The sequence below is a fragment of the Puniceibacterium sediminis genome, from assembly GCF_900188035.1.
Taxonomy (GTDB): Bacteria; Pseudomonadota; Alphaproteobacteria; order Rhodobacterales; family Rhodobacteraceae; genus Puniceibacterium; species Puniceibacterium sediminis.
Genome location: NZ_FZNN01000016.1, coordinates 57,212 through 109,043 on the forward strand (window position 1 = coordinate 57,212; position 51,832 = coordinate 109,043).

Annotated in this window: 46 protein-coding genes, 4 pseudogenes and 1 riboswitch (1 of these 51 only partly in view); of the genes and pseudogenes, 14 read left to right on the top strand and 36 right to left on the bottom strand. The window is 61.7% G+C overall.

Features of this window, described 5'->3' with window-relative positions; genetic code table 11:
* The 4 genes from CHB75_RS16095 to CHB75_RS16110 all read left to right on the top strand — a co-directional run.
* Positions 1–51: the end of a gamma-glutamyltransferase gene (locus CHB75_RS16095; RefSeq protein WP_089272331.1), read on the top strand. It extends 1,515 nt beyond the left edge of the window; 51 of the gene's 1,566 nt are visible here — the last part of the coding sequence; its start codon lies beyond the left edge, outside the window; it ends in the stop codon at positions 49–51.
* Between the two features lie 21 nt (positions 52–72).
* Positions 73–1,575 carry an amidase gene (locus tag CHB75_RS16100; RefSeq protein WP_089272333.1) on the top strand — a complete coding sequence of 501 codons (1,503 nt, stop codon included), beginning with the start codon at positions 73–75 and terminating at the stop codon, positions 1,573–1,575.
* 154 nt (positions 1,576–1,729) lie between these two features.
* Complete coding sequence (locus CHB75_RS16105) at positions 1,730–3,193, top strand: aldehyde dehydrogenase family protein (RefSeq protein WP_089272335.1); 1,464 nt, start codon at positions 1,730–1,732, stop codon at positions 3,191–3,193.
* Positions 3,194–3,328: 135 nt separating this feature from the next.
* Positions 3,329–4,303 (top strand): cation diffusion facilitator family transporter, encoded by a 975-nt coding sequence (locus CHB75_RS16110; RefSeq protein ID WP_089272337.1) that lies wholly within the window; start codon positions 3,329–3,331, stop codon positions 4,301–4,303.
* A 73-nt stretch (positions 4,304–4,376) separates the two neighbouring features.
* On the opposite strand, the gene CHB75_RS21395 is transcribed toward CHB75_RS16110, so the two are convergent.
* Positions 4,377–5,132, bottom strand: a complete 756-nt coding sequence (locus CHB75_RS21395) for a hypothetical protein (RefSeq protein ID WP_141135126.1) — start codon at positions 5,130–5,132, stop codon at positions 4,377–4,379.
* Positions 5,133–5,530: 398 nt separating this feature from the next.
* On the opposite strand from CHB75_RS21395, the gene CHB75_RS16115 reads away from it, so the two are divergent.
* Complete coding sequence (locus CHB75_RS16115; RefSeq protein ID WP_089272338.1) at positions 5,531–8,050, top strand: heavy metal translocating P-type ATPase; 2,520 nt, start codon at positions 5,531–5,533, stop codon at positions 8,048–8,050.
* 31 nt (positions 8,051–8,081) lie between these two features.
* Here CHB75_RS16115 and CHB75_RS16120 read toward each other — a convergent pair whose 3' ends face one another.
* The 6 genes from CHB75_RS16120 to CHB75_RS16145 form a co-directional block, all read right to left on the bottom strand.
* Positions 8,082–8,954 (bottom strand): dioxygenase family protein, encoded by an 873-nt coding sequence (locus CHB75_RS16120; protein ID WP_089272340.1) that lies wholly within the window; start codon positions 8,952–8,954, stop codon positions 8,082–8,084.
* A 94-nt stretch (positions 8,955–9,048) separates the two neighbouring features.
* Positions 9,049–9,735 (bottom strand): thiaminase II, encoded by a 687-nt coding sequence (gene tenA / locus CHB75_RS16125; protein WP_089272342.1) that lies wholly within the window; start codon positions 9,733–9,735, stop codon positions 9,049–9,051.
* Between the two features lie 20 nt (positions 9,736–9,755).
* Positions 9,756–10,559, bottom strand: a complete 804-nt coding sequence (gene thiD, locus CHB75_RS16130; protein WP_089272344.1) for a bifunctional hydroxymethylpyrimidine kinase/phosphomethylpyrimidine kinase — start codon at positions 10,557–10,559, stop codon at positions 9,756–9,758.
* The gene (gene thiE, locus CHB75_RS16135) at positions 10,556–11,197 is read right to left on the bottom strand and encodes a thiamine phosphate synthase (RefSeq protein ID WP_089272345.1); all 642 of its coding nucleotides are present in this window, start codon (positions 11,195–11,197) and stop codon (positions 10,556–10,558) included. The genes thiD and thiE overlap by 4 nt, the downstream gene beginning before the upstream one ends.
* Positions 11,194–11,970 carry a hydroxyethylthiazole kinase gene (gene thiM, locus CHB75_RS16140; RefSeq protein WP_089272347.1) on the bottom strand — a complete coding sequence of 259 codons (777 nt, stop codon included), beginning with the start codon at positions 11,968–11,970 and terminating at the stop codon, positions 11,194–11,196. Before thiM ends, thiE begins: the two co-directional genes overlap by 4 nt.
* Before the next feature lie 41 nt (positions 11,971–12,011).
* Positions 12,012–12,100, bottom strand: a riboswitch (TPP riboswitch).
* Between the two features lie 71 nt (positions 12,101–12,171).
* Entirely contained in the window at positions 12,172–13,128 is a 957-nt protein-coding gene (locus tag CHB75_RS16145; RefSeq protein WP_089272423.1) for an acetamidase/formamidase family protein, read from the bottom strand.
* A 288-nt stretch (positions 13,129–13,416) separates the two neighbouring features.
* Between CHB75_RS16145 and CHB75_RS16155 the strand changes: the two genes are divergently transcribed.
* Positions 13,417–14,511 (top strand): TRAP transporter substrate-binding protein, encoded by a 1,095-nt coding sequence (locus CHB75_RS16155; RefSeq protein ID WP_089272351.1) that lies wholly within the window; start codon positions 13,417–13,419, stop codon positions 14,509–14,511.
* 62 nt (positions 14,512–14,573) lie between these two features.
* Here the strand turns inward: CHB75_RS16155 and CHB75_RS16160 are convergent, their stop codons facing one another.
* From CHB75_RS16160 to CHB75_RS16175, 4 genes are all read right to left on the bottom strand, one after another.
* Positions 14,574–15,965 (bottom strand): TRAP transporter large permease, encoded by a 1,392-nt coding sequence (locus CHB75_RS16160; protein ID WP_089272352.1) that lies wholly within the window; start codon positions 15,963–15,965, stop codon positions 14,574–14,576.
* Positions 15,965–16,540 (bottom strand): TRAP transporter small permease subunit, encoded by a 576-nt coding sequence (locus tag CHB75_RS16165; RefSeq protein ID WP_089272354.1) that lies wholly within the window; start codon positions 16,538–16,540, stop codon positions 15,965–15,967. Before CHB75_RS16165 ends, CHB75_RS16160 begins: the two co-directional genes overlap by 1 nt.
* Before the next feature lie 476 nt (positions 16,541–17,016).
* Complete coding sequence (locus CHB75_RS16170) at positions 17,017–18,585, bottom strand: DHA2 family efflux MFS transporter permease subunit (RefSeq protein WP_245841026.1); 1,569 nt, start codon at positions 18,583–18,585, stop codon at positions 17,017–17,019.
* 5 nt (positions 18,586–18,590) lie between these two features.
* On the bottom strand, positions 18,591–19,733 hold the full coding sequence (locus CHB75_RS16175; RefSeq protein ID WP_089272355.1) for an HlyD family secretion protein: 1,143 nt from the start codon (positions 19,731–19,733) through the stop codon (positions 18,591–18,593).
* Positions 19,734–19,898: 165 nt separating this feature from the next.
* On the opposite strand from CHB75_RS16175, the gene CHB75_RS16180 reads away from it, so the two are divergent.
* Positions 19,899–20,546, top strand: coding sequence for a TetR/AcrR family transcriptional regulator (locus CHB75_RS16180; RefSeq protein WP_089272357.1), 648 nt, complete (start codon positions 19,899–19,901; stop codon positions 20,544–20,546).
* Here the strand turns inward: CHB75_RS16180 and CHB75_RS16185 are convergent.
* The 10 genes from CHB75_RS16185 to CHB75_RS16230 all read right to left on the bottom strand — a co-directional run bounded on the left by CHB75_RS16185 (position 20,543) and on the right by CHB75_RS16230 (position 30,759).
* A complete protein-coding gene (locus CHB75_RS16185) occupies positions 20,543–21,793 on the bottom strand; it encodes an Hsp70 family protein (RefSeq protein ID WP_089272359.1) in 1,251 nt (416 codons plus the stop codon). The two genes, CHB75_RS16180 and CHB75_RS16185, sit on opposite strands and share 4 nt — an antisense overlap.
* A 334-nt stretch (positions 21,794–22,127) precedes the next feature.
* The gene (locus CHB75_RS16190) at positions 22,128–22,862 is read right to left on the bottom strand and encodes an amino acid ABC transporter ATP-binding protein (RefSeq protein WP_089272361.1); all 735 of its coding nucleotides are present in this window, start codon (positions 22,860–22,862) and stop codon (positions 22,128–22,130) included.
* A gap of 50 nt (positions 22,863–22,912) precedes the next feature.
* Positions 22,913–23,710: a transporter substrate-binding domain-containing protein gene (locus tag CHB75_RS16195; RefSeq protein ID WP_089272363.1), complete on the bottom strand. Its 798-nt coding sequence runs from the start codon at positions 23,708–23,710 to the stop codon at positions 22,913–22,915.
* Between the two features lie 21 nt (positions 23,711–23,731).
* Positions 23,732–24,388: an amino acid ABC transporter permease gene (locus tag CHB75_RS16200; protein ID WP_089272365.1), complete on the bottom strand. Its 657-nt coding sequence runs from the start codon at positions 24,386–24,388 to the stop codon at positions 23,732–23,734.
* 1 nt (position 24,389) lies between these two features.
* Entirely contained in the window at positions 24,390–25,058 is a 669-nt protein-coding gene (locus tag CHB75_RS16205) for an amino acid ABC transporter permease (RefSeq protein WP_089272367.1), read from the bottom strand.
* A 66-nt stretch (positions 25,059–25,124) separates the two neighbouring features.
* Positions 25,125–26,138: a LacI family DNA-binding transcriptional regulator gene (locus CHB75_RS16210; protein ID WP_089272369.1), complete on the bottom strand. Its 1,014-nt coding sequence runs from the start codon at positions 26,136–26,138 to the stop codon at positions 25,125–25,127.
* A gap of 233 nt (positions 26,139–26,371) precedes the next feature.
* Positions 26,372–27,211, bottom strand: coding sequence for a PPC domain-containing DNA-binding protein (locus tag CHB75_RS16215; protein WP_089272427.1), 840 nt, complete (start codon positions 27,209–27,211; stop codon positions 26,372–26,374).
* Complete coding sequence (locus tag CHB75_RS16220) at positions 27,204–28,772, bottom strand: acyl-CoA synthetase (RefSeq protein WP_089272371.1); 1,569 nt, start codon at positions 28,770–28,772, stop codon at positions 27,204–27,206. Before CHB75_RS16220 ends, CHB75_RS16215 begins: the two co-directional genes overlap by 8 nt.
* Positions 28,772–29,941 carry an acetyl-CoA acetyltransferase gene (locus tag CHB75_RS16225; RefSeq protein WP_089272373.1) on the bottom strand — a complete coding sequence of 390 codons (1,170 nt, stop codon included), beginning with the start codon at positions 29,939–29,941 and terminating at the stop codon, positions 28,772–28,774. Before CHB75_RS16225 ends, CHB75_RS16220 begins: the two co-directional genes overlap by 1 nt.
* On the bottom strand, positions 29,938–30,759 hold the full coding sequence (locus CHB75_RS16230; protein ID WP_245841027.1) for an IclR family transcriptional regulator: 822 nt from the start codon (positions 30,757–30,759) through the stop codon (positions 29,938–29,940). The genes CHB75_RS16225 and CHB75_RS16230 overlap by 4 nt, the downstream gene beginning before the upstream one ends.
* Before the next feature lie 145 nt (positions 30,760–30,904).
* Between CHB75_RS16230 and CHB75_RS16235 the strand changes: the two genes are divergently transcribed.
* The 4 genes and pseudogenes from CHB75_RS16235 to CHB75_RS22130 form a co-directional block, all read left to right on the top strand.
* On the top strand, positions 30,905–31,906 hold the full coding sequence (locus CHB75_RS16235; protein ID WP_176439170.1) for a DctP family TRAP transporter solute-binding subunit: 1,002 nt from the start codon (positions 30,905–30,907) through the stop codon (positions 31,904–31,906).
* A 57-nt stretch (positions 31,907–31,963) separates the two neighbouring features.
* Entirely contained in the window at positions 31,964–32,455 is a 492-nt protein-coding gene (locus CHB75_RS16240; protein WP_089272377.1) for a TRAP transporter small permease, read from the top strand.
* Positions 32,448–33,764, top strand: coding sequence for a TRAP transporter large permease (locus CHB75_RS16245; protein WP_089272378.1), 1,317 nt, complete (start codon positions 32,448–32,450; stop codon positions 33,762–33,764). Before CHB75_RS16240 ends, CHB75_RS16245 begins: the two co-directional genes overlap by 8 nt.
* Before the next feature lie 86 nt (positions 33,765–33,850).
* Positions 33,851–34,033: pseudogene (locus CHB75_RS22130) on the top strand (IS6 family transposase); the annotation flags it as partial.
* Here CHB75_RS22130 and CHB75_RS16250 read toward each other — a convergent pair.
* Positions 34,027–34,479: pseudogene (locus CHB75_RS16250) on the bottom strand (IS5 family transposase); the annotation flags it as partial. The pseudogenes CHB75_RS22130 and CHB75_RS16250 sit on opposite strands and share 7 nt — an antisense overlap.
* Before the next feature lie 87 nt (positions 34,480–34,566).
* Positions 34,567–34,809: pseudogene (locus tag CHB75_RS16255) on the bottom strand (IS5/IS1182 family transposase); the annotation flags it as partial.
* Between the two features lie 91 nt (positions 34,810–34,900).
* Between CHB75_RS16255 and CHB75_RS16260 the strand changes: the two are divergent.
* On the top strand, positions 34,901–35,830 hold the full coding sequence (locus tag CHB75_RS16260; protein ID WP_089272382.1) for a LysR family transcriptional regulator: 930 nt from the start codon (positions 34,901–34,903) through the stop codon (positions 35,828–35,830).
* On the opposite strand, the gene CHB75_RS16265 is transcribed toward CHB75_RS16260, so the two are convergent.
* From CHB75_RS16265 to CHB75_RS16320, 12 genes are all read right to left on the bottom strand, one after another.
* Positions 35,827–37,131, bottom strand: coding sequence for a lyase family protein (locus CHB75_RS16265; protein ID WP_089272384.1), 1,305 nt, complete (start codon positions 37,129–37,131; stop codon positions 35,827–35,829). The genes CHB75_RS16260 and CHB75_RS16265 overlap by 4 nt on opposite strands.
* Entirely contained in the window at positions 37,128–38,957 is a 1,830-nt protein-coding gene (locus CHB75_RS16270) for a dipeptide ABC transporter ATP-binding protein (protein ID WP_089272386.1), read from the bottom strand. Before CHB75_RS16270 ends, CHB75_RS16265 begins: the two co-directional genes overlap by 4 nt.
* Positions 38,957–39,865, bottom strand: a complete 909-nt coding sequence (locus tag CHB75_RS16275) for an ABC transporter permease (protein ID WP_089272388.1) — start codon at positions 39,863–39,865, stop codon at positions 38,957–38,959. Before CHB75_RS16275 ends, CHB75_RS16270 begins: the two co-directional genes overlap by 1 nt.
* Positions 39,862–40,779, bottom strand: coding sequence for an ABC transporter permease (locus tag CHB75_RS16280; RefSeq protein WP_089272391.1), 918 nt, complete (start codon positions 40,777–40,779; stop codon positions 39,862–39,864). The genes CHB75_RS16275 and CHB75_RS16280 overlap by 4 nt, the downstream gene beginning before the upstream one ends.
* An 88-nt stretch (positions 40,780–40,867) precedes the next feature.
* A complete protein-coding gene (locus tag CHB75_RS16285) occupies positions 40,868–42,394 on the bottom strand; it encodes an ABC transporter substrate-binding protein (RefSeq protein ID WP_089272393.1) in 1,527 nt (508 codons plus the stop codon).
* A 127-nt stretch (positions 42,395–42,521) separates the two neighbouring features.
* Complete coding sequence (locus CHB75_RS16290) at positions 42,522–43,526, bottom strand: ABC transporter ATP-binding protein (protein ID WP_089272395.1); 1,005 nt, start codon at positions 43,524–43,526, stop codon at positions 42,522–42,524.
* The gene (locus tag CHB75_RS16295) at positions 43,523–44,506 is read right to left on the bottom strand and encodes an ABC transporter ATP-binding protein (RefSeq protein WP_217898803.1); all 984 of its coding nucleotides are present in this window, start codon (positions 44,504–44,506) and stop codon (positions 43,523–43,525) included. The genes CHB75_RS16290 and CHB75_RS16295 overlap by 4 nt, the downstream gene beginning before the upstream one ends.
* Positions 44,506–45,405 (bottom strand): ABC transporter permease, encoded by a 900-nt coding sequence (locus tag CHB75_RS16300; protein WP_089272399.1) that lies wholly within the window; start codon positions 45,403–45,405, stop codon positions 44,506–44,508. The genes CHB75_RS16295 and CHB75_RS16300 overlap by 1 nt, the downstream gene beginning before the upstream one ends.
* 3 nt (positions 45,406–45,408) lie before the next feature.
* The gene (locus CHB75_RS16305; RefSeq protein ID WP_089272401.1) at positions 45,409–46,383 is read right to left on the bottom strand and encodes an ABC transporter permease; all 975 of its coding nucleotides are present in this window, start codon (positions 46,381–46,383) and stop codon (positions 45,409–45,411) included.
* Positions 46,384–46,405: 22 nt separating this feature from the next.
* Positions 46,406–48,028, bottom strand: a complete 1,623-nt coding sequence (gene ggt, locus CHB75_RS16310) for a gamma-glutamyltransferase (RefSeq protein ID WP_089272403.1) — start codon at positions 48,026–48,028, stop codon at positions 46,406–46,408.
* A complete protein-coding gene (locus CHB75_RS16315) occupies positions 48,025–48,879 on the bottom strand; it encodes an alpha/beta hydrolase (protein WP_089272405.1) in 855 nt (284 codons plus the stop codon). The genes ggt and CHB75_RS16315 overlap by 4 nt, the downstream gene beginning before the upstream one ends.
* Positions 48,880–48,953: 74 nt before the next feature.
* Positions 48,954–50,540, bottom strand: coding sequence for an ABC transporter substrate-binding protein (locus CHB75_RS16320; protein ID WP_089272407.1), 1,587 nt, complete (start codon positions 50,538–50,540; stop codon positions 48,954–48,956).
* A 201-nt stretch (positions 50,541–50,741) separates the two neighbouring features.
* Here CHB75_RS16320 and CHB75_RS22515 point away from each other — a divergent pair.
* Positions 50,742–50,912, top strand: a pseudogene (locus CHB75_RS22515) (helix-turn-helix domain-containing protein); the annotation flags it as partial.
* Between the two features lie 3 nt (positions 50,913–50,915).
* Positions 50,916–51,509 carry an IclR family transcriptional regulator gene (locus CHB75_RS16325; RefSeq protein WP_245841028.1) on the top strand — a complete coding sequence of 198 codons (594 nt, stop codon included), beginning with the start codon at positions 50,916–50,918 and terminating at the stop codon, positions 51,507–51,509.
* A gap of 72 nt (positions 51,510–51,581) precedes the next feature.
* Here CHB75_RS16325 and CHB75_RS16330 read toward each other — a convergent pair.
* On the bottom strand, positions 51,582–51,832 hold a 251-nt coding region (locus CHB75_RS16330), incomplete at its 5' end, for an energy transducer TonB (RefSeq protein WP_141135127.1).

The following is a 51,832-nucleotide window of genomic DNA, read 5'->3' on the forward strand; positions in this document are numbered from 1 at the left end:
GCGACCGAGGTCATGACCGCATGGGGCGATGCCGTTGCCGAACCCGTATAGCCTGCCTTTGAGGAGATCGAGATGACTGAGGCCACCAACCCCGCCGATCTGGGCGCCCTGCAGGCCCGACGCCTGATCGCGCGGCGCCAGTTGTCTGCCACCGAACTGGCCGAGGCATGTATTGCCCGGGTCGAGGCGGTTGATCATGCCGTGAACGCCCTTGTCGCCCGCGATTTCGACGGGATGCTTGATGGCGCGCGCAAGGCGGATGCACGGCAGGCTGCGGGCGAACCGCTCGGCCCGCTGCACGGTCTTCCGGTCGGGATCAAGGATATGAATGATGTGGCGGGCCTGCCCACCACCTATGGTTCGGAAATCTTTCGCGACAACGTGCCGACACATGACGACGCTTTGGTCGCGGGCCTGCGCGCCGCCGGGGCGCTGCCGATGGGCAAGACCAACAACCCGGAATGGAGCGCCGGCGCCAACACCCGCAACCGGGTCTATGGCACGACGGCCAATCCCCATGATCTGACCCGGAACTGTGGCGGGTCCTCGGGCGGGTCTGCGGTGGCGCTGGCCTGTGGTTATGCGCCGCTTGCCTCGGGTTCGGACCTTGGCGGGTCGCTGCGCACGCCTGCCGCCTATTGCGGTGTCGTGGGGTTCCGGCCCAGCTTTGGCGTGGTTCCGGGCATCGGGCGTGTGACGGGCCTCTTGCCGCAATCGACATCTGGCCCGATGGCGCGCAGTGTTGCCGATTGCGGACTGATGCTGTCGGTGATGGCCGCACCTGACCGCCGCGATCCGTTCACCATGGTTGTCGATGGGCGCACGGCCTGGGACCCTGCCGGTTTTGCAAATCCCAAGCGGGTTGATCTGGGCAGTCTGCGCATCGCCGTGACTGAGGATTTCGGTTTCGCCCCGACCGAGGCCGCCACGCGAAACCATTTCCGCACCGCGCTTGCCGCGCTTCTGCCGTTCCTTGGAGATGTCGAGGATCGCGCGCCCGATTGCACCGATGCGGACCGCATCTTCGCGGTGCTCCGCGCGGTGATGTTTCTGGCCACGCACGCCAAGTTTGTCGATGAAACGCCGCACCTTGTCGGGCCGAATGTCACCGACAACGTTGCCGAAGGCCGCCGTTACAGTGCGGCCGACGTGGCGCAGGCGCTGGCGATGCAGGGGGACTATCACCGGCGCTGGCAGGCGTTTTTTGAGACATGCGATTTCCTGATCTGCCCCACCGCGACAGTGGTTCCCCGCGACTGGCACGAACTCTACCCGACAGAAATCGACGGCGCGCCGACCCGGACCTATTATCACTGGCTTGGCCTGGCCTATGCCTCGACCATCCCGGGCCACCCGTCGATCACCATTCCCTGCGGGCGGGATGCGAACGGCGTGCCCTTTGGCCTGCAGATCATCGGACGGCGCCACGACGACGCAGGAGTCCTTGCCGTCGCGGCAGAACTGGAATCCATCATCGCGGGCCTGCCCGATCTGGCGCCCCGTGGGCCGGACATCGCCGCGCTGCGCCGTGCCCCAAATCTATCCGACGCCTTGGGGTTTTACCCGGAGAATTAGGGCTGGATGCCCGGTCGCCGCTGCCGCCGGGCGGAATTGGCAATCATCGGCCATGGTCCTGCGATTGAAAATGCCGCAGGGTCGGGGCATTCGGCTATCATTTCCGCGTAAAGCGGGCGATTCTGTCCATAATCCATGCTCCAAGAGGTTCCCGATGTCTTTTGCCTTTGACCCCGCCAATATCACTCTGCCCGGCGCGCATTTTATCGGCGGCGCCTACGTCTCGGGGCCCGCCGCGATCGAGATCCGGTCGCCGTCGACCGGGCAGGTGCTTGGCTCCATTCCTTGTGGGGATGCGGCGCTTGTGGATCATGCGGTGCAGACGGCGCGTGCGGCGCTGGTGGAATCGAACTGGGGCGGTGTGGCCCCGCGCGACAGATTACGCGCCCTGTGTGCATGGGCCGACCTGATCGAGGCCGAGGCACAAACCCTGGCCGCGCTGGAAGCGGTCTGTTCGTCGCGGCCCTACAAACAGGCGCTGGCGGGGGACGTGATCACCACCGCCGAACAGATCCGCTTTTTCGCCGAATTCGCGGACAAGGAGGGCGGCGTTCTGGCCCCGGTCGCCGACAGTAGTTTCGCCTATATTGCGGACGGACCCTATGGCGTGATCGGCGCAATAACGCCCTGGAATTTCCCGATGTCGATGGCGGCCTGGAAGCTGGGGCCGGCGCTGGCCGCGGGCAATGCGGTGGTGTTGAAACCATCCGAGATGACGCCCTATTCGACGCTGTATCTGGCAGAACTTTCTGTAAGGGCCGGGATGCCTGCGGGCCTGATCAACGTGGTTTTGGGTGATGGCCCGGTGACCGGAACGGCGATTACGGGGCACCCGGGCATCGACAAGGTGTCGTTCACCGGGTCAACCCGCGCGGGCGGGGCGATCATGGAAAACATCGCCCGTACCGGGATCAAGCCGATGACGCTGGAACTGGGCGGCAAGAGCCCCATGGTGGTCTTTGCCGATGCCGATCTGGACGTCGCCGCCGATGGGCTTGAAAAGGGGATCATGCCCAATGCCGGGCAGTTCTGCGTGGCAGGGTCGCGGATGATTATCGCACGCGAGATTGCCGATGAGCTGGCGGACAAGCTGAAGGCCCGTTTTGCGCGTTACCGGCCCGCGAATACCTTTGCCGATGATGCCGCCTTTTCGCCGATCATTTCGGAAACACAGCTGGTGCGGATCGATCGCATCGTACAGGCCGCAGCGGGGCAGGGTGGTGAGATGCTGTGCGGCGGCGGGCGGTTCGACCATGAGGGCAGCTTTTATCAGCCGACCCTGATCGCCGGTGTCGATTCAGACAATCCCGCCATACGGGAAGAAATCTTTGGCCCTGTCGCCACCTTCCAGACCTTCGAGTCCGAGGATGAGGCGATGTCCCTTGCCAGCCATCCCACCTATGGGCTTTGTGCCGGGCTGTTCACCCGGGACCTGAGCCGTGCGATGCGCCTGACCCGTCGGCTTGAGGCCGGAACCGTCTGGGTCAATCGCTATGGCCGCACGCGCGATCACATCCTGCCCACCAACGGCTGGAAGGCGAGCGGTCTGGGCCACGATCTGGGACGCGAGGCCTATCACGCCAACCGGCGCAAGAAATCGGTGCTGATCGACCTGTGATCGGGTTCTGTCTGGCCAAGCGGCTGACCAGACCGTGCCCGGCGCTGTTGTGACAGGCGTGATTGGAATCGGCGGGAAAAGCATTAGGTGTGCAGGTGCCCGCCGCAGCGCCGGGGACTGAAACAAGGACGACCCATGCCCCACGACCACGGACATTCCCACGGCGATGATCACGGCCATCAGAAGTGCCACGATCATGACGGTGTGCACAGCCATGCCCCCGAGGTCAGCCGCAACAACGAACGTGTGGTGCTGGTGGGGTTCCTGCTGACCTTCGGGTTCATGCTGGCCGAACTGGCCGGGGGGCTGCTGTCCGGGTCATTGGCGCTGATTGCCGATGCGGGCCACATGTTCACGGATTCGGCGGCGCTGGCGCTGGCCTGGGCGGGCTTTCGCTTTGGCCGTCGCAAAGGCGATGAACGGCGTACCTTCGGTTACATGCGCTTTGAGATCCTGACAGGGTTCATCAATGCGGTGACGCTGATCCTGCTTGTGGGCTGGATCGCCTTTGAGGCGGTGCAGCGGTTGCTGAACCCTGAGCCGGTCATGGCGGGCCCGATGCTGATCATCGCCGTTCTGGGGCTGGTGGTGAATGCCGGCGTGTTCTGGATGCTGCAAAAGGGTGACCGCGATCACGTGAACATCAAGGGCGCGATGGTGCATGTGATGGGCGATCTGCTGGGGTCGGTCGCCGCCATCGCAGCCGCCGTCGCGATCTACTTTACCGGCTGGACGCCCATCGACCCGATCTTGTCGGTCCTTCTGTCGGCTATTGTCCTACGCTCTGCCTGGCTACTGCTCAAGGCGTCGCTGAACGTGCTGATGGAGGGGGCGCCGGGCAATGTCGTGGTTTCGGACTTGCGGGAAAAGCTGGTCGCGGCGGTGCCGGGGTTGTTGCGTGTGGATCACGTGCATGTCTGGTCGATCACCTCGGGACAGCCCGCCGCGACCATGGATGTGCAGCTGACGGATACCGCTGATCCGGCCGAGGTTCTGCGCGGGATCAAGTCACAGCTTGCCAGCGATTACGGCATCGCCCACTCCACCATCGAGATCGACGTGGGGCAGGGCGATGTGGGTTGCTCGCTTGAGCAGTCTTCAGCCAAATAAACTAGTGGCAACGCATAGCTCCCGCAGGCGGGGAAAGATCATCCGACGCGCCGCAAGTTTCTGACAGATCCGTCTATGCCGCCGATTTTCTGCGTTTGAAAAAAGTGAAGCTCGCCAAGCTAAGCAACAAAGCGGGCAGGCTCGCGGGCAAGGGAACCGGGGACGGGCCAGGGATGCTGCCTACAAGAAACGCACCCGGGGAGAGAGGAATGCTGTCTATCTCTGAATATGAAACTGTGGAAGACGTAATAACCCCGGATGGGGATCCTATCGGTTTTCGTATAGTCAAATAAAAATAGGATTTCATGGTGTTCAGGATATCAGCAGTTATCGCATCACCGTGGTCCCAAAGTTCAAGATTATTTGCTCCGCTGGTCGTCCACGATCTACTCGACAAGCTCCAAGTAGCAATTGGAATCGTAGTAAAGGTTGTAGCCAAGAATCTGATGCTATCGTTCTTGTTGAAAAAACCTATGAAATCTTGGTCTTCAGTTTGCAATTTGGCTGGTGGGTTTACTGTGTCTTCAAAGCCCAGACGTCCGGCCGGCGTATCGAGATAATATGCGGACACTATCCCAGTGCCATAAGTTGTGCCCGATGATGGCGGAGTAAAGTTGGTGCTGCCCGCTGCATAGCGGTCAAACGTGGCGACATCGCTGTCCAATGTGAAATACGCATTTATTGTATCGCCAATATTTGCACCGATAAAATCGTATGTCCACGGTTCGGCAATACTGCTGGTAAGTGTTATTTCTGCCTTGAAAGTCCGCGTGGCGGCAGATGCCTGAATTGGCAAGAGCAAGAAGGAAAAAGCGCAAAGTGTCTGCATACTAGTTTTAATCATACCAACCTCGGAGTTACTTTTGTAATAATATTGCTATTATCAAAATTTTGATAGGGTTCTGGTATTAATCTGTCAACTGAAAACCATTATCCGCTATGGTATGGCAAACTCCAACCTTTTTCTATGCCTGGCAAGCCATTGAATTAGCAGGGTTATCGATTGGCGCGCAGCGCAAATTCATCGCTGTTCGGATTAGCGTATCACGGAGGCCTTGCAGGCTGGCCGAGTTGGGACGGTTCAGTCTCGCGGATGTGTCATCACCTGTGGCGGTCTGGAGAGGTCTCACGCATCTTTACCTGTGCCGGAAGCGACCTCTTGACCTTCCAGCAACTGGAATCCCTATCTGTATCGCAGATGAACGAAACCATGGGGGATCCAGCATCATGACAGCTCCGAACACTTTGAACCTGCGGGTCGACGGCATGTCCTGTGCCTCTTGCGTCGGGCGGGTGGAAAAGGCGCTGAACGCCGTGCCGGGGGTGAGCGGGGCCGAGGTGAACCTTGCGACAGAAACCGCCCGCGTGACCCATGATGGAACCGTGACGGCAGCCGTGCTGTCCGAAACCCTCGACAAGGCAGGCTATCCTGCACGCGAGGTCGAAACCACCATAGACGTGACCGAAATGTCCTGCGCTTCCTGCGTGGGCCGGGTGGAAAAGGCGTTGAACGCTTTGCCCGGCGTCACGGCTGCGCAGGTGAACCTTGCCACCGGGCGCGCGACGGTGCGCTATGTCGACGGCGCGGTGACCCCGGCCGAGATCGCCCAGACGTCTACTGCGGCGGGCTATCCCGCCACGGTGCATGCCTCTGGCCGGAGCGAAGACACCACCACCGCCCGCAAGGAGGAAGAGATCACTTCGCTGCGGCGATCGGTGCTGCAGGCGGCTGCGCTGGCGCTGCCGGTCTTTGTGCTTGAGATGGGCGGACACATGATCCCCGCCTTTCACATGTGGGTCATGCAGACGATCGGCACGCAGACGTCCTGGGTGATTCAGTTCATCCTGACCACGCTGGTCCTGATCGGACCGGGACGGACGTTCTACGCCAAGGGGATTCCCGCACTGTTCAAGGCCGCGCCGGACATGAGCAGCCTTGTCGCGGTGGGCACCGGGGCGGCTTATCTCTATTCGGTTGTCGCCACCTTTCTGCCGGGCCTTCTGCCCGAAGCGGTGCGGGCGGTGTATTTCGAAGCCGCAGCGGTGATCATCGTTCTGATCCTGATCGGGCGCTGGATGGAGGCGCGGGCCAAGGGCCGCACCGGGGCGGCGATCAAGTCCCTGTTGGGGTTGCAGGCGCACACGGCCAATGTGCTGCGCGACGGTAAAATTATGGAGCTGTCGATCGACGATATCCGCACGGGCGACACCCTTGTTGTGCGTCCCGGTGAACGGGTGGCCGTGGATGGCGAGGTAGTGGATGGCGAAAGCCACGTCGATGAAAGCATGATCACCGGCGAACCTGTCCCCGTGTCCAAAGGCCCCGGCGCGACAGTGACCGGTGGCACGATCAACGGCGCGGGTGGGTTTCGGTTTCGCGCCACACGTGTCGGGGGCGACACGACGCTGGCGCAGATCATCCGCATGGTCGAAGAGGCGCAGGGCGCGCGGCTACCTATTCAGGGGCTGGTGAACCGGATCACCCTGTGGTTCGTGCCTGCGATCATGGGTCTGGCGGCGCTGACGGTTCTGGCCTGGCTGACCTTTGCCGATGCGCCCGCGCTGACCTATGCGCTGGTCGCGGGGGTTTCGGTTCTGATCATTGCCTGCCCCTGCGCGATGGGACTCGCCACGCCGACCTCGATCATGGTGGGGACGGGCCGCGCCGCCGAACTGGGTGTGCTGTTTCGCAAGGGTGATGCGTTGCAGGCCTTGTGTTCGGTCGATGTGGTCGCGGTCGACAAGACCGGCACCCTGACAGAGGGACGCCCGGAACTGACCAACCTTGTGCTGGCTGATGGCTTCACGCGCGCCGAGATCCTGTCACTTGTGGCGGCGGTCGAGGAACGTTCGGAACACCCCATTGCCGATGCGATCGTGCGAGCGGCCCGGGCCGAAGCCGTGGATCATTCAGAACTAAGTGATTTCACGGCAATCGCAGGCTACGGAGTGCGCGCACGGGTCGCGGGGCGCGATGTGCTGGTGGGTGCGGACCGCCTGATGGCCCGTGAGGGGATTGACACAGGCCCGCTGGCCGAGACTGAAACGGCGCTGGCAAAGCGTGGTCGATCCGCCCTGTTTGCCGCCATCGACGGGCGGATCGCTGCTCTGATCGGCGTGGCCGATCCGGTCAAGCCCGCCAGCGCGGCCGTCATCGCCGCACTGCATGCGCAGGGGCTCGAGGTCGCGATGATCACTGGCGACAAACGCGAGACGGCCGAGGCCATCGCCGCAGAGGTCGACATAGATCGCGTGATCGCCGGAGTTCTGCCGGATGGCAAGGTTGCCGCCATTGATGCGTTGCGCGCAGGCGGGCGCAGGGTGGCCTTTGTTGGCGACGGCATCAACGACGCCCCGGCGCTGGCCCATGCGGATGTGGGCATCGCCATTGGCACCGGGACAGATGTGGCCATCGAATCCGCCGATGTGGTGCTGATGTCCGGCGATCTGCGCGGGGTCGTCAATGCCTTTGCGGTGTCACATGCGACGATGCGCAACATTCGTCAGAACCTGTTCTGGGCCTTTGGCTACAACGCCGCGCTGATCCCGGTGGCGGCGGGCGTGTTCTATCCGGCCTTTGGCGTGCTGCTGTCGCCGGTGCTGGCGGCGGGGGCGATGGCGTTGTCCTCGGTCTTTGTCCTCAGCAACGCGCTGCGTCTGCGCCGGATCAAGCCACAGATGGACGAGCGGGACCAGGTCGCGCCGCGCCTCCCGTCCCGCGCAGGCGCCGTAGTGCAGGCGGAATGATCGCCAGGTCGCCGCACCCTTGGCGTTGGTTTCAGTTGTCCGACGGCGGGCGCGGCGGCTTTCTGCCAAAGAACCAGCCACCCGAGCGCGGCGGTCTTGAGGCAGAACGCTCGGCCTTGAAATCCACCGGAATTGTCACCGTACCGCGATAGCCGGTCGCGATGTCTCCGGTCATCGCCAGCGTCTGCTGCTGCAACTGTTCCGCTGAGTTGTCGGCAAACACGTTGTCCGACGCAAGCGTGATCCGGCCAAGGTTGCGGGCGCCATCGGGATAGCGGCTGTCCCCGGCATATACGGTGGCGGCGGTTTCCCCGGGCAGGGCAATCTGCGCGGTCAGAACCGATGCTTCGCCGCTGACTGCGGCTTCGACGCTCTGGAAAACCTCGAAATGGATGTGCGGCCAGCGCCCGTCATAGCAGCCGGGAACAATGGTGGTGAAACGTACCTTGCCGTCGGCATCGGCCAGACCCACGCCGCGCAGATAGTTGGCGTCGGTCGTGTCATAGAGCGAATATTTACCCGCCACATCACAATGCCAGACATAAATGGCATGTCCGGACAGGGGGGAGCAGCCAGCGGCGTCCTGCAATGTCAGCTCCAGCTCAAGCGGTACGCCGTCCGCCACGGGTGTCAGATTGCCGAAAGACGGGCGCAGATCGTGGCGGATAACGCCATCTTCGATCAGGGCGTTCACCGTCTGCCCGCGTTTTGCATTGCTGCCATCCGCCGGATAGGGCCCAGCGGTTTCCCAGGGCAGGGAGACGCATTCCAAAGCCGATGCCGGAACCCCCGTGGCCGAGGCCAACCCCAGACCGCCCATCAGCGCAATAAGACGCCGCCTGCCGACCATTCTGGGAAGATCCTGCGCGAAACCCAGATCATGTTCATGGCTTGGATGTGTCATTTCTTTCTCCTTGCTGCCCCCGCCCGGGCGGAGGTTTTCAGGTCAAACGTATGCGGTGCCGGTTTCCGTCGCAGACACGTTGTCGAATCCTTGGTTACCCAGCCCGCAGGCCCATATCCCAGAACGCCGACTCCAGCCGGGTGGCGGTGGCGAAACGGTGCTGAAGGCGCGGCCAGCGCGGCGACAGGGTCGGGTCCGGCCCCAGACGGCGTTCCAGCGCCATGTCCATCATGCGGCCCACAGCCTTCATCGTGTTCTGATACCCTGCGTCGGCGTAGGTTTTGATCCAATCCTGATAAGGTGTGCCCGGTTCGGCAGAACCGGCAAGGCGCAGGCCGATCTCACCATAGCCAAAACAGCAGGGCGCGAGCGCGGCCATCAGATCAAGGTAGTCGCCATGAAGCCCGGCATCCATGACGTAGCGGGTATAGGCGAGGGTTTCGAACTCTTCGGTGGCGGCGAAAAGCGTGGCCTCGTCGATGTCGGCGGCCGCACAGGTTGTCACATGCAGGGCCATCTCGTGATTGACGAGCGCGTCCACGGTGCGCGCGCAGCTTTTCATTTCGTCCAGCGTGTCGGCCTTGATCACACCCAGAGACCATGCCCGGGCGAAATGCACAAGAAAGACGTAGTCCTGCACGAGGTAGTGCAGAAAGGCGGCCCGGGGGAGGGATCCGCTGCGCAATCCTTCGACAAAGGCGTGATCGGTGTAATCCTGCCAGGCTGTGGGGCACCCGTCGCGCCAGAGTGTGAAGCTCTGGCCATAGGGGGAATGGTCCATGGGGGTTTTGGAGTGGTGTTTCATGTCGCGACAAATCCGGCAAAGTGATGGGTGGGCCCGTGACCGGACCCGACGGTGAGCGCGGCCGACCCTGCAATGGCCCGGGCGACATAGGTTTTGGCCGCCAGCACGGCGTCGGGCAGGGAAAGCCCTGTGGCCAGTTGGGCCGCAAGTGCAGAGGATAGCGTGCAGCCGGTGCCGTGGGTGTTCGGCGTATCGATCCGCGGACCTTCGAACCAGTGGGTGCCGTCGGGTGTCACCAGACAATCGGGGCTTTCACCGCCACCCAGATGCCCGCCTTTCATAAGCACCGCTTGCGGCCCCATCGTGCAAAGCGCGGCGCCCTGTCGGGCCATTTCTGCGCGGGTGGTCGCGGTTTCGACGCCAAGCAAATGCGCCGCCTCCGGCAGGTTCGGAGTAAGCATGGTCGCACGGGGCAGCAGCCGGTCGCGCAGGGTGGCGATGGCATCGTCCTGTAGCAAGGGCGCGCCGCCCTTGGCGATCATCACCGGATCGAGCACGATGATGAGGCCGGGATGATCCTCCAGCGCGTCGGCAACGGCATCGGCGATGTCGGCGCTGGCAATCATGCCGATCTTGACGGCGTCCACGCGGATGTCGTCGAACACGGCACGGATCTGCTGTTTCACGAAGGCGGGTGGGACCAGATGCACGCCGCTCACACCTTGGGTGTTTTGTGCGGTCAGGGCGGTTAGGGCAGCCATTGCATAGGCGCCATTGGCCGAAATCGTCTTGAGATCGGCCTGGATACCGGCACCGCCCGACGGGTCGGAACCGGCAATGCTCAGAACATTGGGGATCATCGGTGTTGGTCCTTTTGGGTGAAGTCAAAGGCGCGGGCGGCGGCGCATGGGTCAGCCTGCCCGCAGATGGCGGACACAACGGCCAGACCGTTCGCGCCGCTGAACAGCACATCGGTGACATGGTTCTGTTTCAGGCCGCCGATGGCGACGCAGGGCAGGGGCGACAGCGCGGCAAGCCGGGCCAGCCCGTCAAAACCTATGGGGTGTTTGTGATCCGTCTTGGTCGCGGTGCCAAAGACCGGCCCCAGCCCAAGGTAGTCGACCATTCCCGGATCGACAGAGCGGACAGCGCCAACCGTTTCGCAGGACAGCCCGAGGATCTTGTCCGGCCCAAGGCGCTGTCGTGCTTCAGCGACCGAGATGTCATCCTGTCCGATATGTGCGCCCTCGGCGTCTGAGGCGAGCGCTGCTTCGATATCATCATTGATCACCAGCGGCACGCCGGTGCCTGCCAGCAGCTGTTTCAGGGCCCGGCCCCCGGCAATGCGCTGTGCCGTTGTTGCTGTCTTGTCGCGCAATTGCACCATGGTGACGCCCCCCGCGACGGCGGCCCGGACCGTTTCCACCAGCCCAACCGGCGCGCACATCACCGGATCCGTCACAAGATAAAGCCGCAGAGCATCGCGCAGCGGTGTCACGCGCGGATCGCCTGTGCCAGATCTTCTGGCCGGGTCGCGGCCAGCTGATCAAGGAAATGAACCTGGAAACTGCCCGGCCCCTTGGCCTCGGCCCCGGCGCGCGAACCGGCGACCTTGTAATGGGCAAGGCTGGCGAGCGTGGCATCAAAGGCCGGACCGACGGCAGCATATCCCCCGATCAGCGCGGTCAGCCCGCAACCAAGCGCGGTGACCTGCGGCATCCAGTGCGAGCCACCCGTCACCTGCGCGCATCTTTCGCCGTCCGTCACAAAATCCACAGGCCCGGTGACCGCGACAACCGCGCCGGATTTCTGCGCCAGCGCCTGTGCCGCCCCCTGTGCTGCGTCAACGCTGTCGCCGCTGTCAGCGCCTTTGCCAAGGCCAGCCTCTCCGACCAAGGCGAGGATTTCCGAGGCGTTGCCGCGCACGACCGTCGGGCGCCGCGCCAAAAGGTCCTGTGCCGCCTGCCTGCGGTAGGCCGAGATGAAATGCGCCACCGGGTCCAGCACCCAGGGGATATTGCGGTCCTGTGCCACCTCTGCCGCCGCCAGCATGGAGTCGCGCCAAGGTGCGGACAGCGTGCCGATGTTGATGGTCAGCGCGCCGACGATGGGCGTGAAGTCGGGAATTTCCTCGGCCGCATGGACCATCGCCGGGGACGCCCCGACCGCCAGAACCACATTGGCGGCAATGTTCATCGCCACGTAATTCGTAATGCACTGCACCAGCGGGGCATCGCGGCGCAACCTGCGCAAAAGATCTGCGGGGGACATTCATACTCTCCTTTTCGGCAAAAAAAGGAGAGTGCGCCACAAGGGGGCGACTTCTACCTCCCTCCGCCAGCATTATCTGGTTCAGGTTCAAAGGGTACATCTCAGCCTTGCGGCGCCCCTGGTGATGTGAACGGTAGTGGTCGCCCGGGTGATAGTCAAACCGGATAATGTTACGCGCGGGGTAAGCCCCGCACCGGGGACTTAGCCGGTTTCAAGCAGCGTCTTGCGCAGACGTCCGTGGACTCCCTTTTCCTGATTGACCGACTGGGTGACGGCGAAATCAACAGCAAGCGAGCAGAATTGATAGGCCTCTGTTTCGGTGATCCCGGTACGTTCGCGGATTATCGCGATCATCTGGCGCAGGGCGATCTGCAGCGCGGTATCAAGGCTGGCGTGAAACCCCATCGAGATCAGTTCGTCCGCAGTTTCGGCCCGGGGCATGTCGATGCCGGTCGTCCCGGCTTTGAGCAGGTCAAACCGGAACGTCCCGGTGAGCGCGGTTTCCAGCGCGGTAATGCAAACCTCGCCATCGCCCTGACAGCCGTGGCCGTCACCGCAAGAGAACAGCGCGCCTGTCGCATGAACCGGCAGATAAAGCGTCGCACCTTCGGACAGCAGTTTCAAATCTATGTTGCCGCCGTTCAGGCGCGGCTGGATCGAGGTGAGTTCGCCCCACTCGGGTGCCGGGGCCACACCCATCACGCCAAAGAACGGCGCAAGTGGCAGGGTCGCACCCCATGGCAGGCGGCAGGTACGGTTTTCGCGGTCTATGGGGATCTGAGTGACAGTGGATTGCGACACCGGGAACTCCCCCGGCAGGGTGCCCACGGCGGGGCGCACCGCGTTGAAACCCCAATCGGCGCCCAGTTCGATCCGCTCGATCCCGATCTTCAGAACGTCCCCGGGCATCGCGCCGTCAATTGCCACCGGCCCGGTCAGCAGATGCGCCTGCCCCGGCAGATCGGCCGCTAGGATCGCGCGCAGTTCCGGCGCGACCGTCATGCCGGAACCTTCGGGCGGCAGAACCGCTTCGCGTCCTGAAAAGGTCTGGATCGTCACCCTGTCGCCCGGCGCAATGGCCAGCACCGGTGGCAGTTCTGACCAGAAGCGGCCCCAGTGTACGGTTTCGGGTGTTGCGGCAAGGGTATGATCCGTCATGGCGGCTGTCTTTCTCTGCGGGAATACCGCCGATCCTTGCGTCAGGTCGCCGGGGGGATCAACCTCTTCCTTTCGTTCAGTGAGCCACCCGGGATCGGCAAGCTTTTTCATCGCGGACGCAGCCGGTTTTTAGGCGACCAGTGATCAACATAAACGCTGTCAGACGCCGTATCCCGGGCCTGCGGCATGGACAATTCCCGGGGCGCCGGATTATCTGCGGATCGAAGCATATCTGTCATGTTGTCAGACGCGCTTTCACAAGACATTTCGATTTCGAGAGGATACATCATGGATCGTCGTTCTTTCATTCGCACGGCCGGTGTGCTGGGCGCAGGCGCTGCCGCAACGGGGCTTGCTGCTCCGGCTATCGCGCAGGGCAATATCACTTGGCGCATGGTCACAACCTGGCCCAAGAATTTCCCCGGTCTGGGCGTCGGCGCACAGCGTCTGGCGGATCGGATCACCCTCGCTTCGGGTGGGCGGCTGACCGTTCAGGTTTATTCGGCCGGCGAAATGGTTCCGCCGCTTCAGTCGCTGGATGCCGTCATCGACGGCAGCGCCGAGATGAGCCACGGCGCCGCCTACTACTGGCAGAACAAATCGCCTGCGTTGTCGTTCTTTACCGGCGTCCCCTATGGCATGACCACGCCCGAACTCACCGCGTGGGTCCGCTTCATGGGCGGTCAGGAAATCTGGGACGAAATCTATGATCAGTTCGGCGTTCAGGGTTTCCTGTCGGGCAACACCGGCACGCAGGCTGGCGGCTGGTTCCGCGATGAGCTGAAAAGCGTCGAAGACGTCAAGGGCGTCCGTTTCCGCACCCCTGGCCTTGGTGGCCGGGTCTGGGAAAAGCTGGGCGCGACAGTTACCAACATGGCTGCGGGCGAAATTTTTCAGGCGCTGCAGTCGGGAACACTCGACGCTGCTGAATTCGTGGGGCCGTACAACGACCTCGCGCTTGGTTTCTATCAGGTGGCCAAGAACTACTACATGCCGTCCTTCGTGGAATCGGGTCTGGCGACCGAACTGGTTGTGGACAAGAAGAAGTATCAGGAACTGCCCGACGATCTGCAGGCGATCATCCGCGATGTGAGCCAGGCAGAATACGATATGGTTGCGGCCGATTTCATCGCCAACGATCCGCGCGCGTTGAAGACTCTGGTCGAGGATCACGGCGTGCAGGTGCGCAACTTCCCCGACGACATCATGGAAGCAGGCGCCAAGGCGTCGGTCGAAGTGATCGAAGAACTGCGCAACAGCGATGACGCGCTGGTCAAGAAGACGACCGAAAGCTTTATCGAGGCGCTGAACCTGCTGCGGACCCGTACCGAAAAGATCGACGCGCCCTATACGGCCGCGCGCCAGAAGTACCTCAAGTACTGATCATTGCGATCACGCGAACAGAAAGGCCCGGTGTTTCCACCGGGCCTTTTTTCGTGTGACCGTCACCCAGCGATCAGGCGGGGCAGCCATGTGACGATTCCGGGGAAGGCGAACAGGATGGCAATTGCCACGACCTGCAGCACCACAAAGGGCAGGATACCGCGGTAGATCGCGCTGGTTGGCAGATCTGCGGGAGCGACGCCACGCAGGTAAAACAACGCAAATCCGAACGGCGGGGTAAGAAAGGACGTTTGAAGGTTCACACCCACCAGAACACCCAGCCAGACCGGGTCCACATCCATCGCCAGCAGGACCGGGGCGGTAATCGGGATCACGATAAAGATGATCTCGAACGTATCGAGGATGAACCCGAGGAAGAACATGATGACCATGACCACGGCTACCGCCGCCAGCGTACCGCCGGGCAGGTTGCTCAGGAATTCGTGGACGAGGTTGTCGCCGCCCATCATCCGGAACACCACGGAAAACACTGACGCCCCCAGCAGGATCACAAACACCATGCTGGTGATCGTCGCAGTGGCCACCACGGTTTCGCGCAGGATACCAAAGGACAACCGCCAGCGCAGCGCCGCCAGCAGCATCGCGCCCACGGCACCCACTGACGCGGCTTCGGTCGGGGTCGCAATGCCACCAAGGATCGAGCCGAGCACGGCCAAGATCAGGCAGAGCGGCGGGAGCAGCGCGGTAAAGACCTCGCGCAGCAGCTCGCCCTTTTCCTCGGGCGGGACAGGTGTGGCCGGGCAGGAAGCAGGATCGGTCACCGCCTTGAACACCACAAACATCAGGTAGAGCGCTACCAGCAGCATCCCGGGCAGAAGCGCCCCGGCGAACAGGTCGCCCACGGATACCGGCACGGGTGCGAAATTGCCCTTGGCCATCTGCACCTGGCTGTTGATGCCCGACAGCATGTCCCCCATGAAGATCAACACCGTGGACGGTGGGATGATCTGGCCCAGTGTTCCGCTGGCGCAGATAACGCCTGTGGCCAGTTTCGGGTCATACCCGGCACGCAGCATCGCGGGCAGTGAAATCAGCCCCATGGTCACCACGGTCGCGCCAACCACCCCGGTCGAGGCGGCGAGCATCGCGCCCACAAGGATAACCGACAGACCCAGTCCGCCGCGCAGGTTGCCGAACAGCTTGCTCATCGTCAGCAGCAACTGTTCCGCGATCTGACTGCGTTCCAGCATCACCCCCATGAAGATGAACAGCGGCACGGCCACCAGCACCTCATTCGTCATGAACCCGATATAACGGCTGGGAAGCGCGCCAAAGTTCGACGGATCGAAGACACCCAAAGCCATCCCGACAGCGCCGAACATCAGCGACACACCGGCCAGAGTGAAGGCCACCGGAAAGCCGAGCAGCAGGAAACCGATCACGCCAAAGAACATCAGGGCGGCGAGCGCTTCGCCGATTGTCACCGGATCCATCAGATTGCTCCCTGCGGATGATCGGGGCCACTGTCAGGACCGTACTGCATTGATTTTGGCACCAGATCGGCATTGCCGGACAGGACCAGGATCGACCGAATGATCATCGCCACACCCTGAAGGGCGATCAGGGCCGCAAAGGCGATGATAAAGGATTTCAGGACATAGAGCCCGGGCATCCCGCCAACATTCGCCGAAGCCTCGTGATAGCCCCAGGCGCGCTGCACGAAGGGCATGGAATATTGATAGACCACCCAGGTGAAGGGTAGAAGAAAGAGGAAAACACCACCGAGATCGGTCAGCGCCCGTGTCCGCATCCGGGCCGGGCGGTAAAAGATGTCCACCCGCACATGGTCATCGCGCAACAGCGCAAAACCCGCGACGGCGGTGAACATCGCCCCGTTCAGCCAGATATAGAGGTCCTGCATCCAGACATAGCTGATCGCGAAAAAGTAGCGCTGCACCACGACGGTAAAGCACACCGCGACGATGGCCAGCGACAGCCAGGCGAACGTTTTGCCGATGATAAGGTTTACGGCGCATATCAATGCGGCAATTCCAGCAAGAAAACGCACATTCCCCCCTTACCCGGATCGGTTCCAGTGTTTGTTTGGCACGTCAATCAAAGTGCGGCGTAAAGAAGTCAAGGCGAAGATGTGATTTCGGGCAGTTGCGGTCGTTCTAACCTGTCCTGCGGTGTCAGCGGTGAGGCGCATCGGGCCGGAATGATGTATCGATAGGGCCGTCAGCAAGCCAGCACCGCCGCCTTTTCGGGCGGCTGCAGCATGAACCCCTTCGATCCCGGGAACGCCTCTCCCTGTCATCGCAAATATTACATAAACCAAATTATGCGTTTATCGGCCCGACAAAGGGTGCACCAGTGCAGAGTTGCACCAAAACCCCAGACCATCGGCGACCACCTACTGTGGAGTTTTCCGGTGAAAGGCCGGACCATGACAGATGTCACTGTCTGGTTCCGCGTCATAGGGATCGCGTCCCGCCTTGGTAAAGGCACCGAGCCCTGCGGGTCTCAACTTTTCCGATACCCTGTTCAGTGTCCCGCGCCCGCCGGTGCCTTGGCCGCCGGGCGCATGAGCAATGCGCCAAGGGCAAGAGTTGCGAATATCACCGCCAGGATCGTGAAGATGTCGATAAAGGACATCACCGCCGCCTGCCCGCTGATCCGTGCGGCCATCTGCGCCAGCGCACCACTCGCGCCGTCCAGACCGCGCGCGGTCAGGTTTCGGGCCATGGCGTCAAGCTGGCTGACTGCCTCGGGGTTGGTCCAGGACACGGATTCGGACAGGCGTTCGTAGTGCAGCGCGCTACGGTCCGTCAGCAGCGTGTTGATCACGGCAAGACCCAGTGCACCACCAAGGTTCCGTGTCAGGTTATAAAGGCCCGAAGCCCCCTTCATCTTCTCCCGGGGCAAGGTGCCGAGTGCGAGATTGTTGATTGGCACCATGCACAGCATCAGCGACATGCCGCGCAGGATCTGTGGCACTAGCAGTTCATTGAAATCCCAGTCGGCGGTCATGCCCGTCAGCATCCAGGTCGAAGTGGCAAAACCCATGAAGCCAATCAACAGCATCAGCCGCAGGTCCATCCTGGACGACAGGATCCCGGCAAGCGGCGCGCTGGCGAACATCGCAAGGCCCGAAACGAACATTGTTTGACCGATCATCAGGCTGTCATACCCGCGCACAGAACCGAGGTAGAGCGGATAAAGATAAGTCAGCCCGTAAAGACCGACGCCCATCACAAAGGAAAACAACGACCCGACGGCAAAGTTGACGTCATTGAAAGACGACAGATCGACGATCGGTTCTTCCCGGGTAAAGGCCCGCCAGAACGTGACGGCCCCGCCGACGACCATCACCAGCGCCATGATGGCGACTGCGTGATCAGAGAGCCAATCGTTTGACGGTCCTTCCTCAAGCACGAATTCAAGGCCACCCAGAAAGCCGGCCATGGCCAGAAGGCCCCACCAGTCGAAGCGGTCGAACAGTTTCCAGTTTGGGCGGTCGAAATCGATCAGGCTCCAAGCCCCGACGGCGACAAGGATGCCCGGGATCACGTTGACAAGGAACAGCCAGTGCCAGGACATCGCGTGGCTCAGGTAGCCACCGACGGTCGGTCCGACGGTGGGCGCGAGGGTCGCAATCAGCCCGATGATGGGCGAGACGATACTGCGCTTGGACGGCGGGAAAATGGTGAAGGCGGCAGCAAAGACAGACGGGATCATACCGCCGCCAAGGAACCCCTGCAGGGCACGCCAGACGATCATTTCGCTGATCGATCCGGAAGTGGCGCACATGAAGGACGCCGCGGTAAACCCAGCCGCCGACAGCGTGAACAGCAGCCGCGTCGACATCATCCGGGCAAGGAAACCCGACAGCGGGATCATGATGACCTCGGCAATCAGGTACGAGGTCTGCACCCAGCTGATTTCGTCCGGCGACGCGCCCAGCCCCGCCTGAATGTCAGGTAGCGAGGCCGAGACGATCTGGATGTCGAGGATTGCCATGAACATGCCCAATACCATGACCATGAAGGCGGCGATGCGGCGCGGCGTCAGTTCTGTGTCGTCGGTCAAAGTGGGGGCGGCTGTACTGGCCACGGATCCTACTCCGACAGGGCCGCAACCGTCGCGGTGCCGGGGGTCGGCGTCGTGCGGGTGTCGATGGAAATCTCGGTGGACAGCCCGGCGCGCAGCTGGCCGGTGGCCAGAGCGGCCTCTGGCAGCGAGATGCGGATGGGGATGCGCTGGATGATCTTGGTAAAGTTGCCGGTGGCGTTGTCGGCGGGCAATAGCGAAAAGACGGCCCCCGTCGCAGGCGCGACCGAGTCGACGCGCCCTTCGAATGTCTGCCCCGGCAGGGCGTCAAAACTCATTTCGACCAAAGCGCCGGGACCGACGCCCGCCATCTGCGTTTCCTTGAGGTTCGCTTCGACGAAAAGGCTCCCATCGGGGATCAGCGCAGCCAGCCGCGCACCCGGCGCGACCATGTCGCCAACCTCGAGCGTCATGTTGGCCACAATGCCATCGGCGGGCGCGCGCAGGACCGTCAGATCCAGATCGCGGCGCGCCTGATCGACGGCAATCCCAAGCTCACGGCGCTGGCCTTCGGATTCGGCCCGCTCGGCCTGCAGCACGGCAACCTGCGCTTCGGCGCTGGCAATTGCGGCCTCGGCACTGGCCAGGCCTGCGCGAGCCACATCAAGATCTTCGGTTGCGGTATCGAGCGCCGCCTGGCTTGTCACCTTGTTCGAGGCCAATTTTTCAGTGCGGTCGGCATTGGTTCTGGCAGTTCTCAGCTGCGCATCCGCCGTGTCCCGTGCGGCTTCGGCCTGTGCCACCCCGGCGCGGGCAGCGGCTATCTGGGCATCGATCCGGGCCAGAGTGTCGCCCGCCGTGGCGAACCGGCTTTGCGATGTGGCCAGCGCGTTGCGATAGTCGCCGTCGTCCAGTCGGACAAGGATATCACCTGCGGAAACGTGGTCGTTCGATCCGACGCTTACCGTGGCGACATAGCCCTGCACCCGGCTGCTTACCAGCGTCACATCGGCCGCGACATAGGCGTCGTCCGTGGTTTCCATGAAACGTCCGGCGGTCCAGTATTGCGTGCCCTGCCAGCCGCCCACGCCCAGAGCGATCAGTCCGACAAGCCCAAAGATCACCTTCTTGCGGCTTCCCTTGCGGGGCGCTTCGGCGGTGGGATCGTCCAGTTTGGTGGAGTCAGGTGTCAGTCGTTCGTGTCTGGACATGGTCCCGCTCTCCTGCAATTGATCGAACCGATCGGTTCGATCCGCATTTAGGCCAACTCACGCCTCCAATCAAGCCTTTATCGAACCGATCAGTTCGATTAAAAGGCTTGCAGTTAATTTGATCCACTGTGACGGGTCATGATGATCGGTAAGGACGCGTGTTGAATGGATGACTCAAAGTGCAGTGCCCGGCACGCCGCCGGTGCTGATCCGGCAAAACGGGGCCAGATTCTTGCCGGGGCAAAGCGCGTTTTCATGGAGCGTGGCTTTGACGCCGCCGGGGTAAATGACATCTGCCGTGCTGCAGGTGTCTCCAAGAGCACGCTGTACATCTATTTCGACGGCAAGGAGGATCTGTTCGAGTCGATGGTCGAGGAGGAGCGCGCCAAGCGTTTCGAAAACGTGACCAGCATACTGTCGAGCGATGATCCAACGGTCGAGGTGCTGCATCGCTATGGCTGTGCGGTGGTGTCCATCGTTTGTTCGGACGAAGTGGTCAAGGCACAGCGCATCATCATCGGAATCGCCGAAAGGATGCCGGCGCTTGGCGCGCGCTTTTTCACCGGCGGCGCGATGCGGTCACAGACCGCTCTGGCCACCTATCTCCGCAGTGCCGTGGCATCCGGTCAGCTTGCCATACCGGACGTTCCCCGCGCCGCCGCCCAGTTCCTTGAGCTGTCGACCGCCACCCTGTGGAAGCCGCGGCTATTCGGTCAAAGGACCGTAGCGCCCGCGCCCCACGAGATCGAGGCCGCCGTCACCAGTGCGGTCACCTTGTTCATGGCGGCCTATAAGGTCGCCAAATCTGCCTAAAGACGCTCGGCCGCGCGGGCCAGCCCGTCCGTGACCGCCGTGAACACCTCTGAAAAACTGTGCCGGGCATCGGGAAACACATCCCGCATCGTGTCCGAAACCACCGACATCAGACTGGAACCGCCAACGTAGATCACCCGATCAATCCGGCCCGCGTCAAGTCCTGCAAGCGCCAGCGTGTCCCGCGCACCTTCGTGCAACGCTGCCGCATGCGGGGCAAGGACGGCAGCCAGAGTTTCGGGTGGCAGCGGGGCAAACAGCCCCCGCTCGAGTGGATCAAGCAGGATGCGGGACGATGCATCGCCATCGTTTGCGGCGATCTTGCCGCGTTCGACCGCAAAGGCCATTTCATGACCAAGCTCGTGCTCAAGCACACTGGCCAGCCGAGTGAATTTTTTCGGCTCGTCCGCCACTTTCAGCATGTCCGCGACCATGCGGCGGTTCTGCGGAGTGTAGAGAAACGGAATCTTTTCCCAGGTGGCGAGGTCATTGAATATGCCGTTCGGCGCAGGCAGCGACCCGTCGCCCATCACATTGCGCAACTGGGTTCCGCGCCCCAGAAGCGGCATCACTTCGTTGAAACTGATCGTGCGGTCGAAATCCGTGCCGCCGATGCGCACGCCGTGGGTGGCCAGGATCGTCACACCGTCCCCGTCCGAGCGAAACAGTGAAAAGTCGGACGTACCACCGCCGATGTCGACGATCAGTCCGATCTCGCCCGACTGTTCAAGCGCGCCGCTGGCGATGGCGGCGGCCTCGGGTTCGGGCATGAAGGCGACTTCCTTGAAACCCGCCGCCAGATAGCAGGCGCGCAGGTCCGCCTCGGCCTGATCCTCGCGCGGATCGTTCATGCCGTGAAACACCACCGGACGCCCTGACAGGGCGCGCTCAAAGCTAAGGCCCGTCTCGGCCTCGGCGCGGATCCTGATTTCGCGCAGGAAGCGGGCGATGATGTCGACGAAAGTCACCCGTTCGTTCAGGATCTGGCGCTTTTCATGCATCAAACTTGTGCCAAGCACCCGTTTGAGTGCCCGCATGAACCGTCCTTCGATTCCGGCCAGCAGCGCCTGATTGGCCGGTTCGCCGATCAGCGTCCGCCGCGTATCGAAATCAAAGAAGAACGTGGTCGGCAGGGTAGTCTGGCCCGGCGCCATCCGGATCAGATGCGGCTTGCCGTCCCGCATGTATCCTGCGGCAGAGTTGGAAGTACCAAAATCTATGCCCAACGCGTGGCTTTGTCGTCCCATGCCCGAAGTCTTTCTACGCCAGATCGAAAGGCGCGGATTTATGGGTACCGAGGGGCATCGTCAAGCGATGATGACGACAGATCCCCGAGATCCGAGCGCCACTTTGTTTCGGCACTTCGGAGGATGCCATGATTTGACTCCGCCAAAGCAGCCAGCGGTGCATCCCATGGCGCGATGAATTCGAAGGGAAGGAGAATTTCGGCAATCACATCTTCAGCTCACGTCTGCAGGATCACCACACTCGACCGGGCAGCATATTGGGTTCGCCGCCGAACATGGCCCCGCGGAACACCGCCGTTTTCCGATTACCGAGCGCCAGAACGCCCCGGGCGTGTCACGCGATCTGTCCGAGGAAATTTTTCAGACGTTCGTTGGTGGGGTTGTTGAAAAAGGCCTCTGGTGCGTTCTCTTCAACGATCACGCCATTGTCCATGAAGATAACCCGGTCGGCGACCGCACGGGCGAAATCCATCTCATGCGTGACGCAGAGCATGGTCATGCCCTCCCGCGCAAGATCGATCATCGTATCCAGAACTTCCTTGACCATTTCAGGGTCCAACGCTGATGTCGGCTCGTCGAAAAGCATTATGCGAGGCTTCATGCACAGGGCCCGTGCTATCGCGACGCGCTGTTGCTGACCGCCAGACAGCTGGGCCGGGTATTTGTCGGCCTGTTCGGGGATCCGGACGCGTTCCAGATATTGCCGTGCGGTGGCTTCGGCCTCGGTTCGGGAAATCTTGCGGCTTTTCATCGGGGCAAGGACGCAGTTTTCCAGCACGGTCATGTGCGGGAACAGATTGAACGACTGGAAAACCATGCCGACGTCGCGACGGACCTTGGCCACGTTGTCGCCGCCAGCCGTCAATTCGATCCCGTCCACGGTGATCGTACCGGATTCTATCGCCTCAAGCTGGTTGATGGTGCGGATCAGCGTCGATTTTCCGGACCCGGATGGGCCGCAGATGACGATCCGTTCGCCGCGTTCGACCGTGAGGTCGATGTCTTTCAGCGCGTGGAAGGCCCCGTAATACTTGTTCACGGCACGCATGAGGATGGCTTGTTCGGTCATGATCGGTTCCCTGAAAGGCGCCCGGTCTGTATCGACCGGGCGGCTAAACATCACTGGGCGGTTTTCACGAAGTCTGGCAGAGGCTCTCCGAGCCATTTCTCGTGGATCTTGTCCAGTGCCCCGTCCGATTTGGCCTGCTCGACAAAGCCGTTGATCTTGACCAGCAGCGCGTCAGAGCCCGGTGCGACCGCGATCCCCTGCACCTGACTGGAAAGGTCGAACTTTTTGTCAAAGCGGTCGCCCATTGCCGCAGCAATCTGCGACATGACGACGTTTGAGGCCCCGATCAGTTTGACCTGACCCGACAGCAGCGCCTGAACGGCGGTCGCGTCATCGTCAAAGCGCCGGATATCGGTGCCTTCGGGCGCAACGGCAGTAACGCCACTGTCCTGCGTAGAGGCGCGCGCGACAGAAATCGACTGCCCCGACAGACCGGCCTTGTCTGTTACTTCAAGTCCATTGTCGCCATAGACGGCGATGCTGATCCCCGCATAGGGCCGCGAGAAATCGACCTTCTGCGCGCGCTCTTCGGTGATACCGAGCGATGCAACCAGAACATCGACCTGACCCGACAGCAGATAGGGGATGCGGTTCGGTCCGGTTACGGGCACGATCTGGGCAGTGACACCCATATAGTCTGCCAGGGCCTTGGCGACGTCGGCATCATATCCATCGGGATTGCCCGACATATCCTGAATGCCGAAGGGCGGGAAATCGACCAGCATGCCGATTTTGACGGTGCCCGCGGCTTCGATTTCGGCCAGATCGGCGGCCATTGAAGGGGCGGCAAGGCCTGCGACCAGCGCGCTGGCGGCAAGGGTGGTGAACAAACGGCGGTTCAGTTTCATGGTTTCCTCCTCCTTGAGGTCTCAGCGCGTGATTGCACGACGCATCCGGGTTTCCATGTGACGGGCCAGCAGGGAAAGCGGCCAGCACAGGATGAAGTACAGGGCAGCGACCGTGCCAAAGACCAGAAACGGCTTGAAAGTCGCGTTGTTGATGATCTGACCGGCGCGGGTCAGTTCAGTGAATCCGATGATCGAGGCCAAAGAAGTGCCCTTGATCAGTTGCACAAGGAATCCAACGGTCGGCGCGATGGCCAGCCGCAGCGCCTGTGGCAGAACGACATGGCGCATGCGGTCGGTGTAGGACAGGGAAAGCGCGGTGGCGGCTTCGGCCTGACCGGAGGGGACGGCTTCGATAGCGCCGCGCCAGATTTCGCCCAGATAAGCGCTGGCATGAAAGGTGAGCGCGACAGCGGCGGCGAGCAACGGATTGATCGGCAGCCCGACCACGGCAAGGCCAAAATAGACGAGGAACAACTGCATCAGCAGCGGTGTGCCCTGAAACACCTGGATAAAACCGGCGGCGATGCGGCGTAGCGCCTTGCTCTGGGACGTGCGCGTCAGGGCAATCAGCAACCCGCCAAGGGCACCGCCCAGAAAGGCGATGGCCGACAGGATCAGCGTCCAGCGGACCGCCAGAACGATGAACAGAACTTCGGCGGATGTGAATTCGCGGATCATGTCAGCGGCTCGCGGGATAGGTGAAAAAGCTGCGGCGGATTGCGGCGAACAGTGTCGAGAAACCAAGCGCCAGCAGGAAATACATGATGGTCAGCATCAGATAGATTTCGAAACTCGCAAAGGTGCGGGCATTCAGATCGGCACCAGCCGAAGCCAGATCATTGGCCGAGATGACCGAAACCACACTTGAAGTCAGCATGAGATAGATGAATTGGCTGGTCAGCGAGGGGTAGATGTTCCGCAATGCCGGTTTCATCACCACATAGCGAAAGATCTGCACCGGACTCAGCCCAAGCGCGCGGCCCGCTTCGATCTGGCCGCCGGGGATGGATTCGATTCCGGCGCGAATGATTTCGGTCCCGTAGGCGCCAACGTTGACGACCAACGCGACAATCGCCGCAGTGTTAGGCGACATCGATATGCCGATCGCGGGAAGGCCGAAGAAGATAAAGAAGATCTGCACAAGGAAGGGCGTGTTGCGGATCACTTCAACATAGACATCCATCACCCAGCGCAGCGGCCGAATGCCCGAGGTTTTGGCGACCGCACCCAAGAGCGAAACGATCAGCCCGAGCACCATCGCAATCAACGACATGCGAATCGTCAGCCAAGCGCCATAAAGCAGCAAATCGAGATTTTCGAACACGGGCTGAAAGCTAAAGTTATACATCTGCCCTCCCCAGAGAATGTATCAATTCATCCTATTAGATCGATCTAAATTTTACGCAGGGAAAAGTCAATCTGCTTCTTGCCAGCTACTTTGCCGCGCCATCAGTTGTGGTGAAACAATGGATCGTTCAATCGGTGCAGTCGCATCTGCAAGTCTGCGAACCAGTAACCTTGCAGCCGAGGCGCCGATCTGTTCGGGGAACACGGCGACGCTGGTCAGTGGCGGATAGGTTAGTTGTGCCAGCGGCAGATCGTCCAGACCGACCACGGCAACATCGACACCCGGCTCTAGTCCGGCGCGGCGCAGGCCGAGCATCAGGCCCGCAGCGAGAATATCATTAAAGCACAGAACCCCGGTTGGTCGGTTGGGCAGCGCCAGCACCTTTTCCGCCGATCCTGCTGCGCCGTCCCATGTCAGCTCTACCTCGACCGTGTCGGCATCTTCTGCCCCGGTCAGGGCCAGGGCCCGGGCAAAGCCCTTCAACCGTTCATCGCTCGCCGAAGTGTGTGCCGTCACCGACAGGAACGCAATGCGTCGCCAACCGTGATCGACTAGATGCTGGACTGCGAGCCGCACCCCTTCGATGTAATCCGCGCCGGCATAATCGGTCAGGTCTTGCCCTACCTCACGCAGGGACTGCACCACTGGCATGCCCCATCCTTGTATCCGTGTCAGCAGCCCCGGTTCGGTTCCTTCGGCGGGGCAGAGGATCACGCCATCGACGCCGTGACCCCTGAACCGCTGCAAAATGTCATCCTGCCGGGAAAGGTCGTCATGGCTGTTGGCCAGCAAAACGACGCGGTCATCCTCGCCCATGATCCGCTCGGCCCCCGAAAGGAATTCGGTGAAGAACGAATTCACGAGGTTCGGCACGATGACACCGATTGTCCGGCTGCTGTTGTTGCGCAGCCGCGCGGCACCGATGTCCCGGACATAGTCAAGATCGGCCATGACCTGTTCGATCTTCTTTCGGGTGCGGTCCGCCACCAGCGGCGACTTGCGTACCACCAGCGAAACGGTCGCGCGCGATACGCCCGCAACCTGCGCAATCATATCAAGTGTGACCTTCTTGGGTCTCATGCGCACCCCCCTCCTGCTTTGACTTGCGGCTGGTATAGAGACTACAGAATAAAGCGATACGGAAAACACGGGCAGTCGAAGAGCTTGCCGTCAGCGCGGCCCTCCCTACCAAGCAAGGTACCCTGTCTTGCTGGGCACACGACCTGTGTGAATAGTGGGCGGTCACAAAACATCTGGCGGTTGGGATTTCGGCCAGGCCGCCCCCAATCCAGGACCCTTAAATGCTAGGGGGCTCAGCTCACCGGCTGATCGCGAACAAGGAGAAGTTCGAAAGTCACGCAAATTGTATTCGCGGATCGCGCAAGGATGCCTTTGGCATGCGGTCCGTCGAAACCGACTGACATCGCCTGAAGGTCGACTTGGCCTTCTGACAGGCATCCTTTGGTCAAGAGCACCTCGGTCGCATAGCTGCCGACAGCGGCGTGATCAGCAAATTTCGTGCCGATAAGGCTGCCAAGCCCTGTGACCGTAGCGTTTTCCATACCGGCATCGCCTGCTATTTTCACGATGATATCGTCGATAGGCTCGTGTGGTCGTGCAGTAGCAAGGACGGCGTTGGCGTGTTCGACTTTGCCGGTGCGGACTGATCGAAACAGGACAAACCCGGTTTCGGGATCCTTCGCGCTTTCCATGCGCGCGCCCTCTAGTACAACAACATCCACGGTCACATCCCGGGCCAGCACCGTGTATTCTGCGAGAAGGTGCCCGGCATGAAGCCCGCCGATCTGATCCGCCCAGACGCCGTGGGTATGGGCAAAAGCCGCCCCATCGCGTCGTCCGAGGTGTGCACCTGCACAGACGATCCGGGCCCGATCCAACGTCGTGGTCGCGCTGTACCACGCGACATGCCCGTCACCCGGCGCGGGCGCCGGTCGGACAAAGGACAGCCTGTCGGTGTCGATGCCCGACAGGTCGAACCAGGCCGCAGCACCGTCCACGGCATCGGTCATGGCCGCAAGCAACGGTATCCCGGCGTGCAGGGTGACCGCCTGCCGCGTCGCACGGCAGGGCACGGCGCTGAGCCGGTCCGGCGCGGGCGGCCCGGGGTGGATGATCCGGCGCGGCTCAGCCATCGGCGATTTCACCACGGGCAAGCAGTTCGGCACGGATCATTTTCTTGGTGATCTTGCCATAGGCCGATTTGGGCATCTCGTCCCAGAACACCACCTTTTTGGGCATCTTGTAGCGCGGCAGCCGCGTGTCCAGCCAGTCAAGCACCGCGTCACTTGCAGGCGCCTGCCCGCGGGCGACGCAGACGGCGATGCCGACCTCGCCCCATGTCGGGTCCGGCACGCCCAGCACGGCGGTTTCGGAAATATTGGGGTGCAGCAGGATCTTTTCCTCGATCTCGCGCGGATAGATGTTCGACCCGCCCGAGATATACATGTCCGATGCGCGGCCGGTCAGATACAGAAACCCTTCGTCATCCATATGCCCCAGATCACCGGTCAGGAACCAGCCGTCGCGAAAGCTGCTGGCGTTGGCCTGCGGGTTGTCATGGTAGCCGGCAAAGACGGCGGGGCCGATGACCGCGACTTCGCCCGTTTCGTCGGCGGCGCATTCGCGGCCCAACTTGTCCTGCACCTGTACCTGCATCCCCGTTCTGGCAAATCCGCAGGTGCCAAGGCGCATGAGCGCATCGTCGGCGGAATGATGCAGCGGCGGCAGGACAGTGATATTTCCCGTCACCTCGCCCAGGCCGAAGTATTGCACCAGCACTGGCCCCAGAACGTCAAGCGCGCGCACCTGATCGGCGCGATACATCGGCGCGCCGGCATAGATCACGTAGCGCAGGCTGGAATGGTCGTAGGCGTGGACGGATTCGTGCTCGACCAGCAGCTTCACGATTGTGGGCACGGTAAAGATGTTGGTCACCCGCCACTTGGCGACCAGCCGCCAGATGTCCTCGGGATCAAAGCGCACCCCGGCAGGCAGGATCGTCTTGACCCCGTGGGCGACCTGCGCAAGCTGATGGATGCCCGCACCATGCGACAGCGGCGCCACCACGATCGACGCATCCCACGGCCCGGTGGCAGGCATCAGGTCGCAAAGATGATTGGTGATGACAAAGGCCATCTGCCCGTGGGTCAGCACTGCAGCCTTTGGCATGCCGGTCGTACCAGAGGTATAGAAGAACCACGCCGGATCGTCGCGATCAACGGGGACGGGCGTGACTTGGGCACCTTCGTGATCCGTGACAAGGGCGTCGTAATCGTCAGGTCCGTCGCCCCCGATGGTCACAGTAAAATCGACCAGATCGGCGCAGGCGGCAATATGCCCAGCGAAACCCGCCCCGACCAGCAAGCCCTTTGCACCCGAAGATCGGGCGAGCCAGGCAACCTCTTCCGGGGTCTGACGATAATTTGCCGGAACCCAGACACAGCCCAGTTTCCAGCAGGCATAGGCGGCTTCGAACATCTGATTGCAGTTGGCCGACTGAACAAGGATGCGGTCACCCTTGCCAGCGCCATAACGGTCGCGCAGCGCCGCGGCAAAAGCTGTCGCACGCGCCTCAAGCCCGGCCCAGCTCCAGTGCGCCTTTCCCCAGACAAGGCCGATATCGTCAGGGTGACGCCGCGCGCTTTCGGTCAGGAAATGCGACAGGTTCATCACCCGGGTCGAAACAGGCTTCATCACGAAACCCGTTCAAGGATCGAGGCATAGTTGGCCACCGCAGCGCCGCCCATGTTGAACACCCCGGCCAGCCTGGCCCCGGAGATCTGCATGTCGCCCGCTTCTCCCATCAGCTGCATCGCGGCCATGATGTGCATCGACACGCCCGTCGCCCCGATCGGATGTCCCTTGGATTTCAGCCCGCCCGATGGGTTCACCGGCAAACGCCCATCCTTGGCGGTCCAGCCTTCGCGGATCGCGCGGCCCCCCTGCCCCGGCGCGGCCAGGCCCATCGCCTCGTATTCCAGCAGCTCGGCGATGGTGAAACAGTCGTGGGTTTCGACAAGGCTCAGATCACCCACGGTGATCCCTGCCGCCTCGTAGGCAGATTCCCACGCGCGGCGCGCGCCATCGAACCGGGTCACATCGCGACGCGACAGGGCCAGCGGTTCGTTGGCATGGGCGCGGGCCCGGAATGCGATGGCCCGCTCCAGATCTGCGGCCACCTCTGGCGCGGCAAGGACAATCGCCGCAGCGCCGTCCGAGACAAGCGAACAGTCGGTCCGCCGCAACGGCCCGGCAACATGGGGGTTCTTTTCGGACACCGTATTGCAGAAAGCCACGTCAAAATTGCGGCGCATATGGGCAAAGGGATTCCCCATGCCGTTGCCGTGGTTCTTGGAGGCAATCATCGCCAACTCTTCCGAGCGGTCGCCGTATTTCTGAAAATAGCTTGCCGCGATATTGCCAAAGAGCCCGGCAAAGCCCCCGCCAACGCCGGATTCCTCCTTGCGATAGGATGCGCCCAGCAGGATTTCACCCACCTCAGCGCCCGGGGTCGCCGTCATCTTTTCCGCACCGACCACCAGCGCGATCTTGCCCCGCCCACTTGCGATGAAATCCATCGCGCCATGCAGCGCCGCAGACCCGGTCGCACAGGCATTTTCGTAGCGGGTGGCGGGCACACGGGAAAGACGTTCGTCCCCCACGCCCACAAGCGCGCCCTGAAAATCCTGATCGGAAAAGCCGTTGTTGAAGACACCGACAAATATCCCGTCCACATCTTCGGGCGTGACGCCGGCGTGTTCCAGTGCGGGTCCGGTGACTTCGGCCATCAGCGCCTCGGTGTCGGCTGCTTCGCTGCGGCCGAATGCGCTATGCGCCCAGCCCACGATATACGGATCTCTCATGTTGCCTCCCTTTCGGATTTTGCGCGGACCAGACGCCGCGCCAGCCTTGTTTCAATACCTTCTGCCTCGCGGGTCAGCATGGCGGCAAGCTCTCTGTCGCGCGGTGGTTGCATCCGGCTTTCGATCGCGGCAAGCGACAGCGCCCCCGCGACCGTTCCGTCGGCGCGCCGCAGCGCAACGCCCACCCCCCAGCTGCCCGGCACCACCCGCCCCGGATTGAGCGCAAAGCCCCGCGCACGGGTCGCGGTCACCTCGTGACGCAGCACCTCAGCCGTCAGACCGGGATATTCGGCCGCCAGCAGCGCGGCGTTGTCGTCCAGCACCGCCTCGACCTCATCATCCGGCAGCGCCGCCAGCATCGCGAGCGACCCCGCGCCGACACCCAGCGGATGCTGTGCCCCCGTTGTCAGCGCGTGGGTGCGGATCGGGAATGCCCCCTCCTGCCGGTGCAGGCAGACCGCGCCCGCCCCCCGACGCATGGTCACAAAAGCCGTGTCGCCGCTGTCGCGGGCCAGACGCGCCACGGCGTCGGCTGCAATCTCCAGCAAGCCGTGGCGCGGCGTCGCAAGGGTGCCAAGCACATAACATTCCGCGCCAAGATGATAGTGGCGGCTTTCATCGTCCTGTTCGATCAGCCCGCCACGGATCAGCGCCAGCAAAAGCCGCCGGACGGTGGGCTTGCCCAGCCCCGATTGCGTGACCAGCGAAGCCAGGGAAATTCCATTCGCACCGCCACGCCCCACCAGCGTCAAAAGAGCCAGAGAACGATCAACAGCCTGCGTTCCGCTGACGGTGCGGCCCTCTTCCGACTTATTCACAATATGGACCACAGCGTTCCACTTCCAAAGGCAAGAGATGTCTTCAGCCCCTGAGCCTGCGGAGTTCATGCCAGAATGCAAGAAATTTCTTGTCCTTTATTCCCGTTTCTGATCCACATTGTGCAATCTTAGGGGAGGAAGATACATGAATATGGTACTCAAGGCAGCGCTGACTGCAATGCTTGCGACGACGATCCTGTCTGGCTCAGCCATGGCAGAGACGCTGCGCCTGTCTCACAACACCGGTGATTCCACGACCTGGCACAAGGGTGCCGAGCGTTTCGGAGAGCTGCTGGCCGAAAAGACCGGCGGCAACTTTGACGTCCGCGTCTTCCCGAATGCGCAGCTTTCCGGCGGCGACCAGATGCGTCAGGCCGAAATGGTCGGTCGCGGTGCGCTGGATCTGGTTGTGACTTCGGCCATCAACGTCACGCCGCTGGTGCCCGAAATGGCCATCTTCTCGCTGCCCTATCTTTATGCCGGCTACGATCAGGTGGACGCCACGACACAGGGCGCGCCTGCCGACATGCTCGAAGATATCCTGCGCGAAAAGGGGATCGAGGTTCTGGCCTGGGGCGAAAACGGCTTTCGCGAGGTCACGAACAACGTCCGCCCGGTCAAGTCGCCTGCGGACATGAAGGGCCTCAACATGCGCGTTGCGGGACCGATGTACATCGACGTGATGAACGCGCTTGGCGCCAATCCCCAGCAGATGCAGTGGGGCGAAACGATGACCGCGCTGCAACAGGGTGTGGTCGACGGTCAGGAAAACCCGATCGGCGCGGTGATCATCCCGCAGCAGGTCTACGAAGTACAAAAGTACCTCACCGCCTGGCATTACTCTTACGACCCGATCTTCCTTGGCGTGTCGAAAAAGCGTTGGGATTCACTGGATGCCGAAACCCAAGGAGCGATGCGCGCGGCCGCCGAAGAGGCGATGACCTACCAGCGCGAGATCACCCGCAAGGGCACTGCCGATGGCGTCGCCTTCCTGCGGGAAAAGGGCATGGAGGTCTATGAGCCCTCCGAGGAAGAGCTTCAGGCCTTCCGCGAGGCGACGCAGCCCGCCTTTGATGAATGGGCGGCAAAGGTTGGCGACGACATCGTCGGTGCCTTCCGCAAGGCCATCGACGAGACCGGCAACTAAACCAGATCGGCGCGGCACCGGACACCGGGCCGCGCCCATTTTCGGGAGGAGGGTGCCTTGCGGTTCATTCTGCGGGATTTTGAAAAGATCGTCTGCGCCGTGCTGTTTCTCGGCATGACGCTGCTGGGCTTTGCCAATGTCGTTGTGCGCTACGGCACCCACTATTCCTTTGCCGCCTCCGAGGAAATTCTGACCAACGGCTTCCTCCTGCTGACCGTCTTTGGTGCGGCTATCGCTGCGCGGCGCGGCGAACACCTTGCCGTCACACTGGTACAGGACGCACTGCCGCCACGGCTGGCGCAGGGCGTGTTCGCCCTGTCGGTCCTGCTCAGCGTCGGGCTGCTCGCTGCATCGGCCTGGTTTTCCTGGGCCACGCTGATGAACCTGATGGACAACGGGATGCGCAGCTATGCGCTGGGTGTACCTGCCTGGTGGTATCAGGCCGCGCTGCCCTTTGGTTTTGCCCTCGTGATCATCCGCTACCTGCAACACGCCGCACAAACCTGGCGCGCACCCCGCGCTGAACCACCGGCGGCACCCGGTGTCTGATCTGTTTGGCATGGGTGCCGGGACCCAGATGATCGCGGCGTTTTTCCTGTTCATGGCCCTGCGGGTGCCGGTCGCCTTTGCGCTTGGCCTGTCGGCCATGTACGCGATGTGGCGGATCGGCTTCGGATTTGAACTCGTCGGGGATCTGATCGCCACCGGCATCGGCAAATACGCCCTGCTGGCCATCCCCTTCTTTATCCTTGCCGGGACGCTGATGGGATCGCTTGGCATCGCTGAACGCATGGTCCGTTTCTTTCGCGTGCTGATCGGCGATCTGCCCGGGGGCATGGGCGTGGTCGGCACGGTTGTCTGCCTGTTCTGGGGGGCTGTATCGGGGTCTGGCCCTGCGTCGGTCGCGGCCATAGGCCCGATGATCATCAAGGGGATGGAGGAAGACGGCTATCCCCGCGCCGCGGCCGCCGCGCTGGTCTGTACCGGGGCGGCGCTGTCGATCGTCATCCCGCCCTCGATCGGCCTTGTCATCTACGGCGTGATTGCCGAGACGTCGATTTCATCGCTGTTCATCGCGGCCATCGTGCCGGGCCTGTTCATGGGCCTTCTGATGCTGCTGGTCCTGCCCTTCATCAAGGCGCGGGGGCGCGATGCGCTGGATCGTATGGCCCCCGCCCCGGCAAGCGCCGGATACTGGCGCGATCTGGGCCAAAGCTTCCGCGACTCGTTCTGGGGGCTGATGACACCCGTGGTGATCCTGGGCGGCATCTATTCCGGCGTCTTCACCCCGACCGAAGCCGCGCTTGTCGCCACCGTCTATGCGCTGGCCGTCGGGGCCTTTGCCTACCGGACCCTCACATGGCGCGTACTTTATGACGCGCTGAGCGACGCGGCCTCCTCTTCGGCGGTGGTGATGCTGGTGGTCGCCTACGCCAGCCTGTTCGGCTGGGTCGTCACGGTCGAAGATCTGGTCGGGCAATATTCCGGCCAGCTTCTGGGGCTGTCAGACAACGGCGCGGTGATCCTGCTGGTGATCATGGTGATCCTGCTGATCGCGGGGATGTTCATGGACCCGGTCACCGTGATGTTCATATCCCTGCCGATCTTCATGCCGGTGGTGCGCGAACTTGGGTGGGATCCGGTCTGGTTCGGCGTGCTGGTCATGGTCAATCTGGCCATCGGGCTGATCACCCCGCCGGTCGGGATCAACCTTTATGTTGCGGCCAACGTCACACGCCTGCCGATTGAACGCATCGCGCGGGCGGCAATTCCCTTTCTGCTCGTCAGCCTGATCGGGCTCGCCATCGTCGCCGCATTACCCGCGCTTTCGCTGTTTCTGCTTCAGATCGTGAAATGACCTAGACGGTTGTCGCGCAGGTTCTGTCACGCCGCCTTGTGATCATCTGAGCCTTTGAAATTTCAGACGGTTACACGGACGCGGCAATTGATTTTAAGGGCGTGCATTATCGAAAGACGTGATCCTTTTCGCCGTGTTCCTCTACATCCACTATGCAGTCTCGTCCCGCGCTGAAAAAATCCATCGCCGAGCGCGGCATGGATGTTGACCATGTGACTCTGAGCCGATGGGTTGTAAAATTCGCACCAATGGTCTCTGACGAGGGCCAGGGGCCGGTGTTGCTGCCGCTGATCTCGACCGCTCTGACTTCCAACGTTTGTGCGTCGATACCGATGTGAATCTTGCGTCAGACACGTCGTTTGGGGCCGCCATGCTTGCGCGCGTTCCACTCGCCCTCCCCTTCGACCTTGATGCCGGTGCTGTCGATGAGCAGGTGCAGCGGACCCTCCGTGCCGCGATACGGAATGTTGACCGCAAGCGTCCTTTGGCGCCGACAGATGGTGCTGGAGTCAGGCACCTCCCAGTCCCGTCCCGTCAGCCGCAGGAGGCTTTCCACAAAGCCAGTCGTCTGCCGAAGCGCCATTCCGAACAGCACCTTCATGCTAAGGCAAGTCTGGATCGCGGCGTCACTGAACGTCCGCGATCTGCCCCTCTTGCCGGAGGGTTTGGCAGCCCAGTTCGTGGCCTTGTAGGTCGGAGATGTCGGTTTGCTCATGCCCATCAGCTACCAGACTGGATTCACAACATGAATCCCTCACCCGCTTTGTGCAACAGAGCTACCAAATCCCCGAACTAACTTAGGTCATGTTGACAACAGGGCCACCCATGGGCGGATCGAAACGATGTCTATGAAGACCTGAAAGCTCTCAGACGTATTGTCGTAGCGGGTGGCGACGCGCCGCGCACTTTTGAGTTTGTTGAAGCACCGCTCGACTAGGTCGCGCAGCGCATACAGCGAATGATCGAAACCGACGCGCATCTGGCGTGATTTGCGCATGGGAATTTGGGTGAGCAGGTTCCGCGCCTCCATCTTTTTCCGTAAACTTCAGAAAGTTGCGACAGAACCCGATCAAGCGCGCCCAAGTTTCGTTCGGAAAAGTGCATAAAGTGGAGCCAGACGTGATAGGCATTCCGGAATGAATCTACGTGCCCTGCAATTGTTCCGTCACATCGTGCTGACCGGCGCTTTATCCGAAGCATCCGACCGGCTGAACATCTCGGTTTCAGCGGCCAGTCGGCTGTTGTCGCAACTGGAAAGCGATGTCGGCCTGACACTGTTTTCGCGCAAACGTCGACGGCTGGAACTGACGGAACAAGGTCAGCTTTTCTTTCGCCAAATCGCCAACACCCTGATCGGGATTGATGAAATTCCCAAGGTCGCCGACGATATTCGTGGCCGTGCGCAGGAATGGCTTTCGATCGTGACCGCGGCGCCGGTCGCCAACGGTCTGGTGGTGCCTGCTCTGGCTCGGCTTTCTGCGGCGATGCCAAGGTTGCAGTGCACAGTGAACGTCGAAAGCCGCTTTGACATCGAAAGCAAGGTTTCGGTGCGCGGCTACAATCTTGGCGTTATTTCTTTGCCAGTCGAAAATGCCATCATTGACCTTCAGATCGTGCAGTTTCTGCGATCCCGGCTTTGCGTGCTGCTGGTCGACAGTCATCCACTGGCCGGTCGCGACACCATTCGCGCCGAAGACCTTGCCGGTGAGACCTTTGTTTCCCTGGCTCCGGGGCAGCGCTGGCGCGAAAGGCTTGATGAATTGATGGGGCGTGCGGGGCTACCCTATACGGTCGCCTTTGAAACCGGATCTACCGTGGTTACGGTCGAAATGGTGCGCGCGGGCCTTGGCATTACCCTGATCGACCGCGTCTGTGCGCCACCGGTTCTTGGCAATGGTCTGGTCATGCGCCCCATCGAAGGCGCCCACTGGATCACCTACGCAAGCCTGCACCCCCCCGGCCCCCATGCTCCTCTGGCCGAGCTTTTTCTGGACGCGCTGTCGGACCATGTTGAAGCGTTGCGCGTCGCGGAGCCGCGTGCGCGGGACCTGCTGGAACTGATTTAGCCACCAAGCCGGGCGGATAACCCGATGGCAAGGCGCGCCGCCTCTCGCGCGATGATCTCGCTGTCGCCGGTATACAGCGCGGGGTCCAGCGCCGCCGCAATTTCCGATGGGGACATATGAGCCGTGATTTCGTCCGCTGTGGAAAGATCCGATACGCCGCCAGTCTCTAACACATGGTGCACGATGTCATGCGCCTCTGCCCGGCCCACCAGCGGTGCCAGTGACATCATCAGGTTTTCGGCAGTGATCGCGCCCTTGCTGCGGGCCAGGTTTTCCGCCATGCGCCCGGGGTTCGGCGTCAGCCGCTCCAGCGTCTCGGCGAAACTTTCGGCCATGCGCCAGGCCAGTGGCACGGCGCGGTCCAGAACGGCCGACAGCAAATGGTTGGCCACGGAATCCCCCTCGTGGCTGCTCCGCCCGGTCTCAAGCGCGGGGGCGGCAAGGCTGCGCAATTCTGCGGCCAGGGAAATCGAGCGCACCACATATTTCGGATTGATCTTCTGCGGCATGGTCGAGGAACCGACCGTGCCCTTGTCCAGCTGCTCCGAGACCTCGCCGATCTCGTCGGTCATCAGGGTGTAGACCTCGGACGTGACCCTTTCGACCGTCATGGCGAGCATGGCCAGCTGAACGACATATTCCGCAAACAGATCGTTCGCGCTGCGGCCCGGCACCAAAAGTTCGCGCAGCCCCAGATCAGATGCCAGACGGCGGTTCAGCGCCCTGCCCTGTGACCTAAACGCATGCATCGCCCCCACCGCGCCGCCAAAGGGCAGCGCCAGCATCCGCGTGGTGGCGTCGGACAGGCGGGCTTCGGCGCGCTCCATCTCTTCTATCCAGCCGGCGATCTTGAAGCCAAAGGTGATCGGCAGGGCGTGCTGGCGGTTGGTGCGCCCCGCCATCGGCGTGCCTGCATGTTCTTGCGCCAGCGCCCCCATGCGGGCCACGGCGCGCCCCAGATGCGCGCGGATTTCGCGGTTTGCCTCGCGCAGCAGCAGCAGCCGTCCGGTTTGCATCACGTTCTGGGTTGTCGCACCCCAGTGCACGTAATCGCCGGCCTTGCCAGCGGCGCGGCCCAGCAGCCGGGTCAGCGACAGGATCGGCGCCATCGTGCGTTTCACATCCGCCGCCAACTCCTCGCGCCCCAGCTTGTCTAGGTCGGCGGCGGCGGTGATCTCTTCGGCGGCCCAAGCCGGAATGATGCCCAGATCGGCCTGGGCGCGGGCCAGCGCCGCTTCGACATCCAGCCAGGACTGCCACAGCGTGTCGCGGTCGAAAATCGTGTCGGGGGACAGCGTCATGCAAAAGTCTCCTGTACGCCCGAAACCTCGGGGCGGAACTGCGGCGCGGCGGCCAACAGGCGCGCGGTGTATTCGTTTGACGGGCTGCGCAGGACGGCGTCGCAGGTCCCTTCTTCGACCAGTCTGCCGCCCAGCATCACCGCGACCCGGTCGGCCACCTGATGCACCACCGCCATGTCATGGGTGATGACCAGACAGCTTAGCCCCAGTTCGGCCTGCAATTCGGTCAGCAGGTTCAAGATCTGCGCTTGCACGGACACATCGAGCGCCGATGTCGGTTCGTCACAGACCAGTGCCTGAGGCCGCGTCACCAGCGCCCGCGCAATGGCAACCCTTTGGCGTTGCCCACCCGAAAGCTGCGACGGATAGGAATGCAGCAGCCGCGACGGAAGGCGGACCATCTCCATCGCCTCGCGCGTCTTGGTCGCGATGGTCGCCGTGTCGTCAGTACCGCGCAGGGTCAGGGGCCGGGCGATGATCTCGGCCAGTGTCCGGCGCGGGTTGAGCGACGAATAAGGATCCTGAAAGATCGGCTGCACAAGTGCTGCACGTTCCAGCGGAAGCAGGTCCGCCACTGGCCGCCCCAACATTTCGACTGTGCCAGAGGTGGGCAGCGCCAGCCCCAGCATGATCCGCGCCAGCGTCGATTTCCCGGATCCGCTTTCGCCAACCAGCGCCAGCGTTTCGCCCCGCTTGAGGGTCAGGCTGACGCCATCCACCGCGCGGATCGTGTGTTTCGGCCCGAACATCCCTTTGCGCGAGGTAAAGACCTGCGTGATGTCGCGCCCGTCGATCACCGGCACGTCTTGCTTACCCATCACGTGATCGGCCCGGATCGGCGCTGCGGGCGCGCGTGCGGGGCGTTCCGCATCGGTCAGGATACAAAGGCGGCTATGCGCACTGTCGCCCAAAAGCGGAGGGCGCGCGGCCACGCATTCGGCGCGCACATAGGCGCAACGCGGGGCAAAGACGCAGCCCTTGGGCGGGGACAGCAGCGAGGGCACTGTGCCGGGGATCGCGCCAAGCTGGCGCGGCGGGCCATCCATCCGCGGAATCGCGCTGAGCAGCGCCTGGGTGTAGGGATGCGCCGGTTCGGCCATCACGGCCTGTGCCTCGCCCTCTTCGATCACTTCGCCGCCATACATGACTGCCACGCGGTCTGACTGTTCGGCGACCACGGCAAGATCATGGGTGATCAGGATCATTGCCATACCCATCTCGCGCCGCAGCCCCGCCAGCAGGTCAAGGATCTGCGCCTGCACCGTGACATCCAGCGCTGTCGTCGGTTCATCCGCGATCAGCAGTTCGGGTTCCAACATCAGCGCCATGGCGATCATCACCCGCTGCCGCTGACCACCGCTTAGCTGGTGGGGATATTGCGACAGGCGTGCCACCGGATCGGGAATGCCCACCCGGTCGAGCAGCGCCAGAGCGCGCTTTCGTGCCGCAGCCTCGGAGTACCCGCCATAGCGTACCGCGCCTTCGGTCAACTGCCGCCCAATGGTATAGACCGGGTTGAGCGAGGTCATCGGCTCCTGAAAGATCATCGCGATCCGGTGACCCAGAAAGCCTTGGGAAAACTGCGCATCCGAGAGCGTGCCCAGATCCACGCCATCGAACGTGATCGACCCGCCCTGCACCGCGCGCTGCGGCAGCAGCCGCATCAGCGCCAGCGCCGTCATGCTTTTGCCGGACCCGCTTTCGCCGACGATCCCCAGCGCCTCGCCCCTATCTAGACCGATCGAGGCACCCCGCACTGCGTGCAGCAGCCCCGCAGGCAGCGGCAGCCCGACCGAAAGGTCCTTGATTTCAAGCAGCTTGCCCATCAGTTGCGGCCCTCCGGTGCGGTGATGTCGCGCAGCCCGTCGCCCATCAGGTTCGCGCCGATGACCAGCGTGAACAGGCTCAGGCCGGGCAATACGACCAGCCAGGGACGGTAGAACATCGCCTGTTTGCCTTCGGCAATCATAAGCCCCCAGCTGGGTGTCGGCGGCTGGATACCCACACCGAGAAAGGACAGCGACGCCTCGGCCAGGATCGCGATGCCCAGCTCAAAAGTGAAGATCACGATGATCTGCGGGATCAGGTTTGGCAGGATTTCGTGCCAGATGACCTGACGCGGGGTGGCCCCCGACGCCGTGGCGGCGGCGACAAAGTCGAGGTTGCGCAGCCGTTGCGTCGCCGCGCGTGTCACCACGAGGTAATAGGTCCAGTGCAGCACACCGATGATGCCGATTACAACCCAGATCGACGGCCCGATGATGAACACCAGCGCCATCGCCAGCAGCAACCCCGGCAGCGCAAGTTGCGCCGTCAGCGCAAAGCTGACCGCATGATCGACCCAGCCGCCGAAATAGCCCGCGACCACGCCCAGCGTCACCCCGATCAGCAGCCCGACCGTCGCGGCCCCAAGGCCGATGGAAATTGACACCCGCGTGCCATAGATCAGGCGGCTAAGGTAATCGCGCCCGTTCTGGTCAGTGCCCAGCAGATGGTCCCAGCTGCCTGCCGGGTCCCAGACCGGGGGCAGCATCCGGCTACTCAGTGATTGCACAAACGGGTCATGCGGCGCGATCAGCGGCGCAAAGATCGCGATCAGCGCAAGGGTGACGATAATCCCGCTGCCGATCAGAAACCCCGTATGGTTCAGCGCGCGGCGGCGCATCAGCTGGCCGGGCGACATCGGTTCGGCTTCTTCGGGCGCGTCGAAGGTAAATGCGTCTGTCTGTGTCATCCGATGCGGATCCTCGGGTCAAGAATGGCGTTGATGATGTCGGCCAGCAGATTCATGGCGACAAAGACGATGGCAAAAACAAAGATCAGCATCTGCACTGTCGGGATGTCGGCCCCCAGAATGGATTCCAGCGCCAGGCGTCCCAACCCATTGATGGCAAATATGCTTTCGGTGATGACGGATCCGCCGAATTTTTGCCCCAGTTGCACGGCCAGAACCGAAATCACTGGCAGAAGCGCATTGCGCAGCGCGTGCCGCCGCAACAACGCCCCGCCGCGAAACCCCTTTGAACGGGCGGTGCGGATGTAGTCCGCGCCCATCACCTCAATCAGACCAGTCCGGGTCAGCCGCATGATGGCCGGAACCGAGGACGCACCCAGAACGAAGGCCGGAAGGACAAAGTGCCGCCATGTGTCGTCGCCCGAAACCGGAAAGATCGGGATCATCACGGCGAACAGGATGATCATTATCAAGCCAAGCCAGAAATTCGGCACCGCCTGCGCCGACACCGCCACACCCAGCGCCATCCGGTCAATCCAGGAATTCGGGTTCAGCGCCGCCAGCGCGCCCAGCGGAATGGCGATCAGGATCGTGACGCTAAGCGCCGCGAGCGCCAGGGTAATTGTGACCCCTGCCCGTTCGGCGACCAGTTCGGCCACCGGTTTGTGCCAGTAATAGCTCTCCCCGAAATCGCCACGCAGCACCCCACCCAGCCATTCAAAATAACGCACCGGCAAGGGCTGATCGAGGCCATAGCGGGCGCGGATCATGTCCACGACCTCTTGCGTGGCATCTTCGCCCGCGATGGCCTGCGCCGGGTCAGTGGCGACATTCAGCAGAAAAAACGCGGCAAGCGACACGGTAAAGGCAACCGCCAGCGCCAGAAGGCTGCGCAGCAGGATGTATTTGAGCATGGGTCAGACTTTCGGTTCAAGAAGGCTGCAAGGGACGCGTCCCGACCGTGACCATACACTGGCCCGGGCCGGAACGCGCCACGTCAGCTTACTTCCAGCTGGAGTTCTGCAAACGGGGGAGCCCGTCCGGGTCCAGCGGGAATTCCAGATCCGGCGAGACCAGATAGTTCGCCGAATAGGTGAAGAGCGGTGCCCAATAGGCCTGATCCGCGATGGTTGTAAGAGCGTTTGTATAGATCTTTGCACGCTCGTTCTGATCGCTGGTCTGTTCCGCCGCCAGCACCTCTGTAGCCAGCGCCGCGTCGCCCGACAGGTTACGATCGGTGTCATCGGCAAAGTGGATACGCGCGATGGCCGCCGTATCGGCCGTGCCGCCCGAACCCCATGTGCCGATATAGGCCGGGATATCCTGTGCGGCCCGCGCCTGATTGAGCGACTCAAGCTTGACGTAGCGCAGGTTCACGTCGATCCCTACCGCCGTCAGATCGGCCGAGACCGCCTCGGCCACCGGTTTGTCGCGGTAGGCCCAAAGTTCCAGCGGAAAACCGTCGGCAAAGCCTGCTTCGGCCAGCAAGGCCTTGGCGGCTTCGGGGTCATAGGGGTAATCCTGCACGCTCTGATCACAACCGAATTGCGCCGGATGGCAGGCGGTGTGGATTGCCTCGGCGCTGCCGCCGATCAGGTATTTGGCCATTTCCGCCTTGTTCAGCGCGTGGTTGATCGCCTGACGCACCTTGACGTTGGTCAGCGGCCCATCCGCGTCGGTATAGCCCGCGGCATCCAGAACGATAAAGGCGATGCGCAGGTCCGGGCCGCTAAGATGTGTGGCAAGTGGCGTGGCTCCTAGGCTTTCAGCCAAGTCGAGCGGCACCTTGAACATCCAGTCAATGCCGCCCGACATCATCTCGGCCTGCTGGGTTCCAACGTCGGGAATGTTGCGCACAACGATTTTCTGGATCGCAGGCTTTTCGCCAAAGAAATCCTCGAACCGCTCAAGCACCAGTTCCTGCCCGGGCTCAAAGCTGGTCACCTTGTAAGGCCCAGTGCCGATCAGGTGCTGCGCCATGGCATCGCGGTCGATGGTTCCACCGGCATCATAGCTGCCGACTTTGCGCAGCATGATGCGCTGCGCCATGTCGCGCAGCACCAGCGGATAGACCGATTTCAGGTGGAACCGCACGGTGTTCGGCCCGGTCACTTCGGCCTTGTCCAGCCAGCGCCCGACGGTGCCGCCGGCATTGGATTCGCTGTCTTCGCGGATGATCCAGTTGTAGGTATAAGCGACATCTTCGGCACTTAGCGTGCTGCCGTCATGGAATTTCACGTCGTCGCGCAGGGATACATCAATCGTCGTGTCGTCGGCATATTCATAGCCGGTCGCGACCGCAGGTTTGAATTCCTGAGTGGTCGGGTCAAGGTCAAACAGCGTCGTGTCCGTCATCTGTGCGAGGATGATATATTCGCGCTTGGTGGTGTAGTTGTAGTCGAGATTCAGGATCTCTTCGGCCAGCGCCACGCGAAGAGTGTCGTCGGACTTTTGTGCAAGTGCCGGTGTCGCGGTCAGCGCCGCAGCCAGAATCGTCGGCGCAAGGGCCCGTTTGATAAAATAATTCATATCCACTCCTCCCTAAGTGTGATCGAGACGTTAGGTCAGGATAAAGGATGCGTAAATTGTTACGTTTGCAGCCACTGTTGCGGTTTATGCAACTAATGAACCCTCAGATGTTCAGGCCGAATACGCATCACCCGTCGTTCAGGTGACAGGCTGATCGGTGTCCGGAAGCAACTTCGCGGATCTTTGGAACCTCCGAACGGCAACGATCCATCGCAAACGGACAGCGGGGGTGGAAATGGCAGCCTTTGGGCGGATCAAGCGGGCTTGGCAACTCACCCTTTATCGCCTCGAACTTGCGTTTGCCGACCTCGATGCGCGGTACCTCTGACAGTAGCGCCCGCGTATAGGGGTGGTTGGGGCGGGCATATACCTCCTCAACCGGGGCTTCTTCGACAATCCGGCCAAGATACATGATGGCAACGCGATCAGAGATGTGTTCGACCACGCCAAGATCATGGCTGACAAAGAGGTATGTCAGATCCAGCTGTTCGCGCAGATCCATGAACAGGTTGATGACCTGCGCCTGAATGGACACATCCAGCGCCGCCACGCTTTCATCGCAGACAAGGAATTCCGGCTGCACGGCAAGGGCGCGGGCGATGTTCACACGCTGCCGCTGACCGCCGGAAAACTGATGCGGATAGCGGCGTTTCATCGCCGGATCGAAACCGGCCATTTCCAGATACCGGTCCGCATAGGCGCGGCGGTCGCCGGGGATCATGCCATGGGAATGGGGCGCTTCGGTCACGATATCCTCGACCGTCATGCGTGGGTTCAACGCAGCCATCGGATTTTGAAAGATCATCTGAGTGGCAAGGTCAGCCGCCTTCAGATCAGCAAATGACAGGCGACTGCGGTCGCTGCCCTTCCAGTACAGGTCACCTTCACTTGGAGGTAGTATCCCGGCGACGACCCGGCCCAAGGTGGATTTTCCGCAACCGGATTCCCCGACCAGACCAAGGACTTCGCCCTGCCTGATGCTCAGATCGACGGAATCGACCGCGTGAACAACGGGCTTTGGTTTGGCCAGCTTCAGACGTTGCGCAATGCGGTCAGCGATATCGCCTTTGGACCCGAATTTGCGCGAAACATTCCGCAGCTCGACCAGTGGTCGCGTGGATTGGTCGGTCATTGCGTCAAAAGCTCCGGGTGCACAGGGTGGATACAGCGAAAGCCACGCGCGCCTTCATGTGTTTCGGGCGGCGGCACGGTCGCGCAAGCCTCTGTCGCGCGGTCACATCGGGTGCGAAAGGCGCAGCCCGAGGGCAACCTGCCAAGACTGGGCGTCATGCCGGGAATCTGTCGCAATCTGGTGCCGCGGGTGTTCTGGCTGGGCACGGACCCGATCAGGCCTGCGGTGTAGGGATGACGCGGGTCGGTCAAGACATCCGAGACCGGACCGGTTTCCACCAGCCGCCCCGAATACATCACTGCAATGTCGTCAGCGAGCCGCGAAACAATGGCCAGATCGTGTGTGATCCAGATGACGGCAGTGTTATGCGTCTCTGCAAGCCGCTGAAATTCAGAAATGATCTGCGACTGGATGGTCACATCCAGCGCGGTTGTCGGTTCATCGGCGATGATCAGATCAGGGTTGTGAAGCAGCGCGATGGCAATGGCAACGCGCTGCCGCATACCGCCCGAAAATTCGTGCGGATATGCCGAAAGCCGCTCTTCCGGGCTTGGGATTCCCACTTGGCCAAGCGCGTCCCTGGCACGGGCGCGGGACTCGGCGCGGCTTACCTTTTCGTGGGCGGTGATTGCCTCGGTCATCTGGGTGCCGATGGTCAGAACCGGGTTCAGCGTCATCATCGGATCCTGAAACACCATGGCGATCCGGCGCCCGCGCAACTGGCGCATTTCCTCACCGCTCAGGCTGGCCAGATCCTGCCCGTCAAATAATATGCGTCCACCCGTCACGCGCCCAGGCCTGTCCACCAGCCCCATGATCGAAAACCCCGTCACGGATTTGCCCGACCCGGATTCGCCGACCAACCCCAGAACTTTGCCCCGCTCCACGGCAAAGCTGACTTCATTGACCGCCCGGTTTCCCGGCCCGCCGGGTGCGCCGGGGAATTCCGTGACCAGCGATTGCACGTCCAGCAGGGGCATCAGATATTCCTTGGGTTGAGGATGTCGCGCAGCCGGTCACCCGCCAGATTGATCGCGACGATGGTGACCAGCAGGGCAATACCCGGGAAAAAGCTGATCCAGTAATAGCCAGACAGCAGATACTGGTAACCGTTGGAAATCAGCATCCCCAGCGATGGTTCGGTCACCGACGCGCCCAGGCCAAGGAAGGACAGCGTCGCTTCAAGCCCGATCGCGCGGGCGACCTGCATTGTCGCGATGACGATGACCGGGGCCAGACAGTTGGGCAGCAAATGCCGGAACACGATGCGCCAGCGCGGCAGGCGAAGGCACCGGGCGGCTTCGATATATTCCTTTTCGCGTTCGACCAGCGCGGTGCCGCGCACGGTGCGCGCGTAGGTTGCCCATTCGGCGATGATCAGCGCAATAACGACGTTCTGAACACCCTTACCCAGCACCGCCAGCATCATCAGCGCCATCAGGATCGTGGGAAAGGACAGCTGCAGATCGACCAGCCGCATCAGCAGCGATTCCGTCCGCCCACCGACATAGGCCGCAAGCAGGCCCAGCGTCGTCCCGATGAGCGCGGCAGCAATCGCCGAAAACACGCCGACAATAAGGGAGGTGCGCAACCCGTAAAGGATGCCCGACAGGATATCCCGCCCCTGATTGTCGGTGCCAAGGTAATAGGGCATTCCCGAATAGCTCTCGGATCCGGGCGGCAAGCGGCCATCCATGATATCAAGCTGCATAAGGTCATAAGGGTTCTGAGGCGAGATCAGCGGAGCAAAGACCGCAAGCAGGACGATCACCACCAGAAGTGTCATTCCGATCGCGGCACCCGGAGCAGAGAGATATTGGATGATCCGCTGCCGCGCGAGGGGTTCGGGGGCGATGGGCGTGGTGTCAGCGTTGCTCATGGCTCAGGCCCTCCCGTCCATCCGGACGCGCGGGTCCAGAAGCGTGTAGCAAATGTCGATAAGGAAATTCAGCGCGACGAACAGCAAAACCATCATCATGAGGTAGGCAACGATCACCGGCCGATCGAGCAGATTGATCGAATCGATGATCAGCTTGCCCATGCCCGGCCAGGCAAAGATGCTTTCGGTGACCACGGAAAACGCGATGAGGCTGCCGAATTCCAATCCGATGATCGTGACCACCGGAATCATCAGGTTCTTGAGCACATGGACCGAAATCACGCGGCTTTCCCGCAGACCCTTGGCCCGGGCGAATTTGATGTAATCCTGTGGCAGGACCTCTTGCACGCCGGCACGGGTCAGCCGCAGCACCAGCGATGTCTTGAACAGCGCGAGGTTCAGCGCCGGCAACAGAAGGTGGCGCATCCCGTCGCCGGTCAGAAACGACCAGCGCACGCCAAACAGTTCAGCCGTGTCACCGCGCCCGTTGGACGGCAGCCAGCCGAGTTCGACCGCGAAGACCAGAATGAACATCAGCCCAACCCAGAAAGTTGGCAGGGAAAACCCCAGGATCGACCCGCTCATGATAACCCGCGACGACAGCCGATCAGGGTATAGCCCGGCATAAAGGCCAAGCGGCAGACCGACCACCAGAGCAATCACAAGTGCGCTGAAGGCCAGTTCCAGCGTTGCGGGCATCCGTTCGAGGATAAGGCCAAGCGCGGGCCGACCATAGACAAAGCTGTCACCGAAATCGCCATGCAGCAGCCCCTGAAGGAAGATCGCGTATTGCCGCCACAGCGGTTGATCAAGGCCGTAGTGGGCAATCACCCGCGTACGTTCGGCGGCATTTGCATCGGGATTGATCAGGATATCGACCGGATTGCCGATGACGCTGACGCCGATAAACACGATCAACGTCATGGCAAGGATGACAAACAGCGCCTGAATGGATCGCCGTATCAGGGAGGTGATCATCGCTTCATGGCCTTTCCGCGGGTCACGTCGGCACCTTCACGGACAGGGCCAGCCCGTCACGCTGCGGATCGGCGGCACCCTGAGACATGCCTTCGGCATCAATCTCGATCGCGTGCAGCGCGGCAAAGGCATAGGTCTGCGGCGAGCGGGCCACCTGGTATCCCTCCGCCTCCAGCTCGGTCTGAACCGAACGACGAACGCGGTTGCAAATGTCGATCTTGTTCGACACCCCGGCAATTCTGGGGGCGGCGACGGCATTCAGAACCGGCATGTTGAAATCGATCATGTTCATGATGCCCTGTGCCACGGTCGGCGCGATATAGCTTCCTCCCGGCGCACCGATAACGATACGGGGTTTACCACCCCTGAAGACAATCGTCGGCGCGGCAGAGCTTGGCCGACGTTTGCCCGGCGCGATGGATCCCGGATTGGCCGGGAACGGATTAAAGCGGCTCATCGTGCCGTTGTACATGAATCCCAGCCCGTCCGTGATCGCCCCCGAAGGGCTGCCAAGCGTATGCGTCATGGCCACCGCATTTCCCTCTGCGTCCACAACCGAAATATGGGTCGTATCGCGCTGGGACATGTCCATACGGGTGACGCTTGCACGTTCGCCCCGACGGATCGAGTCGGCGTGCATCTGCGCACGGGATTTCGAAAGCAGGTCCTCAACCGGCACATCGACATAGAGCGGATCGCCCATATGCGCGTCTTTATCAATGGTCATGCGCTTCATCGCCTCGAACAGCAGCCGCACATGTTCGACCCCGACGTGGTCTAGCGCCGAAAGGTCAAAATGTTCCAGCGTCTGCAACAGTTCGATCAACGGAAACCCGGATCCCGGCGGCGGCGATGACGCAATCCTGTGGCCCCGGTACTCTCCCCAGACCGGATCAGCACGAGACAGCGCATATTGCGCCAGATCCTCGCGCCCGATCAGGCCGCCATTGGCCGCGAAATCCGCAGCAATCTCTTCGGCGATTTCGCCATGATAAAAGATGTCCGACCCACCACTGCGGGCAATCCTGTCGAGCGTGTTACCCATGTCCGGGTTTTTCAGCACCTCGCCCACGTTGCGCAGGCGTCCGTCTTCGTGAAAATACACGCGCCGTCCGGTCTTGGAATACCGCAGCTTGTCGAGGGTGTTGGCAAAGCCGTCGTTCGACTGATCCTTGTCCCAGTACCAGTGCATGTGGTTACGGATCATGAATCCGTCGCGGGCCAGCTTAATCGCAGGGGCAATCAGATCCGCCCAGTCGAAGGTGCCATAGTTCCGCAGCGCCGTTTCGTACCCCTTGAGCGATCCGGGTGTGCAGGCCGCAAGATAGCCGATGTCCGAGATGTTGTTTTCAAGGATATAACCAAAGCCATCACGGCTTTCGCCCAGCACCTTGTCGACCCACATGTCCGGCGTCGAAGCCAGCGGGGCACGGGCGTAGAATTCCAGAACGTCATGCACGCCCCGTTTAGGCATGTAGACGTGCAAGGACCCGAAGCCGCCAATGCCCGCCATCTGCGGGTCAACCACGCCCTGAACAAACGCGCAGGCCAGGGCCGCATCCATGGCATTGCCGCCACGTTCCAGCACGACCGCACCGGCTTCCACAGCCTCGGGCTGCGGTGCAACGATGGTTGCATTGCTCATGCGGCGCGCCTTTTTGCTAGAACTCCGGTCAGGAATTTCTTCACGTGACCAAGCACCTTGATCCGGTCATGCGACACTCCGGCAACCAGATCGAATGTCACATCGACCCCCGCCCCGCGAAACGCATCGGCAAGCGTCTTCAGCCGTTCCGGGCGTGTCTGTCCGGCATCATTGGCGCCTTCCATCCAGTAGCGGCTGCCTTCCTTGTGGGTGATCTCCCATGACTCAAGATCGGCATCCCCGACGACCATGTGCACCGGCACGCGGGCCAATGCAGCAGCAGCAAACGGCTTGCCAAAACGTTCCTTCAGATCGCGGGTGCCGACCCACCAGTCCCGGTCCGGATCAGGCAGCGTGACGGATCCGGGCGCACCTATGCTGGCCGCCCACAGTTTTTCGGGATGCAGAATGGTAAAACGGTTGCTGAAATGCCCGCCACCGGAATAGCCAAAAATCGCGAACTCCGACCAATCCTGCCCGTACTTCGCCGCCATTTCGTCAACCATTGAGATCAGCACGCGATCATAGCGGATGTCGCCCTCTTCCATGTATTTATACCCCGACCGGGTGCCATCGCCCAGTACGTTCATCGGGAAGATCGGGCAAAGGATGGCGCAGTCGTTGTACAGCCCGAATTCGGCAAAGCCGTCGCGGAATTCAAACGCCGAGGTGCGTCCCGTTCCGTGCACAGCGACCAGCAGATCAACCTTGCGGCCCTCGGCGACGGCGGGTGGCACATAAAGAAGCATGTGAAGGCGGGGGTCGGCGGTTGAGGCGAAGATTGCCGTTTCCCCATAGTCGTAAATCGACTGGGCCCGTGCGGCCGCGCCGCTCGTTCCAAGTTCTTCCATCATGCTCTCCTGGAGTTTTCGTTTTGGTGGCGCAGGGCGGTACAGGCCGCCCCGCGCGGGTTTGTCGGTCTGCCCTAGTCGGCGGATTTGACTTCGTAAGCGAGGGTGTATTTGTCGCCACGCGGCGAAAACGCGATGCTGTTTTTCGCGCCGATGACGACGTTTTCGTAGTGAATCGGAAGGATCCAGGTGCGGTTGAAGATCTTCTCGGAAGCCTGCTTCAGCAACGGCTCACGGCTGGCTTCGTCCAACGTCGCGGTTGCTTCGTCCAGCAGGGCGTCAATCTCGGTATCGCTGATGCCACCGCCGTTGTAGCGGCCCGTGCCCTTATCGTTGTCGCGTGTTTCGATCAGCGATACGGCGGGGTTCGAGACTTCACCAGTGTTCACGCCCCAGGAGCCAAGGAACACGCTGTAGGCACCATCGGAATATTTATCCGAATACATCGACCAGGGCATGACCTCGACACTGGTGTCGATCCCGATGCGCGTCAGCATCTGACCGGCGGCCTGCAGAACATCGCTGTCGTTGACATAGCGACCGGAAGGCCCGTGAAGCGTCAGCTTGAAACCGTCGGGATAACCGGCATCGGCCAGCAGCTTCTTGGCGCCTTCGGGATCGTAGGCCACCTTTTCCACCGCATCCGAATGACCAAAATACCCCTCGGCCACGAACTGGTCCGCGACGGTGCCGTTCTTTTGCATCACCCGGTCGACAATCGCCGGACGGTTCATCGACATGAGCATGGCCTTGCGGACATTTGCATCCTTGAACGGGTTCGACCCAAGCGGCGCGCCGTCCTTGGCCGCCACGAACGGGCTTTCATCCCGGGCAACATCCATACCAAGATAAACGATGCGTGTGGACTGCCCGCGAATGGCCTTCAGATTGTCGCTCTTTTCGATGCGGTCGATCCCCTCGGCGGGAAGCGTTTCGATCAGGTCCAGATCGCCGGATAGAAGCGACGCCAGACGCGCGCCGTTGTCGGGCACAAAGCGCAGGGTCACGGCAGACCATTCCGCTGCACCACCGAAATAATCGTCGTTCCGCACCAGTTCGAGCCGGTCCCCGGGGACAAAGCTGGCGTATTTGAAAGGTCCGGTGCCGATCGCGGCCGTGCCGTCATCAAAGGCCTGCACGTCGTCACCGACATGGTCCGAACTGATGATGCGCAGGCGACTCAGCGAATTCAGGATCATTGGGTCGGGAACAGTCGTCTCGACAATCACATGAAGCGGGTCCGGCGCGGTCACATTCGCGATGTTGCGGGTGTAGCTGGCAAAGCCCTGGCTCGGCTTGTCACGGGCGCGCATCAGCGAAGCGATGACGTCTTCGGCGTCGAAATCGGAGCCGTCATGGAATTTCACCCCGTCACGCAGGGTGAATTCCCAATGGGTGTCGTCCACGACCTTCCATTCCGTCGCAAGTTGCGGCTGGTTTTCGGCAGCGCCGCCACGGTTGATGAGGCTGTCGAAGATGTGCCGTGATGTGGCATTGTTTGGTGAGCTGCTGTCTTCGTGCGGGTCCAATGTGGTGGGCGTCGTCGACATACCGATCGACAGGCTCGGGTCCTGCGCAATGGCCGCAACCGGAAGCGCCACAGTCAGGCCAAGGGCGATGATCGTCTTGTTGAATGTTCGTCGTGTCGGAAGCGCAGGCATGACAGTCTCCTTGTTGGTTTTTTTAGTGCTGGGCACGGTCTTGGGCCGCGCTTCCAACCTGTGTGATGAAAGGCTCAGTAGCCGCACTGTTTTGGATTTGTAACAACTCTGTCAATCTCGATTTCTAACGGTTACGATAGACGTAACATGCGAATCTGAAAATTTCAGACTGATTTCAGATTACTTTGAATGGGATATTTCATGCCGCACAATGAGATTAAAGCAGATATTATTCAATCAGTTGATGTTGCCATCTCTGTGCTGATGGAGGTTGCGGCAAACCCGGATTGCAGGTTGAGTAACATCGCAAGATCCCTGGGCGAAACCAAACCAAGAATCTTACGTTCGTTACGCACACTGGAACACCGTGGACTGGTGCAAAAGACGCATGAGGGCGGTTATCTGCTCGGGAATGCGATGCTTGTGCTGGGGACCGCCGCGTCGATGCAGATCGATCTGGTAAAAATTGCAGGACCCGTGCTCGAGTCACTTGCGCTGAAGGCCTACGAAACCGTGCAGCTGCGCATTCGGGACAACACCGAAGCACTGTGCATTGCCAAGGCCGAGCCGTCCCGCGACCTGCGTGTCCATGCCGTCGTCGGCCGACGGCGCCCGCTTTACGCCGGGTCCAGCAAGGTGCTTCTGGCGTTCCTGCCCGAGGATTTGCGCAATGAACTTCTGCCAATATCGCTAGACAGCATGACAGCCCGGACGATTACCGAACGCGCAAAGCTTGTGCAGGAGTTGGAAACGATCCGCGCCACCGGCTATTGTATCAGCCGGGGCGAGGTGAGCGAACAGCTTGTCTCTGTCTCGCTACCGGTCCGGGGCTATGATGGCAGTGTCCTCGCCGCAATCAACATCGCGGCCCCGGCCTTCAGAACTCAGGAAGCGGACCTTGATCGCTATCGTTCCCTGCTTGTGGAAGGGGCGGCCAAGATCAGCGCGGGTCTCGGTTGGTCAAGATAGAGCTGGATGCGACCTTGATACGTCAGGGGTCTGAGGCCCCTCCCCATCCACACCGACGCCGCCCCCTGCCGGTTACCGCGCGAAGCGGATCGGGAGTGAGAAGGTGTGTGTGCCTTGGGTTAGGCCGTTTGGGGCGGCGGGCATTCTGGCTTTCTGGACGGCGCTGATGGCGGCCTGATCTAGGAGGGCATTGCCTGAGGAGCGGGAGATGCCGACGCCTGCGAGGGTGCCGGAGCTTGTGACCTTGAGCCAGAGCACGACCGTTCCCGATGCGCGCCCGGCCCGGCTGGGATAGCGTTTGAGCCGTTCCACGCGGGTCCGTA

Coding starts and splice junctions, on each gene's coding strand:
- CHB75_RS16100 (WP_089272333.1), top strand. CDS start 73: ATGACTGAGGCCACCAACCCCGCCGATCTGGGCGCCCTGCAGGCCCGA.
- CHB75_RS16105 (WP_089272335.1), top strand. CDS start 1,730: ATGTCTTTTGCCTTTGACCCCGCCAATATCACTCTGCCCGGCGCGCAT.
- CHB75_RS16110 (WP_089272337.1), top strand. CDS start 3,329: ATGCCCCACGACCACGGACATTCCCACGGCGATGATCACGGCCATCAG.
- CHB75_RS21395 (WP_141135126.1), bottom strand. CDS start 5,132: ATGCAGACACTTTGCGCTTTTTCCTTCTTGCTCTTGCCAATTCAGGCA.
- CHB75_RS16115 (WP_089272338.1), top strand. CDS start 5,531: ATGACAGCTCCGAACACTTTGAACCTGCGGGTCGACGGCATGTCCTGT.
- CHB75_RS16120 (WP_089272340.1), bottom strand. CDS start 8,954: ATGACACATCCAAGCCATGAACATGATCTGGGTTTCGCGCAGGATCTT.
- tenA (WP_089272342.1), bottom strand. CDS start 9,735: ATGGACCATTCCCCCTATGGCCAGAGCTTCACACTCTGGCGCGACGGG.
- thiD (WP_089272344.1), bottom strand. CDS start 10,559: ATGATCCCCAATGTTCTGAGCATTGCCGGTTCCGACCCGTCGGGCGGT.
- thiM (WP_089272347.1), bottom strand. CDS start 11,970: ATGTCCCCCGCAGATCTTTTGCGCAGGTTGCGCCGCGATGCCCCGCTG.
- CHB75_RS16145 (WP_089272423.1), bottom strand. CDS start 13,128: ATGACGGATCATACCCTTGCCGCAACACCCGAAACCGTACACTGGGGC.
- CHB75_RS16155 (WP_089272351.1), top strand. CDS start 13,417: ATGGATCGTCGTTCTTTCATTCGCACGGCCGGTGTGCTGGGCGCAGGC.
- CHB75_RS16160 (WP_089272352.1), bottom strand. CDS start 15,965: ATGGATCCGGTGACAATCGGCGAAGCGCTCGCCGCCCTGATGTTCTTT.
- CHB75_RS16175 (WP_089272355.1), bottom strand. CDS start 19,733: ATGTCCAGACACGAACGACTGACACCTGACTCCACCAAACTGGACGAT.
- CHB75_RS16180 (WP_089272357.1), top strand. CDS start 19,899: ATGGATGACTCAAAGTGCAGTGCCCGGCACGCCGCCGGTGCTGATCCG.
- CHB75_RS16185 (WP_089272359.1), bottom strand. CDS start 21,793: ATGGGACGACAAAGCCACGCGTTGGGCATAGATTTTGGTACTTCCAAC.
- CHB75_RS16190 (WP_089272361.1), bottom strand. CDS start 22,862: ATGACCGAACAAGCCATCCTCATGCGTGCCGTGAACAAGTATTACGGG.
- CHB75_RS16195 (WP_089272363.1), bottom strand. CDS start 23,710: ATGAAACTGAACCGCCGTTTGTTCACCACCCTTGCCGCCAGCGCGCTG.
- CHB75_RS16200 (WP_089272365.1), bottom strand. CDS start 24,388: ATGATCCGCGAATTCACATCCGCCGAAGTTCTGTTCATCGTTCTGGCG.
- CHB75_RS16205 (WP_089272367.1), bottom strand. CDS start 25,058: ATGTATAACTTTAGCTTTCAGCCCGTGTTCGAAAATCTCGATTTGCTG.
- CHB75_RS16210 (WP_089272369.1), bottom strand. CDS start 26,138: ATGAGACCCAAGAAGGTCACACTTGATATGATTGCGCAGGTTGCGGGC.
- CHB75_RS16215 (WP_089272427.1), bottom strand. CDS start 27,211: ATGGCTGAGCCGCGCCGGATCATCCACCCCGGGCCGCCCGCGCCGGAC.
- CHB75_RS16220 (WP_089272371.1), bottom strand. CDS start 28,772: ATGAAGCCTGTTTCGACCCGGGTGATGAACCTGTCGCATTTCCTGACC.
- CHB75_RS16225 (WP_089272373.1), bottom strand. CDS start 29,941: ATGAGAGATCCGTATATCGTGGGCTGGGCGCATAGCGCATTCGGCCGC.
- CHB75_RS16235 (WP_176439170.1), top strand. CDS start 30,905: ATGAATATGGTACTCAAGGCAGCGCTGACTGCAATGCTTGCGACGACG.
- CHB75_RS16260 (WP_089272382.1), top strand. CDS start 34,901: ATGAATCTACGTGCCCTGCAATTGTTCCGTCACATCGTGCTGACCGGC.
- CHB75_RS16265 (WP_089272384.1), bottom strand. CDS start 37,131: ATGACGCTGTCCCCCGACACGATTTTCGACCGCGACACGCTGTGGCAG.
- CHB75_RS16270 (WP_089272386.1), bottom strand. CDS start 38,957: ATGGGCAAGCTGCTTGAAATCAAGGACCTTTCGGTCGGGCTGCCGCTG.
- CHB75_RS16275 (WP_089272388.1), bottom strand. CDS start 39,865: ATGACACAGACAGACGCATTTACCTTCGACGCGCCCGAAGAAGCCGAA.
- CHB75_RS16280 (WP_089272391.1), bottom strand. CDS start 40,779: ATGCTCAAATACATCCTGCTGCGCAGCCTTCTGGCGCTGGCGGTTGCC.
- CHB75_RS16285 (WP_089272393.1), bottom strand. CDS start 42,394: ATGAATTATTTTATCAAACGGGCCCTTGCGCCGACGATTCTGGCTGCG.
- CHB75_RS16290 (WP_089272395.1), bottom strand. CDS start 43,526: ATGACCGACCAATCCACGCGACCACTGGTCGAGCTGCGGAATGTTTCG.
- CHB75_RS16295 (WP_217898803.1), bottom strand. CDS start 44,506: ATGCCCCTGCTGGACGTGCAATCGCTGGTCACGGAATTCCCCGGCGCA.
- CHB75_RS16300 (WP_089272399.1), bottom strand. CDS start 45,405: ATGAGCAACGCTGACACCACGCCCATCGCCCCCGAACCCCTCGCGCGG.
- CHB75_RS16305 (WP_089272401.1), bottom strand. CDS start 46,383: ATGATCACCTCCCTGATACGGCGATCCATTCAGGCGCTGTTTGTCATC.
- ggt (WP_089272403.1), bottom strand. CDS start 48,028: ATGAGCAATGCAACCATCGTTGCACCGCAGCCCGAGGCTGTGGAAGCC.
- CHB75_RS16315 (WP_089272405.1), bottom strand. CDS start 48,879: ATGGAAGAACTTGGAACGAGCGGCGCGGCCGCACGGGCCCAGTCGATT.
- CHB75_RS16320 (WP_089272407.1), bottom strand. CDS start 50,540: ATGCCTGCGCTTCCGACACGACGAACATTCAACAAGACGATCATCGCC.